The sequence below is a fragment of the Novosphingobium sp. 11B genome (assembly GCF_054589055.1).
Map to the genome: position 1 here is coordinate 1 of NZ_BAAILP010000156.1, position 57,671 is coordinate 57,671.

General features: G+C 65.7%; 47 protein-coding genes and 1 tRNA gene (1 of these 48 running past the window's edge). 21 read left to right on the top strand and 27 right to left on the bottom strand.

Features of this window, described 5'->3' with window-relative positions:
* Nucleotides 1-119: 119 nt before the first annotated feature.
* From ACYPYD_RS14325 to ACYPYD_RS14335, 3 genes are all read right to left on the bottom strand, one after another.
* Nucleotides 120-1,124 carry an acyl-CoA dehydrogenase family protein gene (locus ACYPYD_RS14325; RefSeq protein WP_459663785.1) on the bottom strand — a complete coding sequence of 335 codons (1,005 nt, stop codon included), beginning with the start codon at nucleotides 1,122-1,124 and terminating at the stop codon, nucleotides 120-122.
* Between the two features lies 1 nt (nucleotide 1,125).
* The gene (locus ACYPYD_RS14330; protein ID WP_459663786.1) at nucleotides 1,126-2,307 is read right to left on the bottom strand and encodes an acyl-CoA dehydrogenase family protein; all 1,182 of its coding nucleotides are present in this window, start codon (nucleotides 2,305-2,307) and stop codon (nucleotides 1,126-1,128) included.
* A gap of 70 nt (nucleotides 2,308-2,377) precedes the next feature.
* Nucleotides 2,378-2,692 (bottom strand): Rieske (2Fe-2S) protein, encoded by a 315-nt coding sequence (locus tag ACYPYD_RS14335; protein ID WP_459663787.1) that lies wholly within the window; start codon nucleotides 2,690-2,692, stop codon nucleotides 2,378-2,380.
* Nucleotides 2,693-2,855: 163 nt separating this feature from the next.
* Between ACYPYD_RS14335 and ACYPYD_RS14340 the strand changes: the two genes are divergently transcribed.
* Both ACYPYD_RS14340 and ACYPYD_RS14345 read left to right on the top strand, forming a co-directional pair.
* Nucleotides 2,856-4,001 carry an acyl-CoA dehydrogenase family protein gene (locus tag ACYPYD_RS14340; protein ID WP_459663789.1) on the top strand — a complete coding sequence of 382 codons (1,146 nt, stop codon included), beginning with the start codon at nucleotides 2,856-2,858 and terminating at the stop codon, nucleotides 3,999-4,001.
* Nucleotides 4,001-4,918 carry an acyl-CoA dehydrogenase family protein gene (locus ACYPYD_RS14345; protein ID WP_459663791.1) on the top strand — a complete coding sequence of 306 codons (918 nt, stop codon included), beginning with the start codon at nucleotides 4,001-4,003 and terminating at the stop codon, nucleotides 4,916-4,918. The genes ACYPYD_RS14340 and ACYPYD_RS14345 overlap by 1 nt, the downstream gene beginning before the upstream one ends.
* A gap of 135 nt (nucleotides 4,919-5,053) precedes the next feature.
* Here the strand turns inward: ACYPYD_RS14345 and ACYPYD_RS14350 are convergent, their stop codons facing one another.
* A complete protein-coding gene (locus ACYPYD_RS14350; RefSeq protein WP_459663793.1) occupies nucleotides 5,054-6,142 on the bottom strand; it encodes a helix-turn-helix transcriptional regulator in 1,089 nt (362 codons plus the stop codon).
* A gap of 105 nt (nucleotides 6,143-6,247) precedes the next feature.
* Here ACYPYD_RS14350 and cysD point away from each other — a divergent pair, with 105 nt between their 5' ends.
* The 10 genes from cysD to ACYPYD_RS14400 all read left to right on the top strand — a co-directional run bounded on the left by cysD (nucleotide 6,248) and on the right by ACYPYD_RS14400 (nucleotide 17,307).
* Nucleotides 6,248-7,150, top strand: coding sequence for a sulfate adenylyltransferase subunit CysD (gene cysD / locus ACYPYD_RS14355; protein ID WP_285018571.1), 903 nt, complete (start codon nucleotides 6,248-6,250; stop codon nucleotides 7,148-7,150).
* Nucleotides 7,150-9,072, top strand: coding sequence for a sulfate adenylyltransferase subunit CysN (cysN, locus tag ACYPYD_RS14360; RefSeq protein ID WP_459663795.1), 1,923 nt, complete (start codon nucleotides 7,150-7,152; stop codon nucleotides 9,070-9,072). Before cysD ends, cysN begins: the two co-directional genes overlap by 1 nt.
* Nucleotides 9,072-9,809, top strand: a complete 738-nt coding sequence (locus tag ACYPYD_RS14365) for a 3'(2'),5'-bisphosphate nucleotidase CysQ (protein ID WP_008830319.1) — start codon at nucleotides 9,072-9,074, stop codon at nucleotides 9,807-9,809. The genes cysN and ACYPYD_RS14365 overlap by 1 nt, the downstream gene beginning before the upstream one ends.
* A 305-nt stretch (nucleotides 9,810-10,114) precedes the next feature.
* A complete protein-coding gene (locus ACYPYD_RS14370; protein ID WP_036524500.1) occupies nucleotides 10,115-10,795 on the top strand; it encodes a TetR/AcrR family transcriptional regulator in 681 nt (226 codons plus the stop codon).
* Between the two features lie 287 nt (nucleotides 10,796-11,082).
* Nucleotides 11,083-12,066 (top strand): acrylyl-CoA reductase (NADPH), encoded by a 984-nt coding sequence (acuI, locus tag ACYPYD_RS14375; RefSeq protein ID WP_459663797.1) that lies wholly within the window; start codon nucleotides 11,083-11,085, stop codon nucleotides 12,064-12,066.
* A 24-nt stretch (nucleotides 12,067-12,090) separates the two neighbouring features.
* Nucleotides 12,091-13,794 carry a class I adenylate-forming enzyme family protein gene (locus ACYPYD_RS14380; protein WP_459663799.1) on the top strand — a complete coding sequence of 568 codons (1,704 nt, stop codon included), beginning with the start codon at nucleotides 12,091-12,093 and terminating at the stop codon, nucleotides 13,792-13,794.
* Nucleotides 13,795-13,797: 3 nt separating this feature from the next.
* Entirely contained in the window at nucleotides 13,798-14,217 is a 420-nt protein-coding gene (locus ACYPYD_RS14385) for a nuclear transport factor 2 family protein (RefSeq protein WP_459663801.1), read from the top strand.
* Nucleotides 14,218-14,329: 112 nt separating this feature from the next.
* Nucleotides 14,330-15,067: an SDR family oxidoreductase gene (locus ACYPYD_RS14390; RefSeq protein ID WP_008833372.1), complete on the top strand. Its 738-nt coding sequence runs from the start codon at nucleotides 14,330-14,332 to the stop codon at nucleotides 15,065-15,067.
* 32 nt (nucleotides 15,068-15,099) lie between these two features.
* A complete protein-coding gene (locus ACYPYD_RS14395; protein WP_459663804.1) occupies nucleotides 15,100-16,581 on the top strand; it encodes an aldehyde dehydrogenase family protein in 1,482 nt (493 codons plus the stop codon).
* A gap of 6 nt (nucleotides 16,582-16,587) precedes the next feature.
* Nucleotides 16,588-17,307 carry a TetR/AcrR family transcriptional regulator gene (locus ACYPYD_RS14400; protein ID WP_008833370.1) on the top strand — a complete coding sequence of 240 codons (720 nt, stop codon included), beginning with the start codon at nucleotides 16,588-16,590 and terminating at the stop codon, nucleotides 17,305-17,307.
* 31 nt (nucleotides 17,308-17,338) lie between these two features.
* On the opposite strand, the gene ACYPYD_RS14405 is transcribed toward ACYPYD_RS14400, so the two are convergent.
* Nucleotides 17,339-18,160 carry an enoyl-CoA hydratase/isomerase family protein gene (locus ACYPYD_RS14405; RefSeq protein WP_459663806.1) on the bottom strand — a complete coding sequence of 274 codons (822 nt, stop codon included), beginning with the start codon at nucleotides 18,158-18,160 and terminating at the stop codon, nucleotides 17,339-17,341.
* 10 nt (nucleotides 18,161-18,170) lie between these two features.
* Nucleotides 18,171-20,357 (bottom strand): acyl-CoA dehydrogenase, encoded by a 2,187-nt coding sequence (locus tag ACYPYD_RS14410; protein ID WP_459663808.1) that lies wholly within the window; start codon nucleotides 20,355-20,357, stop codon nucleotides 18,171-18,173.
* A gap of 329 nt (nucleotides 20,358-20,686) precedes the next feature.
* Here ACYPYD_RS14410 and ACYPYD_RS14415 point away from each other — a divergent pair, with 329 nt between their 5' ends.
* Nucleotides 20,687-22,027 carry an amidohydrolase family protein gene (locus ACYPYD_RS14415; protein ID WP_459663810.1) on the top strand — a complete coding sequence of 447 codons (1,341 nt, stop codon included), beginning with the start codon at nucleotides 20,687-20,689 and terminating at the stop codon, nucleotides 22,025-22,027.
* A 179-nt stretch (nucleotides 22,028-22,206) separates the two neighbouring features.
* Here the strand turns inward: ACYPYD_RS14415 and ACYPYD_RS14420 are convergent, their stop codons facing one another.
* A complete protein-coding gene (locus ACYPYD_RS14420) occupies nucleotides 22,207-23,019 on the bottom strand; it encodes a helix-turn-helix domain-containing protein (protein ID WP_008833366.1) in 813 nt (270 codons plus the stop codon).
* Nucleotides 23,020-23,303: 284 nt separating this feature from the next.
* Between ACYPYD_RS14420 and ACYPYD_RS14425 the strand changes: the two genes are divergently transcribed.
* A complete protein-coding gene (locus ACYPYD_RS14425; protein ID WP_459663812.1) occupies nucleotides 23,304-24,299 on the top strand; it encodes an enoyl-CoA hydratase/isomerase family protein in 996 nt (331 codons plus the stop codon).
* Here the strand turns inward: ACYPYD_RS14425 and ACYPYD_RS14430 are convergent.
* The 5 genes from ACYPYD_RS14430 to ACYPYD_RS14450 all read right to left on the bottom strand — a co-directional run bounded on the left by ACYPYD_RS14430 (nucleotide 24,234) and on the right by ACYPYD_RS14450 (nucleotide 30,027).
* Nucleotides 24,234-25,661 (bottom strand): amidohydrolase family protein, encoded by a 1,428-nt coding sequence (locus ACYPYD_RS14430; protein ID WP_459663814.1) that lies wholly within the window; start codon nucleotides 25,659-25,661, stop codon nucleotides 24,234-24,236. The two genes, ACYPYD_RS14425 and ACYPYD_RS14430, sit on opposite strands and share 66 nt — an antisense overlap.
* Nucleotides 25,655-26,854, bottom strand: coding sequence for a CoA transferase (locus tag ACYPYD_RS14435; protein ID WP_459663816.1), 1,200 nt, complete (start codon nucleotides 26,852-26,854; stop codon nucleotides 25,655-25,657). Before ACYPYD_RS14435 ends, ACYPYD_RS14430 begins: the two co-directional genes overlap by 7 nt.
* Nucleotides 26,844-28,343, bottom strand: a complete 1,500-nt coding sequence (locus ACYPYD_RS14440) for a class I adenylate-forming enzyme family protein (protein WP_036524525.1) — start codon at nucleotides 28,341-28,343, stop codon at nucleotides 26,844-26,846. Before ACYPYD_RS14440 ends, ACYPYD_RS14435 begins: the two co-directional genes overlap by 11 nt.
* Before the next feature lie 24 nt (nucleotides 28,344-28,367).
* Entirely contained in the window at nucleotides 28,368-28,658 is a 291-nt protein-coding gene (locus ACYPYD_RS14445) for a hypothetical protein (RefSeq protein ID WP_459663818.1), read from the bottom strand.
* 139 nt (nucleotides 28,659-28,797) lie between these two features.
* Nucleotides 28,798-30,027 (bottom strand): CaiB/BaiF CoA transferase family protein, encoded by a 1,230-nt coding sequence (locus tag ACYPYD_RS14450; RefSeq protein ID WP_459663821.1) that lies wholly within the window; start codon nucleotides 30,025-30,027, stop codon nucleotides 28,798-28,800.
* 323 nt (nucleotides 30,028-30,350) lie between these two features.
* On the opposite strand from ACYPYD_RS14450, the gene ACYPYD_RS14455 reads away from it, so the two are divergent.
* Nucleotides 30,351-30,662 (top strand): hypothetical protein, encoded by a 312-nt coding sequence (locus tag ACYPYD_RS14455; protein WP_008833359.1) that lies wholly within the window; start codon nucleotides 30,351-30,353, stop codon nucleotides 30,660-30,662.
* Nucleotides 30,663-30,866: 204 nt separating this feature from the next.
* On the opposite strand, the gene ACYPYD_RS14460 is transcribed toward ACYPYD_RS14455, so the two are convergent.
* On the bottom strand, nucleotides 30,867-31,427 hold the full coding sequence (locus ACYPYD_RS14460; RefSeq protein WP_459663824.1) for a MarR family winged helix-turn-helix transcriptional regulator: 561 nt from the start codon (nucleotides 31,425-31,427) through the stop codon (nucleotides 30,867-30,869).
* On the bottom strand, nucleotides 31,379-32,632 hold the full coding sequence (locus ACYPYD_RS14465) for an acetyl-CoA C-acetyltransferase (protein WP_036524530.1): 1,254 nt from the start codon (nucleotides 32,630-32,632) through the stop codon (nucleotides 31,379-31,381). Before ACYPYD_RS14465 ends, ACYPYD_RS14460 begins: the two co-directional genes overlap by 49 nt.
* A gap of 239 nt (nucleotides 32,633-32,871) precedes the next feature.
* Here ACYPYD_RS14465 and ACYPYD_RS14470 point away from each other — a divergent pair, with 239 nt between their 5' ends.
* The 3 genes from ACYPYD_RS14470 (at nucleotide 32,872) to ACYPYD_RS14480 (ending at nucleotide 37,999) form a co-directional block, all read left to right on the top strand.
* Nucleotides 32,872-34,539 carry an MFS transporter gene (locus ACYPYD_RS14470; RefSeq protein WP_036524533.1) on the top strand — a complete coding sequence of 556 codons (1,668 nt, stop codon included), beginning with the start codon at nucleotides 32,872-32,874 and terminating at the stop codon, nucleotides 34,537-34,539.
* 107 nt (nucleotides 34,540-34,646) lie between these two features.
* Entirely contained in the window at nucleotides 34,647-36,860 is a 2,214-nt protein-coding gene (locus ACYPYD_RS14475; protein WP_459663826.1) for a TonB-dependent receptor, read from the top strand.
* A gap of 92 nt (nucleotides 36,861-36,952) precedes the next feature.
* The gene (locus ACYPYD_RS14480) at nucleotides 36,953-37,999 is read left to right on the top strand and encodes an NAD(P)H-dependent amine dehydrogenase family protein (protein ID WP_008833354.1); all 1,047 of its coding nucleotides are present in this window, start codon (nucleotides 36,953-36,955) and stop codon (nucleotides 37,997-37,999) included.
* Here the strand turns inward: ACYPYD_RS14480 and ACYPYD_RS14485 are convergent.
* From ACYPYD_RS14485 to infA, 8 genes are all read right to left on the bottom strand, one after another.
* Entirely contained in the window at nucleotides 37,990-39,402 is a 1,413-nt protein-coding gene (locus tag ACYPYD_RS14485) for an efflux transporter outer membrane subunit (protein ID WP_069707735.1), read from the bottom strand. The two genes, ACYPYD_RS14480 and ACYPYD_RS14485, sit on opposite strands and share 10 nt — an antisense overlap.
* Nucleotides 39,399-42,605: an efflux RND transporter permease subunit gene (locus tag ACYPYD_RS14490; protein ID WP_036524541.1), complete on the bottom strand. Its 3,207-nt coding sequence runs from the start codon at nucleotides 42,603-42,605 to the stop codon at nucleotides 39,399-39,401. Before ACYPYD_RS14490 ends, ACYPYD_RS14485 begins: the two co-directional genes overlap by 4 nt.
* Before the next feature lie 6 nt (nucleotides 42,606-42,611).
* The gene (locus ACYPYD_RS14495; RefSeq protein WP_036524543.1) at nucleotides 42,612-43,847 is read right to left on the bottom strand and encodes an efflux RND transporter periplasmic adaptor subunit; all 1,236 of its coding nucleotides are present in this window, start codon (nucleotides 43,845-43,847) and stop codon (nucleotides 42,612-42,614) included.
* 191 nt (nucleotides 43,848-44,038) lie between these two features.
* Nucleotides 44,039-44,114: transfer RNA gene (locus tag ACYPYD_RS14500), tRNA-Phe, on the bottom strand.
* Between the two features lie 100 nt (nucleotides 44,115-44,214).
* Nucleotides 44,215-44,406, bottom strand: coding sequence for a DNA gyrase inhibitor YacG (locus tag ACYPYD_RS14505; protein WP_008832185.1), 192 nt, complete (start codon nucleotides 44,404-44,406; stop codon nucleotides 44,215-44,217).
* A complete protein-coding gene (locus ACYPYD_RS14510) occupies nucleotides 44,403-45,377 on the bottom strand; it encodes a ribonuclease (protein ID WP_459663828.1) in 975 nt (324 codons plus the stop codon). The genes ACYPYD_RS14505 and ACYPYD_RS14510 overlap by 4 nt, the downstream gene beginning before the upstream one ends.
* A complete protein-coding gene (locus ACYPYD_RS14515; protein WP_036524918.1) occupies nucleotides 45,370-45,957 on the bottom strand; it encodes a Maf family protein in 588 nt (195 codons plus the stop codon). Before ACYPYD_RS14515 ends, ACYPYD_RS14510 begins: the two co-directional genes overlap by 8 nt.
* Before the next feature lie 16 nt (nucleotides 45,958-45,973).
* Entirely contained in the window at nucleotides 45,974-46,225 is a 252-nt protein-coding gene (gene infA / locus ACYPYD_RS14520; RefSeq protein WP_008832182.1) for a translation initiation factor IF-1, read from the bottom strand.
* A gap of 314 nt (nucleotides 46,226-46,539) precedes the next feature.
* Between infA and ACYPYD_RS14525 the strand changes: the two genes are divergently transcribed.
* From ACYPYD_RS14525 to ACYPYD_RS14535, 3 genes are all read left to right on the top strand, one after another.
* Nucleotides 46,540-49,659: a TonB-dependent receptor gene (locus tag ACYPYD_RS14525; protein ID WP_459663830.1), complete on the top strand. Its 3,120-nt coding sequence runs from the start codon at nucleotides 46,540-46,542 to the stop codon at nucleotides 49,657-49,659.
* Nucleotides 49,660-49,722: 63 nt separating this feature from the next.
* On the top strand, nucleotides 49,723-51,678 hold the full coding sequence (gene uvrC / locus ACYPYD_RS14530) for an excinuclease ABC subunit UvrC (RefSeq protein WP_459663832.1): 1,956 nt from the start codon (nucleotides 49,723-49,725) through the stop codon (nucleotides 51,676-51,678).
* A 92-nt stretch (nucleotides 51,679-51,770) separates the two neighbouring features.
* Nucleotides 51,771-52,385 carry a hypothetical protein gene (locus ACYPYD_RS14535; protein ID WP_459663834.1) on the top strand — a complete coding sequence of 205 codons (615 nt, stop codon included), beginning with the start codon at nucleotides 51,771-51,773 and terminating at the stop codon, nucleotides 52,383-52,385.
* 7 nt (nucleotides 52,386-52,392) lie between these two features.
* Here ACYPYD_RS14535 and ACYPYD_RS14540 read toward each other — a convergent pair whose 3' ends face one another.
* The 5 genes from ACYPYD_RS14540 to thiL form a co-directional block, all read right to left on the bottom strand.
* A complete protein-coding gene (locus tag ACYPYD_RS14540) occupies nucleotides 52,393-52,614 on the bottom strand; it encodes a DUF2061 domain-containing protein (protein WP_459663837.1) in 222 nt (73 codons plus the stop codon).
* Between the two features lie 96 nt (nucleotides 52,615-52,710).
* On the bottom strand, nucleotides 52,711-53,571 hold the full coding sequence (locus tag ACYPYD_RS14545) for a transcriptional regulator (protein ID WP_459663839.1): 861 nt from the start codon (nucleotides 53,569-53,571) through the stop codon (nucleotides 52,711-52,713).
* Nucleotides 53,568-54,740, bottom strand: a complete 1,173-nt coding sequence (locus tag ACYPYD_RS14550; RefSeq protein WP_459663841.1) for a GNAT family N-acetyltransferase — start codon at nucleotides 54,738-54,740, stop codon at nucleotides 53,568-53,570. Before ACYPYD_RS14550 ends, ACYPYD_RS14545 begins: the two co-directional genes overlap by 4 nt.
* A gap of 118 nt (nucleotides 54,741-54,858) precedes the next feature.
* Nucleotides 54,859-56,952 (bottom strand): sodium-translocating pyrophosphatase, encoded by a 2,094-nt coding sequence (locus ACYPYD_RS14555; protein WP_008829496.1) that lies wholly within the window; start codon nucleotides 56,950-56,952, stop codon nucleotides 54,859-54,861.
* A 149-nt stretch (nucleotides 56,953-57,101) separates the two neighbouring features.
* Nucleotides 57,102-57,671, bottom strand: partial view of a thiamine-phosphate kinase gene (thiL, locus tag ACYPYD_RS14560; protein ID WP_459663844.1) — the 3' portion only. It continues 390 nt past the right edge of the window; the window shows 570 of its 960 coding nt (coding positions 391-960); its start codon lies beyond the right edge, outside the window — the gene reads right to left on this strand; the stop codon is at nucleotides 57,102-57,104.

Consider the following 57,671-nt stretch of genomic DNA (forward strand, 5'->3'; position numbering starts at 1 on the left):
GGACCGCTGCCCCTGAACAGCCTACCCGTCGCTTAGACACCTTGTCGCATGAACTGCGCCTAAAGACAGCCACCGGTCCCGGATCAAGTCCGGGACGACGAATTGCTCCGGCCGATCTGTCAGCCCAGCGCCTTTCGCCCCGTCCGCTCGTTCCACAGGTCTGGCGATCCGCAAAGCTGCAGGTTCAGCATCGCGCGTTTCATGAAGCGGTGGATCGGGTGTTCCTCGGTCAGGCCGATGCCGCCGTGAAGCTGGATCGCCTCTTCGGTGACGAATGCGAAGGCCTCGGCCGCGAGCGTCTTCGCCGCGCCGCACTGGACGAGGGTTGCAGCATCGTCGCGCACCCGGTTCCACAGGAGCGCCTCGGCCACGGCAATGCGCGCCTTCATATCGGCGGCGCGGTGCTTGAGAGCCTGGAACATGGCGATGGGCCGGTCGAACTGGCGGCGCATCTTCATGTATTCGATGGTGAGTTCCAATGCGGCATTCGCGGCACCGAGGCAGTCGGCGGCGACGGCAAGGTGCGCTTCGGGCGCCAGCGCGTCGTGCAGCGCTGCAGCGCCGTCCGCATCGGTGAGCATGAGTGCCGGATCGGGCGCGTATCCATCAAGAACGATGTCGAACAGGAGCCGGCTGGGGTCCCAGATCGCGCGCTCCACGATAGAAACACCCGGCGCATCGGTCGGCACGAGGGCATAGCCGCCGGGCAGCTTCGCAACGACCGCCACCGCCATGTCCGCATCGAACACACCGCCGACTACGCCCGAAAGCGTGCCGTTCGATGCCGCCTCCAGCTTCGCGGGGAGCAGGTGCAGGGGGGCGTATTCGCCCCCCGCCAGCCGTTCCAGCCACTCGAACCGCGCCGCAATCTCGCTCGCCAGCACGGCCTGCAGGCCCAGTTGCGCCGGGATCAGCGGCGTCGTCGCCAGCACGCGGCCCATCTCGAAATGGATCGCGGCGGAAGCCTCTCGATCAAGGCCGAGGCCGCCGTCTTCCTCGGGCAGGCGCACCATCAGCCAGCCCATCTCTGCCACCAGCCGCCAGCTTTCGTCGCGGCCGGGGGAGAGTGCATCGGCAGGAAACGCCTTCTGCGCGGCGTCGGTCAGTTCGTTCAGTTCGATCATGTCAGGCCACCCAGGCTTTCGGCTCGCGCGGCATGTCGAGCATGCGCTCGGCGATGATATTACGCTGCACTTCCTCGCTGCCCCCGGCGATGGTCCAGGCGTAGGAGTTCATGAAGTCCGCCATCCAGTTGCCGGTATTGAGGTCGCCGAAGGTGATCGGCGCTACGTATTGCTCCGCGATGCCGCCGAGGCGCAGGCCCAGCTTCGCATAGGCCCTGAGCGCGCGGCTGTAGCTGTTCTTGATGATGGAGGCGTCGCCAATGCGCTCGATGCCCTTGATCCGGTTGTTCAGGAACTGGTCGGCAACGGCGCACACGGCATCCACTTGCGTCACCAGTTCGCCGAAATCCCGCAGCACTCCGCGATCGTCCTCGTGTCCGTGCTCGCGGATCAGCGAGGCAACGCGTGCAAGGGCACCGCGCATGCGGTAGGACAGCTCCATCAGCGTCAGCCCGCGCTCGGAAGCGAGCGTCGCCTGCGCCACGGCCCAGCCCTTGCCCTCATCGCCGACGCGCTCGGAGACGGGGATTTCCACATTGTCGAGGAAGATCTCGGCGAATTCCTCGTCGCCCTGGATCTGGTGGATCGGGCGGACAGAGACGCCGGGTGCCTTCATGTCCATCAGCAGGTACGTGATGCCCGCCTGCTTGGGGCCGTCCGAGGAGGTGCGCACCAGCAGCAGGCACTTGTCTGCGAACTGCGCCATCGTCGACCAGACCTTCTGGCCGTTGACGACGTAGACGTCGCCCTTGCGCTCCGCCCTGGTCTTAATGGCGGCGAGGTCTGATCCGGCGCCGGGTTCGGAGAAGCCCTGACACCATGTCTCGCCCTCGAGGATGCGCGGGAGGCAGCGGTCCTGCTGCTCCCGGGTCGCACATTCGTGCAACGTTGCGAAGGCATGGTACGTCGAGACGAAGGAGAGCAGCAGGCGCGGACAGTCTGCCTTCGCCAGTTCCTCGTAGATCACTTTCTGCTCGGCCAGGCTGCGGCCGCCGCCGGGGAACGTGGCAGGCCAGTGCGGGATGGCGTAGCCTGCCGAAACCAGCCGCGTAAACCAGTCGCGCTGGGTGCGGACGAAGTCGTCCTGCGTGCGGCTCGCGTCGCGCCAGCTGGTCGGCGCCTCGGCGGCTAGGAAGGCGCGCACTTCGCGGCGCAGCGCTTCGAGATCGGGCGTATCGGTCATGGACACCGTCCAAGCACGGGGCAAGGCGGCGCGTCCATAAGGGGCGGTACGCGCGGGCGATATCGGGAGGTTAGACCGCCACCTCGATCATGTCGCCCTCGATCCGCACCTCATAGGTGTCGATCGGCATCGAGGCGGGCGGGTTGATCGGCTTGCCGGTCTCGAGATCGAAGCGCGCGCCGTGAACCGGGCAGGAAATCCACCCCGCGCGCACGCGGCCGCATTCCAGCGTTTCGTAGGCGTGGCTGCACAAGTTGCGCACGGCGTAGACCCGATCCCGCGCGCCGACCAGGATCACGCTGATCCCGTTCAACTCGACCACTTTCTTGCCGCCCTGCGGAACTTCATCGAGTTTCGCCACCGCGACGAATGCCTTCTCGCTCACCCGTTTCCTTTCTTATCTCTTCGCTGCGTCCTTGCGGTACTCCGCAGGTGATTTCCAGCACAAGTGGTCGATGCGCAATCGCGCCAGCGATTCCGACGCCCCGGCGGTTGTGGGGCGAGGCTGCCTGTGCCTAACGAAAGGCTGAGAGGAGGGCGCCGCCCCGATGCAATTCGAATGGACCGCCGGGCAGGACGCCTTCCGGCACAAGATCCGCGACTTCCTGCACGCCAACCTGCCTGCGGACTGGGAGAAATTCTCGGAACACGGCCCTGCGTCCCCGGCGCTGACCGCGTTCGCGCGCGACTTCTGCGTCAAGCTGGCGGAAGCGGGCATCCTCTTCCCGCACTGGCCGGTCGAGATGGGCGGCGAGGGCCTCGGCCCGTGGGAACAGCAGATCCTGTCCGAAGAGATGTGGATCGCCGGCGAGCCGCGCGGCGGCCAGTACATGAACGTCAACTGGATCGGCCCGACGCTGGAGAAGTACGGCACGCCCGAGCAGAAGGCGCGCTACCTTGAGCCAATCACGCGCGGGGAATCGTTGTGGTGCCAGGGTTTTTCGGAACCTGACGCCGGGTCGGACCTCGCCTCGCTGCGGACTAGAGCCACGCTGAGCGATGGCAACTACGTCATCAACGGGCAGAAGATCTGGACCAGCTATGCGGGGCTTGCCGACACCTGTTTCCTGCTGACGCGCACCAGCGACGACCGCAAGAAGGGCATCACCATCATCCTCGTGCCGATGGACACGCCCGGCATCACCGTGCGCCAGATCCCCTCGCTGATCGGCGAGGGCGACATCCACGAGGTCTTCTTCGACGACGTCACCGTGCCCGAAACCGCCCGCTTCGGCGAGGAAGGGCAGGCATGGGAGATCGTCGCCTATTCGCTGCGCAACGAGCGGCTCGGCATCCCGCGCTTCACGCTGGCGCGCGCCGCGCTCGACCGGGCGGTGGCGATGCTCAAGGAGCAGGGGCGCTTTGCGCGCGAACATGCGCGGATCGAGGCGGCGCGTTGTGCCGCGCTGTGCGAGGCGGCGGGCACGGCGAACTACGCCGTCGTCCAGAAGCGCGTCGATGGCCTCGCCATCGGTGCGGAGTCCAGTTCCGCCCGCTACGCCACCGTCATGGCCGAGCGCGCGGTGTGCGAATTCGTCGTCGAGTTCCTGCCCGAAGCGCTCGCGGGGGCCTCGCCCTACCTCAAGATGCACCACCAGCGCGGGATCGTCGCGGGCGTCGCGGCGGGGTCGGCGGAAATCCAGCTCAACATCATCGCCAGCGACGTGCTGGAACTGCCCCGGGAGCCGCGCTGATGCACTTGTCCCTCAACGAGGACCAGCGGCAGGTCCTAGACTTCATCGACAGCCTCGCGCGGCCTTACGCGGGCGTCCCGCTGCACGATGCCGGCCTCACGCTCGAAAGCGCGGAACTTGACGCGGCGCTGGTCGAGAACGGGTTTCTCGACGTGCTGATGGTCGAGGAACTCGGTCCGGTCACCGCCGCGCTGGTGGTGGAGAAGCTGGCGCGGCTGCCCTTTGCACTAGAGGCGGCGGCCTCGTCCTTCGTGCGCCCGCTGATCGATCCGGACCTGCCGCGTCCGCTGTGTCTGGTCGAGGAGGGGCGCACGGATGGTCCGGTTCGCTTCCTGCGGCCGAGGGCGAGCGTCGTGATCGTTGGGCCTTCGGGCGTGCGCAGTTTTACGGCGGACGAGAGCGTGATCGCGGCGGCGCAGGAGGATGCGCTCTATGCCTACCCCGTGGCGTTCCTGACCAGCTTTCCGGATGCGATGGCCGCGCATGAGGTTGATCCCGCCGAAGTGCTGCGGTCGTGGCGCGTGGGAATCGCGGCCGAAGCCGCGGGCCTGCTGGGCGCGGCGCTGGCGTCTACGGTGACTTACGTGTCAGAGCGCAAGCAGTTCGGCCGTCCGCTGGCCACCTTCCAGGGCATGCGGCATCGTCTGGCCGAGGATCAGGTCATGACCAACTCGGTCTACTGGCTCGCCCTGCGTGCGGCCGGGACCGGCGATCCCGGCGACGCCGCGCTGGCCCTGCTGCATGCGCAGGAGGCGGCGAAGCGGGTGTGCTACGACTACCACCAGTTCCTTGGCGGCATGGGCATGACGCTGGAACATCCGCTGCACTTGTGGACCTATCGCCTCAAGCTGCTGACCGCCGAACTGGGCGGGCGCGGCGAGCAGGGGCTGGCGGCGGCGGAGGCGCTTTGGGGGTGAGGCATGAACGCCCACCCCGCCGCGACTAGGCGATAAATCGCCAAGTCTCGCTCCCCCCCGCTTGCGGGAGGGGCGTCTCCGGCTAGATTCCCCCTCCCGCTTGCGGGAGGGGCTGGGGGTGGGCTCTTCCGCACTTCACCCCATCACCGCCACGCTGTCGCTGACCAGCCGCACCAGTTCCGCTTGCCCGCGCACGCCCAGCTTGGCGTAGAGGCGCTTGGAATAATTGCGCGCCGTTTCCAGCGTCAGGCCCATGTTTTCGGCCGCCTCGGCGATAGATTGCCCCTCGTTCAGCGCGATCGCCAGCTGCGCCTCGCGCGGGGGCAGGTCGAACAGGCGGGTGAGGCGCTCCACGCTCGCCGGCGTTCTTGCATTGGGCAGGCGGCACAGCGCCAGCATCGAGGGGCGCGGCATGTCGCTGGTGGCCGTCAGCAGCGCTTCCAGCCGAGGGTCCTCATGCAGCATCACCGCACGCGGCGGGGGCGGCGTCGACGAGGCGAACAGCACGGCTGCCCAGCCCAGTTCACGCTCCGCATGGACGCCGAGATCGCGCAGGCGCTCCCCCACGCGCGGCGTGTAGCCGAGATTCCCGCGCATCCATGCATCGAGGCGCGGGTCTATGGCCAATAGCCGCGCCTCCCGGTCGAACACCATCCACGCCGTGGCGCTGCGCGCCATGCCCTGCGCACTGACGCTGGCGCGGATGCGGTGGTGCTCCAGCGCGACATAGCTGCGCAGCGCCGCCTCCACGTAAGGCGCGAGCGAGGAGAGCAGGGCGCTGTCCGCCGCCTCGCAAGGTTTAGCGCGGGCGAGGATAAGCCATGCATCGGTCTCCGCGACACGCGGCAGGCGCACCACCCGCTCGTCGGCGATGCCGAGGCGCGCCATCTTGGCCAGGCGGTCGGCCCGGAAGACGGGATCGTGGTCCACGAACTCGCCGACGCTGTAGACGCGGCCCGGGCGCAGTTGGTCGTAGTGCAGGCGCTCCAGCGCATGCATCTCGAACGGATCGAGTTCGCGCGCCTCGCTGCGCAAGTCGCGTCCGGCGTGGAAGTCGGTGATCTGGGCATGCGGGCCGTCGCCCTGCTTCATCACGATGCTGACGTACTCGGCATCGCTCCGGCGACGCAGGCGCTCGAGAAACTCGGCAAACTGCGCCTTGTCGCCAATCCCCGCTATCAGCGGCAGCAGCAAATCTGTCTCATCGTTGGATGTCAGAGCCATATCTCCCTCCCATATGGGAGGTTCTGCGATTTGTCATCCTTGCAAAGAGCGATTCGAGCCCAACAAGAGGGCGACCCTGCGAAGGCCAAAGGACCAGAGATCCTGATGAAGACCCTGACGCACCTCGACAGACTCGAGGCCGAAGCCATCCATATCATCCGCGAAGTCGTCGCCGAGGCCGAGAAGCCGGTGATGCTCTATTCCGTGGGCAAGGACAGCGCGGTGATGCTGCACCTTGCGCGCAAGGCGTTCTATCCCTCGCCGCCGCCGTTCCCGCTGCTCCATGTCGACACCACGTGGAAATTCAAGGCGATGTACGAGCTGCGCGACAAGATGGCGCGTGACAGCGGTATGGAGCTGCTGGTCTACCAGAACCCGGAAGCGGCCGAGAAGGGCATCAATCCGTTCGACCACGGCGCGCTCCACACCGACATGTGGAAGACCGAAGGTCTGAAGCAGGCGCTCGACAAGTACGGCTTCGACGCGGCTTTCGGCGGCGCCCGCCGCGACGAGGAGAAGAGCCGCGCCAAGGAGCGCATCTTCTCGTTCCGCACCTCTTCGCACGGCTGGGATCCGAAGAACCAGCGCCCCGAACTGTGGAACCTCTACAATGCCCGCAAGGCGCGCGGGGAATCGATCCGCGTGTTCCCGATCTCCAACTGGACCGAGCTGGATATCTGGCAGTACATCCACCTCAACGACATCCCCATCGTCCCGCTCTATTTCGCGGACAAGCGCCCCACCGTGGAGCGCGACGGCATGCTGCTGATGGTCGATGACGAACGCTTCCCGCTCAAGGACGGCGAAGTGCCGGTAGAGCGCTCGATCCGCTTCCGCACGCTGGGCTGCTACCCGCTGACGGGTGCAGTGGAGAGCGAGGCGAAGACGCTGCCCGAGGTGATCCAGGAAACCCTCCTCACGACCACCAGCGAGCGACAGGGCCGCGCCATCGACAAGGACGCCGGCGGCGCCGGCATGGAAGTGAAGAAGCAGCAGGGGTACTTCTGATGGCCGATATCGACACCAAGGAAGCGGTCTACGTCACCGACAAGCTCATCGCCGAGGACATCGACGCCTACCTCGTCCAGCACGAGCACAAGACGATGCTGCGCTTCATCACCTGCGGCAGCGTCGACGACGGCAAGTCCACCCTGATCGGGCGCCTGCTCTACGATTCGAAGATGATCTTCGAGGACCAGCTCGACGCGCTCACCGCCGACTCCAAGAAGGTCGGCACGCAGGGGCAGGAGATCGACTTCGCGCTCCTCGTCGACGGCCTCGCCGCCGAGCGCGAGCAGGGCATCACCATCGACGTGGCCTACCGCTTCTTCAACACCGAGAAGCGTAAGTTCATCGTCGCCGACTGCCCCGGCCACGAACAGTACACCCGCAACATGGTGACGGGCGCCTCGACCGCCGACCTCGCGGTGATCCTGATCGATGCGCGCAAGGGCGTGCTGGTGCAGACGCGCCGCCATTCGTACTTGTGCCACCTGATCGGCATCAAGAACATTGTGCTGGCGGTGAACAAGATGGACCTCGTCGACTACGACCAGGCCGTGTTCGACGGCATCGTCAAGGACTACGCCGAGTTCGCCAGGTCGATCGGGATCGACAGCTTCACCGCGATGCCGATCTCCGGCTTCAAGGGCGACAACATCACCACGCCTTCGGCCAATACGCCCTGGTACAAGGGGCCGACGCTGGTGGAGCACCTCGAAACCGTCGAGGTTCTCTCCTCGGTCGATGCCGACAAGCCGTTCCGCCTGCCGGTGCAGTGGGTGAACCGTCCCAACCTCGACTTCCGCGGCTTCTCGGGCCTCATCGCCACCGGCAGCGTCAAGCCGGGCGACAAGATCCGCGTACTGCCCTCGGGCAAGACCAGCGCGATCACCCGCGTCGTTACCTATGACGGCGATCTCGACGAAGCCGTTGCCGGCCAGTCGGTTACGGTGTGTTTCGAAGATGAAATCGACTGCTCGCGCGGCTCGGTCATCTCGGTCGCCGACAATCCGGCGCAGACCGCCGACCAGTTCGAATCGACGATCGTGTGGCTGGCCGACGAGGCGCTGATCCCTGGCCGCGCCTATTGGCTCAAGCTGGGCACGCAGCAGGTCTCCGCGACCGTGGCCGAGCCCAAGTACACGGTCAACGTCAACACCATGGAGCACATGGCGGCCAAGACGCTGGACCTCAACGCCATCGGCGTGGCGGAACTGACCACCGACAAGCAGGTCGTCTTCGAGCCTTATGCCGAGAACCGCACGCTCGGCGGCTTCATTCTGATCGACAAGATGACCAACGCCACCGTCGCGGCGGGCATGCTCAACTTCTCGCTACGCCGTTCGCAGAACGTCCACTGGCAGGCCGTCGACATCGACCGCAAGCAGCATGCGGGGCTCAAGAACCAGAAGCCCGCCGTGCTGTGGTTCACCGGTCTTTCGGGTTCGGGCAAGTCCACGATCGCCAACATGGTCGAGAAGAAGCTGCACCGGATGAACCGGCACACCTTCCTGCTCGACGGGGACAACGTGCGCCACGGTCTGAACAAGGATCTGGGCTTCACCGAGGCCGACCGCATCGAGAACATCCGCCGCGTGGGCGAAGTCTCGAAGCTGATGACCGACGCAGGGCTGATCGTCATCACCGCGTTCATCTCGCCGTTCCAGGCGGACCGCGAGATGGTGCGCGCGATGCTGCCCGAGGGTGAATTCATCGAGGTGTTCATCGACACCCCGCTGAAGGTTGCCGAGGCGCGCGACGTCAAGGGCCTCTACAAGAAGGCGCGTTCCGGTGAGCTGAAGAACTTCACCGGCATCGACAGTCCCTACGAAGCGCCGCGCAATCCCGAGGTGCGGATCGACACGACGGTCATCTCGCCCGAGGAAGCGGCCGAACTCATCGTCAACACCCTGCTGGGAGACGCCTGATGTCCTATACCGACGGCGATCTCGCGGCGAAGCTGGCGGACGAAGCGGGCAAGATCCTCCTCAGCGTGCGTGGCTCCGGCCTGTTCGGCGGGAAAGCACTGGGCAAGGCGGGCGACCAGACCGCCAACCAGTTCCTCTGCCACGCCCTGCGTGAGCAGCGTCCCGAGGACGGCCTGCTCTCCGAGGAGGAGAAGGACAACGCCGAGCGCCTGGCCATGAGCCGCGTATGGATCGTGGACCCCGTGGACGGCACCCGCGAATACGGCGAGGAGCGCGCCGACTGGGCGGTCCATGTCGGCCTTGCGGTGGACGGCGTGCCGGTGCTGGGCGCAGTGGCGCTGCCGGGCGCCGACCTCGTGCTGCGTTCGGACCAGCCGGGCGAGGTTCCGCCCGCGCCGGAAAAGCTGCGCATGGTCGTGAGCCGCACCCGGCCCGCGAAAGAGGCCACCAGCGTGGCGGAGACGATCGGTGCCGAACTCGTGCCGATGGGCTCGGCCGGGGCCAAGGCCATGGCGATCCTGCTCGGGCAGGCGGATATCTACCTGCACTCGGGCGGGCAGTACGAGTGGGACAGTTGCGCGCCGGCCGCCGTGGCGCTCGGCTGGGGGCTGCATGTCTCGCGGATCGACGGTTCGCCTTTGGTCTACAACCGCGAGGACGTCTACATGCCCGACCTGCTGATCTGCCGGAAGGAGCACGCGGACATGGTGCTGCGCGAGGTCGCGGCGTTGGTTTGAGCGCGGCCCCTTCATTCGCCCATTGCGTCGTCATCCCAGCGAAAGCTGGGACCGTTGTGGCCATCATGCAAGCCTGCGTGAGGCCGCAGCGTCATTCGCCGAAGCCTCGGCGCAAGCTCTCGTCAGGCCGCCAGCGGTCCCAGCCTTCGCTGGGATGACGGGGCGGTCTGACGCAAGAACTGCATTCGCGGCACAACGCCCCCACGGCATTTTGCTATCGATTGTGTATCACATCTCAGTCAACATTGCTGTTCAGTGACGCCCCCGCTATAGCCGCCCCCTTTTACGGGTAATCGGGGGCAGACATGGAAGCGAGGACCAGGCGCAGGGTCAGGGACCCGATTGCGACGCGCGAGACGATCCTCGAGGCGGCCAGCAACCTACTGGCAAAGGACGGGCTTGAGGGGGTCAGCCTCTCAGCCGTGGCGCATCTGGCGGCCGTCAACCGGGGCACCGCCTACCAGCATTTCGAAACGCGCGAGAAGCTGATCGAGGCGACGATCCAGTGGGTCTCGGACAAGCTGTTCCGCGCCGTGTTCGGCGATCCGGAGACGATCGGCGACCGCCGCGTCGAGGAAGTCGATACCGCCGCGCTCACCGACCGCCTGTGCGATTTCGCCATGGAGAACCCGGAAATCTGCCGCGTCTGGCTGCAGCAGGTGCTGGCCTCGCCCGACCCCAGCCAGGACCCGTTCTGGCGCGAATATGCGGGATCGCTCCAGCGCTTCGCCGATACCAAGCTGGCGATGCCCGGGATCGATGCCGAGGTGTTCTCGGTGATGAACCTTGCGGGCGTGTTCTTCTGGCCGATCTTCGCGCGCGCCCATGCCGCGAACGAGGAGGAGCGCAATGCGCTGACCAAGCGCTTCAGCCACGAGATATTGCGCCTCTCGATGTACGGCTCGATGAACGCCTCGCGCTTTCCCGAAGTGGCGGCGCGGCTAGCGGCGGAGGATGGGGCTGCGCAGTCTCGCGGTCGAGGTTAGCGCGAGGGGGCTTCGACAGGCCGTGCCTGACCCTTCGACGAGCTCAGGGTGAGCGGAGGTGGTGTAAACCTCCCAGCCCCCGTTTGAAGTAGTGTAAGCTTCCAACCCCGCTCAGGCTGAGCTCGTCGAAGCCCCCTCGGCGAGCCACTTCCATTTCGCCTCCGCGATGCCATGCATTTCGCCTCCGCGATGCCATGTCCCGCCGGCATTGACGCATGGGGTCCGAACCCGTCAGCACGGCAGGCGAGTTCGACCCCGTATCGGGCCGAAGAGGGAGTTCGCCAGAGATGTTTTCCGCCATCGTCATCGACAAGACCGAACAGGGCCAGACCGTCGGCCTCCAGCAGCTGGACGAAAGCGCGCTGCCCGAAGGCGACGTGACCATCGACGTCGCCTTCTCAACGCTCAACTTCAAGGACGGCCTCGCGATCACCGGCGCCTCGCCGGTCGTGCGCAAGTTCCCGATGGTGCCCGGCATCGACCTCGTCGGCACCGTGACCGAGAGCAGCCATGGCGACTGGAAAGCGGGCGACACCGTCGTGCTCAACGGCTGGGGCGTGGGCGAAGTCCACTGGGGCGGTCTCGCACAGAGGGCGCGGCTCAAGGGCGACTGGCTGGTGCCGCTGCCTTCGGCCTTCACCCCGGCACAGGCCATGGCGATCGGTACGGCGGGCTACACCGCTGCCCTGTGCGTCGATGCGCTCGTCGATTTCGGCGTAACCCCGGATCAGGGCGAGGTGCTCGTCACCGGCGCCACCGGCGGCGTCGGCTCGGTCGCCATCGCGATCCTCAAGAAGCTCGGTTATTCGGTCGCCGCGCTGACCGGCAAGCCGGGCGAGGCGGACTATCTCAAGGCGCTCGGCGCCGAAACCATCATCGACCGCGCCGAACTGGCCGAGAAGGGCAAGCCGCTGCAGAAAGAGCGCTGGGCGGGCGTCGTCGATACGGCGGGCAGTTTCACCCTTGCGAATGCTTGCGCGCAGACGAAGTACGGCGGCGCGGTGGCGGCCTGCGGTCTGGCACAGGGCGCGGACCTGCCCGCGACCGTGATGCCCTTCATCCTGCGCGGCGTGGCACTGCTCGGCATCGACAGCGTCATGGCGCCGAAGGCCAAGCGCCTTAAGGCATGGGACCGTCTGGCGAAGGATCTCGATCCCGCCTCGCTCGACACCATCGGCCAGACCATCGCCCTTGGTGATGCGGTGGAGGCCGCGAAGAAGTTCATGTCGGGCGAGGTCAAGGGCCGCTTCATCGTCGACGTGAACGCCTGACGTCAGCAGAGCGAAGAGGACGGCATGACGGCTTCGGTCAAGGTGGTGGACGGCCTTTCGGTCGTCCACGGCATTCCTCTCGGCGAGGAGCAGGGCATCGGCGCGCTGACGCTGGGCGGCTACGTGCGTGAGGTCACCGCGCGCTACGGCCCGCGCGAGGCTGCGGTGATCCACCTTGGCGGGGAGGTCGTGCGCTGGACCTACGACGATCTCTACGCCCGCTCGCTGGAAGTGGCGAAGTCGCTGCTGGCGCTCGGCACCGGCAAGGGCACGCGCGTGGGCGTGCTGATGACCAACCGCCCCGAATTCCTCGCCGCCGTGTTCGGTGCGGCGCTGGCCGGGTGCGTGGCGACGCCGATCAGCACGTTCTTCACGCCCTCCGAGCTGGAAGTGGTGCTAAAGGCCTCGGGCGTGTCGGTGCTGCTGCTCGAGCGCTCGGTGCTGAAGAAGGACTTCGCCGAAATGCTGGCCGGGCTGGAGCCAGAGGTCATGACCGCCAAGCCCGGCGCACTGGCCTCGCGCACGTTCCCGTTCCTGCGCTATGCGGCGATGGTCGACAGTGACGAGCCGCTGGGCATGATCGAGGGGCAGGGCGCCTTCCTCGCGCGCGGCCGCGATGTGGCCGAAGACCTCGTTCTCGCCGCCGCAGATGCGGTCTCGCCCGCCGATCCCGGCATCCTGCTGTTCTCCTCGGGCTCGACCGGCAAGGCCAAGGGCATCCTCAGCGCGCATCGCGGGGTGTGCCTGCAGCTCTGGCGCTGGCCGCAGTGGTACGCGATTTCCGATGATCTTCCCGCCCGCACGTGGTCGGCGAACGGCTTCTTCTGGTCGGGCAACTTCACGATGGCGCTGGGCGGTACGCTTTCGCGCGGAGGGACGCTGGTGCTGCAGCGCTGGTTCGATGCCGCCGAGGCGCTGGAGCTTATGGACGCCGAGCGCGCCAACATGGCGCTCGCCTGGCCGCATCAGTGGGCTCAGCTGGAGGCTGCACCGAATTACCTCGACGTCGATCTGGCCTCTCTTGTTTACGTCTGCAGGAACCAGCCGATCTCGCGCCAGCCCACGGTCAACAGCACATGGGTCGAGCCCGGGCAGGCTTACGGCAATACCGAGACGTTCACACTGATCTCGGTCTTCCGTTCAGGCACGCCCGAGGCGATCGCGGGCAAGTCCCACGGCATTCCGACGGCCGGTTCCACGATCAAGATCGTCGACCCGATGACTGGCGCTACGATGCCGCTGGGCGAGCGCGGGGAGATCGCGGTCAAGGGACCGACGCTGATGCTGGGCTACCTCGGCATCCCGCTCGATGAATCGCTCGACGGCGACGGTTTCCTGCGCACCGCCGATGGCGGCTACGTGGACGGCGAAGGCCGCCTGTTCTGGGAAGGCCGCCTCAACGACATCATCAAGACCGGCGGCGCCAATGTCTCGCCGCTCGAAATCGACGAGGTCATCCGCGCGCACCCCGAAGTCAAGGTCTCGCAGACGGTGGGCGTGCCTGATGAACTGCTCGGCGAACTCGTCGTCTCCTGCATCGTCCCGGTCGAGGGCACCAGCCCCAGCGCAGAGGCGATCCGCGACTTCGCCAAGGAAAAGCTGGCTAGCTACAAGCTGCCGCGCCGCATTCTCTTCGTGGCCGAGGGCGAACTTGAAACTACCGGCAGTGCCAAGATCAAGACCGCCGAGCTGCGCAAGCTGGCGGCGGAGCGGCTGGCAGAGGTCTGAGCGATGGCGGCTCTCGATTTTGCCGACTGGCTCGCCATCTGCAACCTCAAGGCGGCGTATTGCCGCATGCTCGACACCAAGGACTGGGAGGGCTGGAAGCAGCTTTTCACCGAGGATTGCGTGCTCGATACGCGGCCGAGCGGGGGCTCCCGGGAAGAGGGGCGCGAGCGTATCTGCACGATCGTCAGTACGGCGCTGGCGAACGCGAAGACCGCGCACCACGTCCACTCGCCCCAGATCGATATCGATGGCGACCGCGCCCAGGTGGTCTGGGCAATGCAGGATCGGGTCGTCAAGGATGACTTCGCGCTAACCGGCTACGGTCACTATCACGAGACCTGCGTGCGCACGGTCGAGGGCTGGAAGATCGCCGGGCAGGTGCTGACGCGCCTGATCCTCGAGGTCGAGAGTCCGGCGCCCTGAGGTCATCGCCGGGGCGCGTCGCGCGGCAATAGGCGGCGCTCACGTGACCCGCTATGGTGCCATTCGAAGCAGCCGACCCACATGCAGCGGGCGGCGAGGGAGCGGAGGAAGCGTGGGCAAGACCATCGTTATCACAGGTGCCGGATCGGGTCTCGGCAAGGCTCTGGCACGGCGTTTTGCAAGCGAGGGCGAAACGGTGATCCTGCTCGGGCGTACCTTGTCGAAGGTGCAGGCGCTGGCGGACGAGCTGGGTGCGCCCGCGCTCGCAGTGGCATGCGACGTGGCCGATGCCGGTTCGGTCCGCGCGGCTTTCGCGCAGATCGCCGAGGCCCATCCGAAGATCGACGTGCTGATCAACAATGCCGGTATCTACGAACCCTTCACCGTGGCGGAAGCCACGGACGAGCAGATCGACGGCATCCTGAATACCAACCTGAGGGGGCCGATCTATTGCTGCCGCGCGGCGATCCCGATGCTGGAAAGCGGCGGCCTCATCATCAACGTCGGCAGCGAGTCCGTAGCGGTGCCTTTCGTGATGCTCTCGCTCTACCAGTCGAGCAAGGCGGGGCTGGAGATGTTCACTACCGCTCTGGAGGCGGAACTGGAGGAGAGCGGCATCCGCGTGGCCCTGCTACGCGCCGGGCCGATGTACGATGAAGACAAGTCCTCTCCGAACTGGGACCGCGATGCGGCAATGCGCTTCCATATGGGCTGCGCGAAGAACGGGCTGGACCTGCGCGAGCGCCCGGTTTCGCACTCGGCCTCGCCGACCGGCATTTTCCGCGCGGTGATCGACCTGCCGGCGGACGTGCGCGTCAGCCACGTCTCGATCGGCGCGCGCAAGATCTGATCTCGAACACTCTTTTCGGCAAGGACAAGACAATGACCACTCTTCCCGACGCCCGGCTCTATATCGACGGCAAGTTGCGCGATGCCACTGGCGGCGCGACTTTCGACGTCATCAGCCCCTGGACCGGCGAGCCGGTCGGCAAGGCCGCCGACGCCACCGCCGCCGACGTGGACGAGGCGATCGCCGCCGCCCGTCGCGCCTTCGACGAGACCGACTGGGCCACGAACGTCGAAAAGCGCGTCGCCTTGGTCAAAAAGTACCGCGAACTGTTCGAGCGCGAACGCCCGCGACTGGCGCAGTTGGCGATTCACGAGGCGGGCGCTGCGCAGGGTGCGGTCGGCCGCGCTCACGTCGGGATGGCGATCGACGGCTGGGACGATTACATGGCCGTGTTCGACAAGCTCGAATGGGAGAAGGACTACGGCGAGAAGCAGGCCGCAGGCATCATTCACAAGCGCCTCGGCGTGCGCGAGGCAGTCGGTGTGGTCGGTGCGATCACGCCGTGGAACGTGCCGCTCTACGTCAATATCGGCAAGGTCGTCGCGGCGCTGCTGGCAGGCTGTACGGTAATTCTCAAGCCCGCGCCCGACACCCCGGGCATGGGCGCGATCTTCGGGGAACTGGCGGTCGAGGCAGGCTTTCCGGACGGCGTCATCAATGTCGTGTTCGGCGCCGACCCGGCGCTGGCCGGCGAGATGCTGGTCACCGACCCGCGCGTAGACCTGATCTCGTTCACGGGCTCCACCGGTGTCGGTAAGCGCATCATGGAGCAGGGAGCCGGAACGCTGAAGCGCGTGTTCCTCGAACTCGGTGGCAAGTCGGCCAAGATCGTGCTCGACGATGCGCCGAGCTTTGCGATGGACGTGGCGAGGACCATGCTGGTCTTCCACGCCGGGCAGGGCTGCGCGGTCCATTCAAGACTGCTGGTGCCCCGCAGCCGCTATGAGGAGGCCAAGGCCGTGCTGAAGGGGGCCTATGGCAACTTTGGCGACAACTGGGGCGATGTGGAGAATCCGGCGCACATCATGGGCCCGGTCGTCTCGAAGCGGCAGATGGAGCGGGTGAAGAGCTACATCGACCTCGGCCAGCAGGAAGGCGCGACGTTGCTCGCGGGCGGCAACATCCGCCCTGACAAGGGGGGCGGCTATTTCGTGGAGCCGACGTGCTTCGTGGACGTTACCAACGATATGCGCATCGCCCAGGAAGAGATATTCGGCCCCGTCCTAGTCGTCATTCCCTACGAGGATGACGAGGACGCCATCCGCATCGCCAACGAAAGCTCTTACGGACTTTCGGGCGGCGTATCGGGCAGCCACGACCGGGCGATCAATATCGCCCGCAAGGTCCGCACCGGCTCGATGAGCGTGAACAACGGCATGTGCATCGCCGGCGACATTCCCTTCGGCGGCTTCAAGGCCAGTGGCATGGGCCGCGAATGGGGCCTTGAAGGCATCGAGGAATTCACCGACGTCAAGATGCTTGCCTGGCCGGTCGGCCAGGTGGAAGCCGCCTGAGGCGCGATGCCGGGGGAGGAGGCTGAGACCGACTACTTCGCGGGCCTGCAGCCAACCCTGGCGGCTGCGGTGACCACGGCCTGCGCGGTGGTCAGTCACAATCTCAACGGGCAGCGCCTCGGCCGCAAGGGCAGGGTGACGCGTGAGCGCATCCTCGCCGCTGCGATCGAACTGATCGAGGACTCGGAGGAACCGGTGACGCTCGGCCGCGTGGCGCGGCACGCGTCACTGGGGATGACTTCGGTGTACAACTACTTCACCGACATGACCGGACTGCTGCTGGCGGTGCTCGCCCCGGTCATGGCGACGGCGGAGGACGATTACCTCTCGCTGGCGCGTGAGCCCTGGCCTGACGAGGAACTCTACGCTCGTTGCTACGGGTTCGTGCGGGCGTACCACGGATTCTGGGCGCGGCACTCGCGGTTGCTGCACTTGCGCAACGCGCTTGCGGACCAGCAGGACGCGCGCATGATGGCGCACCGCATCCGCTCAAGCCGCCCGATCATCGCGCTGCTAGTGAAGCAGATGGGCGATGAGCCGATCGGGCTTGGACCCCATACCTCGATGGCGACGATGGTGATGATCGGGATCGAGCGCTCGGTGACGCTGGTGACGGACAAGGAATTGCGCAAACTGGTCGGCATCGAGCCGGAACTGAGCGAAGATCGCTATCTGGTGCCCGGAGCAAGGCTGATGGAATTCGCGATCAGCGACGCGAGGCAGTAAATCCTCCCCTGTGGGGGGAGGAATTCGCGTCTCACTTCGCCTTGCCGCCTACGCCCTTCAGGTAGGCTTCCATGCCCTTGATGTAGTCCGGGTTCAGCATCAGGCCACTGTTGCCCATGCGCTCGACCTGCCGCGCGGAATCGCGGCCCAGTTCGGCGCAAAGCTCGATCGCCACCTTGGCTGCGCCCATCTGCTCGCTGTTCTGCTTCGCGAGGTGGCGGCAGAAGTCCATCACCTCGGCTTCGAACGTGTCATCCTCGTAGACCTGGTGGACCAAGCCCATGGTGAACGCCATGTCGGCGCTGGCGGGCTTGTTGGCCATGATGAGCCAACGGGCCCAGTGCGGTCCACAGATCCGCGTCAACCGCGAGACGCCGCCAGAGGCCGGCAGCACCCCGAACAACCCTTCCGGGAAGGCATAGGCCGCGCTTTTCGCCGCGAGGCGGAAGTCGCACGAAAGGCTCATCTCCAGTCCTCCGCCTACGCACATCGCGTGGTGCGCGGCGACGATGGGTTTCTCGACATGCTCAATCTCGTCCCAGAGCTGCTGCATGTTGTTGAGGTTGAGACGATGGTTTTCGCGGATCTTGCTGGCGGAATCGGCCGCGACATTCGCCTCGGAGACGATGTTGCGATTGCCGCCGCGAAGGTCCGCGCCCGAACTGAAGTAACGCCCGGCCGAGCGGATCAGCATGACCTTGAGGTCAGCCCGCTCTCGCAGCCGCAGCACGGCTTCGGTCAGGAGGTCCATCATCTCGCGGCTGATGGCGTTGAGCTTATCGGGCCGGTTGAGCGTGGCGACGAGAATGCCGTCCGTCTCCTCGGTCAGCAGGTGCGGGGCTTCTTCGGTCATTGTGGTCTCCTCATCCCCGGGTACGCGGCAGACCAAGCCCGCGTTCGGCGACCATGGAGCGATGCACTTCGCTGGAGCCGCCATAGATCGTCGAGCCCGCCGCATGGCGATAGCACTGGTTGAGCAGCGCGACTGCCCCCTCGCGTTTCGAGAGCGAGAGCGGCGCTGTCAGGTCCAGGAGGTCGCGGCTGTCGCTGAGGAACTTCTCGGAGGAGTACATCTTCGCCATCGGCCCGAAGGCGTGATTGGGCTTCTTTTCGATGCTGGACCACTGCGCGCGGTACGTGAGCATGTCCGAGACCCACAAGTGCGCGACGGCGCGCGCCAGACGGCACTGGGTGCGCACTTCGCCGTCGATGCCCAGTTCCCGCGTCACCTCCTCGGCGGCCTCGATCATCGCCTTCATGACCTTGGAGAAGCCGCCGCCGTGCTCCAGTTCCAGCGCGGCGCTCATCGTCCTGGTGCCGCCATTGATCTCGCCCAGGCGCCAGGAATCGGGGATCACCACGCCGTCGTAGAAGGTGATATTGGTACGCTCGTCCTGGAAGGTGTGGACGGCCTGCACGGTCACGCCCTCGGTCTTGAGGGGGACGATGAACATCGTCAGGCCCTTGTGCTTGGGGACGTCGGGGTTGGTGCGCGTGAGCATCAGGACGTAGCTCGAAAGGTTGGCGCCGCTGGTCCACATCTTGGTGCCGTCGATGCGCCACGAGCCGTCCTCGAGCTGCGTTGCCTTACACTGTGCGGCGAAGACGTCCGAGCCACACGAAGGCTCCGAATAGCCTAGCGAACACAGCACATCACCGCCGACGATCCGGGGCAGCACTTCGGCCTTGAGTTCGTCCGAGCCGTACTTGTCGATCATCATCGCCACCATGGCCGCGACATTGGCGCCTGGGGTGTTGTAGCCCTGCCGCTCCATTTCGCCCATCGCCGCGATGCGCGCATAAGGGGTGATGTTGCGACCGGACAGGTGCTCGGGGAGGCCGGGGAACAGCAGGCTGTGCTCGGCCAGCATCTTGTGGACTTCGGGGACGTAGCCTTCCCAGGAATAGTGGAACTTCGCCTTCTGTTCGGGCGTGACCTTGGTGGCGAACAGTTCGGCGATTTCCGCGCAGACCTGGCGGGCTTCGTCTCCGAGGTCGAAGTCGAGCGGCACTTCGCCCGAAGCGGGCAAGGCGACCGTCTCGCCTGCGTAGAGGCGGCGTCCGGCCTCTTCCAGAGCAAGCGCGGGGTCACCTGCGACCAGCGGCCATGCCTTGGCGCGCAGGTTGTAGAGATGGACGTCGTATTCGTTCGACAGCCCGTAGCCGCCGAAGGTGTGCAACCCCTGCGCAACGGACCGTGCTGCAGCATCGCAGGCGTACCAGTAGGCCAGCGAGATCGTCGCGGCGGCTTCGTCCGAATTGTCGTAGATGTCCCGGATCGCCTTCCAGGCAAGGAACTTGGCGCCATCGACATCGCACAGCAGGTCGGCGAGAGGGTGCGAGATGCCCTGGAATGTGCCGATCAGCTGGCCGAACGCCTTGCGCTCACCCGCGTAGGCAGCGGCCATCTGGAGTGCCTGCCGCCCGATGCCGGAAAGCGCGACCGCCATGTAGAGCTTCCACTCCTCCAGCGCTGCGGCGAACAGCGCCAGTGCATCTTCCCCGGAGCCGAGCACGATCGCTTCGCCCGCGGCAAGGTCCATCTGTGCAACGGGCGTAGTGGCGAGGTTGGGTTCGGTTTTGCCATCGACGCCGGTGACCAGCACCACATCCGACCCACGGCGCGCGATGATCGCCTTGGCCACCGATCCGCCCGCAATCCACTGCCTCGATTGCAGCGAAGTATCTTGCATGGCGATGGTCACCACGGCCTCACCGCTGATCGCGGCCTCGAGTAATTCGTCCTGTCCGCCGAGTTGGCCGAGCAGGCGCACCGCCACCAGCGCCTCGGCCAGCGGTCCGGAGACGAGCGTGCGCCCGGCCTCCTCCATCAGCAGCGCCGTGTCGAACAGGCCTAGATCCATGCCGCCCGCATCCTCGGGCACCCGCATCGCGAAGGCGCCGAGTTCGGCGAGGCCGCTCCACAGAGCGGCGTCGAAGCCGTCGGTCTCCTGGGCCTTACGGACGCGTGACGTGCTGGAATGCTCATCGAGAAAACGCGCGAAGGTATCGCGCATCATTTCCTGTTCGTCGGTGAGATCGAAGTTCATGGCAGGCTTTCCCGGAGCTTATCGTTTTGCTTCACCATCGTCCTGAACACAGGTTGGAAGGGTGTTCAATCCGGCCTCGGCGGCAATCGCAGGCACGATGGGGCGGGCGGTAAAGAGCGGGGTTCGACAAGCTAGGCCCGAGCCGATTGGAAGGGCGTATGCGTTGTTTCCGCTCAGGCTGAGCTTGACGAAGCCCCCGCGTGGGAGCGGCAATCGCACAAGCGATGGCTCTGGCGTGCATGTGGCTAGCGCGGCGCGAGCACGATAGTCTCACCGGCAAAAGACAAGCGGGAAGAAGCGCCGGCGCACGCACTCACGGGAGACGAGAGATGGAAATGAACGACATGGTCATCATCAGCGTCGATGACCACATCAGCGAACCGCCCGACATGTTCCAGAACCACTTGTCCGGCGATCTGCTCGAATCCGCGCCCAGGATGGTGAAGGACGAGAACGGCAAGGATGTATGGGTCTACCAGGGGCAGACTTTCGCCTCGGTCGCACTCAACGCCGTGGTCGGGCGGCCTTTCGAGGAATACGGCATGGAGCCGACCTCGCTCGACCAGTTACGCGACGGCGTCTACATGGTGGACGAGCGGGTGAAGGACATGGACGTCAACGGCGTTGCCGCCTCGCTCAACTTCGGATCGGTCTTCGACTTCGCAGGTGGCCGCCTGCACCGGGTGCCCGACCGCGACCTCGCGGTGAAGCATGTCAGCGCCTACAACGACTGGCACATCGATGAATGGTGCGGCGCGCATCCGGGGCGCTTCATCCCCTGTGCCATCCTGCCGACCTGGAACATGGACGCGACGATCGCCGAGCTGAAGCGAGTCAGCGCCAAGGGCTGCCACACCGTGTCGATCAGCGAGAACCCGACCTGCCAGGGCCTGCCGAGCATCCACAACGAGTACTGGAAGCCGTTCTACAAGGCTATCGCCGATCTCGACATGACGATCTGCATCCACATCGGCGGTGGCAATCCTGCGCCGCATGCGTCGATGGAGACTCCGATCGAGGCGTGGATCTCGACGATGCCGATGACGATCGCCTATGCTGCGTCGGACTGGCTGCAGCTTGAGGCGCTGCACGAGTACCCGGACCTGCGCATCGCGTTGTCGGAAGGCTCGATCGGCTGGGTGCCCTATTTCACCGAGCGGGCCGACTTCTCCAACTCGCGCCACAAGTACTGGACGCATTCGCGCTTCCAGGACCTGAAGCCGAGCGAGATGTTCAAGCGCCACTTCCTGAACTGCTTCATCGACGATGCGTTTGGATTGCAGAACATCGGCTTCATCGGCGAGGACAACATCGCCTATGAGTGCGACTATCCGCATTCCGACACGCTCTGGCCCGAAGTGCCGGAGCGCCTGTGGCCGACGATCAATCACCTGACCGACGCGCTGATCGACAAGATCACGCACGGCAACGCGATGCGCTGGTTCCGTTTCGATCCCTTCAAGCACCACGCCAAGGCCGATCTGACGGTCGGTGCGCTGCGGGCAAAAGCTGCAGCGGCAGGCGTGGACATCACTCCCAAGTCCTCGCTTGGCGAGCGGCCGCTGGAAGAAGGCGAAGTGCGTCCGGTCACCTCGGGCGACATCATGAAGATGTTCATGCGCCACGACGATGCCGACCGCCTCAACCGCATGGCCGGGCAGGAGGCCTGAGAAAAGGGAGGCGTCGTTTCGGACACGGCGCCTGACCCTTCGACAAGCTCAGGGTGAGCGGACTTGGTTTAATGCCCTTTGAATTCCGCCCAGGCTGAGCCTGTCGAAGCCTCATCGGCAAAAGAAAAGGCCCCGCGAGACGTGCTCGCAAGGCCTTTTCCCGTTGGGATATGTGAAAGTCAGGCGGCGTGCGAGAACTGCTCGACGCTGGCTTGTGCATGCTGCGCCGCCGGATCGGGCAGGCAGGCACGCATAGCGTCGCGCAGGCACTGAAAAAGCGCCTCGGGGTTCACCTTGTCATCCTTGCCGTAGACGATGCTGACGACCAGCGGATGGCCTTCCGGCTGACGCGGGACGAGGCCGCTCAGCGCATCGGCACCGGTGGCGAAACCGGCCGGGCCGAACAAGTGGCGCGGATCGCGGCAGGCGTCGATACGAGCCATCATTTCCGAGAATGCGAACTTTTCCTGTTCGACCGCCTCGGCGTTGAGACGGCGCACCATGCCTTCGCAGCGCTGGCGGGTGACGGTGGACAGCATCAGCCAGCCCGGTGCGTTGCGCGCCAGAGGCTCCTTTACGCCGCCGGCCAGTTCGCGGGTCGCGGCGGGGGCACGAGGGCCATGGCGCCAGTTCACGATCTGCGCGTCGAGGCCGACCATCGAATGCAGCGCCACCGAAAGGCCGGTCTGCGCGACAAGGCGGTCCATCAGGCGCACGATACGGCCGTCACGCACCAGTTCCGGCTGACCGGAAGTGCCGATCAGCGCCGCGCGAGGGGTAAGGCTGTAGGCGCGCGAGTAGGGGTCCTTGTGCAGCAGACCCAGCTCGACGAGGCTCGAAAGCAGCTCCGAGGTGCTCGACTGCGGCCGGTTGTACCGACGCACGATGTCCATGACGGTCGCTTCACGGTGCGCGTCGTCGAAGTACTCCAGTACCTCGATCACGCGACGTGCGATCTTTGCCTTGTTCGATGACGTTGCCTTGCCAGCCATGAGGTCTCTCTCCTTCCCTCTTGCGTGGTTGATGAACTCGATCGTTAGCGCCGAGTACTGCCTCAATCCCCGAGTCGTTTCCGAGATAACTGAGTCATTCTCGTTTTTTGCTGACTTTGGTTAGCATCAACAGAGGTGTTCATCAATAGAAGTTTTTGTATACGAATGTCGAACATGTGGCAGATGGCGCAATCCGTCGGTCGAGCCTGTTTCCGAACGCTGCGGGCTGCGAGATGATACAGGCCCGCGATCGGGAGGGATGGTCAATGCCGCCGGAGCGGTCCATGCCGGTACGAGAACACCGGGAATCACTCAGGGACCATATGAAAAGTGTCGGAATTGGCGACCTGACGGGTTCTAGGTCGAGGTTTGCCTCGAGCCGGCCGGATTGGGGCGGGCCGATTTCTTTCATCGATGGCGATAGCGCACCGAATAAGGCGGACGGACGAGATCCGCCGCCATGGCCGGTGGTGGGAATTGGGGCGCACCACGAGGGCGGTTCGGAAAAGTTGGATACTTTTGTCGAAGATGGTTTCGATCCTTTTCAAATCCGGAAAGCCGTAGAGGCTTGCCCGATCGCTGCGGCGACGCTTGTTCAACTGCTGCGGTTGCTGCCGTCGCTGGGTTTGAAGGATGGGCTCGTTGCCGAGTCGCTGGCTTATGCGGCGCTTCAGGGTAGCAACGAACATCGCACGTGGCTGGCCCGGCGCGCACCACCGGACGCAAAGCGCGGGCCAGGCGCCGTCCGTCTTGTGCGGGAAGGGGATACGGTGATCGCGACTCTCGATCGTGCCGGAGCGGGCAATGCGATCGATCGATCGATGCGCGATGCCCTGTCGGAAGCCTTTGCGCTGGTGAACCTCGATCCCACGATTACCTCGATCACGCTGCGCGGGGAGGGGCGCTGCTTCAGCGTCGGTGCGGACATCGGGGAGTTCGGGACGACGCTGGACCCGGCGACGGCACATGCGATCCGCCGCCGGACGCTGCCCGCCAATCAGGCGGTGCTGTGCGCCGACCGCTTCGTCGCCGAGATCGATGGCGCCTGCGTGGGGGCGGGACTCGAACTTGCCGCCTTCGCGGGGCGCGTCACGGCAACGCGCCGATCATGGTTTCAATTGCCGGAACTGGCGATGGGGATCATTCCGGGCGCGGGAGGCTGCGTCTCGCTGACCCGCCGGATCGGGCGCCATCGCACGGCGCTTCTGGTGCTGTCAGGCCGCCGCCTCAGCGCGAAGAAGGCGCTCGAATGGGGGCTTGTCGATGCGCTGGTGGATTAGTTTTCCGCCCGCGATCACGAGGCGTACGTCGTTCTTGTCGAAGCGGGCCCGAACTTCGGCCCAGGGGCGGTCGAGCAGGCAAAGGTCGGCCGTGGCACCGATCGCGATCCGGCGCTGGCGTGAAAAATCCGCCGGGTCCGCGAGATAGAGCGCCAGTGCGTCTTCGGGTGTGAGCGCTTCGTTCGGTCCGATGACCGCACCGCCGGGCGTGCGGCGGCTTATGGCGGCGGCAATGGATTTCCACGGATCCGCAGAGCCGTAAGGGGCATCGCTCCCGCCGGCGAGCGGCATGCCTGCCGCCTTCAGGCTGCGCAACCGGTAGAGATCGACGTGATGCCTGGGATCGACGTCGGCCAGATAGCGGTCGCCGCGCTCGGCAATGAAGTGGGGCTGGACGCACGCCGACAGGCGGAGGCCGTGCATGCGCGCCACCAGATCGGGAGAGGCGACGGAGACATGCTCGATCCGGTCGCCGGGCGCGCTCCCGTCGGCTTCGAGCAGGGCGAGCGTGAACACCAGTTCAACTTCGGTGACGCAGTGCACGGCCAGGGCACGGCCTTGTGCGCGCCCGGCCCGGATCAGGCTCAGTGCCGCATCGAAGTCGGGCAGGGCGTTTTCGTGGAGATGCAGCTTGAGCGGGCCAAGGGTGCAGTGCGGTGGAAATTTCTCGGACAGTGCCAGACTTCCGGCGAGCGTCGGTGCTTGGAGCAGTCGCGCCTCAGCGCGTTGCTGCGCGAAATTCTGCGCCACGACAGCGTCGTTGCGCGGCGACATGTCCGTCACGCCGGTGATGCCGAAGCGGGCAAGCTGGCTGCTGGTTTCCGCGAAATCGGGGAGCGTGCCGCCGAGCGTGCGGCTGAGCCACGCGTCTTCGTCGAACAGGCGCCCGGTGAAACGCCCGGCTTCGCGTTCAAGCCCCGGTGGCGGATCGGCAAGGGCAAGCAGTGCTTCCAGGGCGCGAGAATTGAGAAGCCACATTCGCCCGGTGCGATGCTGCATACGCACCGGGCGATCCGGAACCATGCGGTCCAGCATCGCGGCATCGGGCAAGGTGCCGCCAAGGATGCTTTCGTGGAAATCGACGGCGCGCAGCCATCCGGTGCCCGGTATCTCAAGGGCCTGCGCCAACTGAGCGGGGCTCAGAACGCTGGGCGGTCCACAGGACACCGAGGCTTGCTGCGCGGCGAGCGCGGCGAGGTGGATGTGATGATCGTGCAGTCCCGGAAGCAGCAATCCGCCGCGCGCATCGATGACCTGCTCTCGGGGGCGGGGGGACAGGTTTCCGATCGAGGCGATGCGTTGCCCTTCGATCCTGACGTCACCGTGGGACAGGCCCCAGATTTCTGCTTTGCGGATCAGCATGGCGCCAGCGCGCCGAGATAGCGCGCGGTATCGGCTCCGATCGGGCGCACGGCCGCCTTGAGGGGGCGTGTGCCCACGATCGGGAAAAGATGGCCGACAGCTTGTCCCCAACCGCGCAGTTCGGCGTCGATCATCGCGCGATTATGCGCGCGTTCCTCGGCGAGCGCCATCGCGCAGATGGCGCTCATCGACAGGCCGATGCGCTGCGCGACGCCGCTTTCATACGCGGCAAGCCCTTCGCGTGCGGCGACGATGCCGGTGAGCGGATCGGCCACGGCGTCCGCCACGTAGCCGATGCCGCCCCCCGCTTCGGCCATCGCGCGGGTGAGGCCGCCCGCGACGCCGCAGTCGTTGCCGATGCCGACCCAGTCGGCGGCCTCCCCGCTTGCTCCGTGCCCGGTGATCGACAGCCAGACCAGCCCCGGCGTTTGGCGGATCAGTGTCTCGGCGTCGATGCCGAGGTGGCGCAATGCGCGGGGCCGCGAGGATTCGATCACGATGTCCGCGCGCCGGATCAGCGCGACGAGCGCGGCCTTCTGTGCATCGTCGGCGAAATCGACAAGGATGCTCGCCTTGCCCTGGTTGATCCGGTCGAAGGTCGCCGGATCGTCGCGGCGGATCAGGTCGGGCCGGGTGAGGCTTTCGACTTTCACGACTTCCATGCCGGCCTGCCAGAACAGGTGGCCCGCCAGTGGCCCGGCCCATATCGCGGAAAGATCGACGACCAGCGCTTGGTGCAGGGCTGCCCTTTTCCGGTTTTCTCCGCGCAGCATTGCCTCGACGGCGGGAGAGGCGGGGACCTCGTCGATGCGAGCGACGGGTAGCCCCAGCGTGCGCCCGGTCTCGACGAGATCCCTGACGTCATGGCGCAGCACGGCTGCAGCAATCGCGTTCCAGTCGCGCGTGTCGATCGTGTCGTCACCGAAAAGCGCGGGCAGCAGTTCGCGGTCCACGTCGCGGATCAAAGTGAGCGCGAACCAGTTGCCGTCCCGCGTGGGCATCAGCCGACTGCCGCCGAGCCCGGCTGAGGTCGTGCCGCTGATCATATAGCCGCCACCGGCGGCGCGCTCTCCCATCAGGGTAGCGCCAGCGAGGCGCGGCAGGCCATGGGCTTCGGCCATCGCCTGCAACTGCCGGTCGGCCCACCGCGCCAGAGGGATCTCCGGGCCTTGCGTGATGTGCTCAGCCGGCAAGGACTTCCTTGACCTTGCGGCGAAGCAGCTTGCCCATTTCGTTGTACGGAAGCTCCGCGACGAAGGCGATCTTCTCCGGCACGCGCGAGGACCGCAGGCGCAAGCGGACAAGGTCCTTCAATTCGGTCTCCTCAGGGGCATCGAAACCATCGCGCGTGACGACGGCGACGCCGACCGCCTCGCCCCACTCGACCGAAGGGATCGCACAGGCGCAAGCGTCGGCGACGGCGGGATGAGTGAGCAGCACGTCCTCAATCTCGCCGGGCGACATGTTCTCACCCCCGCGCACGATCACGTCGTCGGCGCGGCCGGAGAGGAACAGGTAGCCGTCCTCGTCCATGTAGCCGGCGTCTCGGGTGGGGAACCAGCCTTGCGCGTCGAGCGCACTCTTTTCCTTGTACTCGCCGGAAACCTGCTCGCCGCGCACGTAGATTTCGCCGGGCTCACCCAGAGGCAGGACTTCACCGTTCTCACCGCGGATCTCGATTTCGACTGTCGGGATCGGCTTTCCGAGCGAGGTCAGGCGGGCGCGAACCTTCGGATCATCGGACGCCAGCGCCTCGCGATGGTCGTCGGGGCCGAGCAGGGCGACGGTGGAACTGGTTTCGGTAAGGCCGTAGGCATTTGTGAAGCCCGCCGCCGGGAAACGCTCAAGCGCCTTGTGTATGACCTCGAGCGGCATCTTGCCGCCGCCATAGGCGATGGCACGCAGCGATGCGGTTCGGGCAGCGGTGCCGCTCTCCATGGCATCGACGATGCGTGCCAGCATGGTCGGCACGACGAAGGCATTGGTGATCGCCTCCGCCTCGACGAGCGCCAGCCAGCCTTCGGGCGAGAAGGCGGGCAGCATGACGATCTTGCGCTGGGCATAGATCGAGGACAGCAGCGCCGAGATGCCCGCGATATGATAGGGCGGCACGACCACCAGCGCGGCATCGGCCTCGCCGGCACTGGCGAATTCGACCGTGCCCAGAATATAGCCGAGCAGGTTCGAGTGGCGCAGGATCGCCGCCTTGGGCGCGGCCGTGGTGCCGCTGGTGAAGAGCTGGATCGCGATGCCTTCACCGGGATCGTATTCGCGCGCGTCGTCCGCCGGGACCGTCTCCTGCGCCTTGAGGGTGAATTCTTCGCGCGAAAAGATCGTGTGGCCCTGTCCGTCTGCGATGCGCGTCACGCGCTCCTCGTCGCCGATGACGAGCGCGGGGGCGATGCGGCCCAGCAATGCGGCGAGGTCGGCGTCGGGAAGGCGATAGTTGAGCGGGCAGTACGGTACGCCGGCCAGCGCCGCACCGAACACTGCGATCACCGCCGCCTCGCTGCTCTCGTCGAGGAGGGCGACATATTCCGCGCCGCTGTCCTGGATGATCGAGAAGGCGCCGCGTGCTGCGGCGAGAAGGTCGCCGTAAGTCCAGCGCTTGCCATCGCAGACGAGGCCGACGCGGTCGGGCGCGGCCTCGGCCGCCATTTCGAGAAGGAGGGCAATGTTCATGGGCGCGTGCCAGCTATCTTAGTGTCAGTCCGAGGCGGGAAGCGGCTTGGCGTCCTTGACGACGAGCGCCTGCCCATCGACAGAGAGCGAGCCCTTGCCGGGCTTCACGCAAAGCAGTTCGTAGTCGCCGTCGGTATCGACGTAGCGCTTGCCCATCAGCGTACCGGCCGAGAAGTCGGCGGCGAGGGGGGCGGCATCGGCAGGCTTGGCCTCGCCCATCGATGCACCGCCGCATTCGATCTGCCCGTCGGCGGCGCGGATCACCATCACCTCCGTATCGCAGGCGGCGCTCTTCAGGCGGGTTCCAGGCTTCATTTCGGCTTCCTTGTCCTCGTGTGTGCGTCTTGTCTCGACGGGCGCTTGGTGCGCCGGCGGCACGGTTTCATCTTACGCCCTCGTCCGTGCAGCGTTCAAGGCGCCGCAAGGTCGAGTGCCTGTGCAGGTCGAAAAGCGTTCAGGCGATCGCGCCCTTGGCCTTCCACTCCTCGATCTTGTCCCACTCGACGCCCATTTCCATGAGCACGATCTCGGTGTGCTCGGAGGCTTGCGGCGACCGGGTGGTCTCCACGGCCTCACCGTTCCACTGGACCGGGCCGCGCACGAGCTTGAGCGGGGCGCCGCCGTCGGCGCCCTCAACCTCGACGATCATGTCGTTGGCAAGTGCTTGCTCGTCGGTCAGCAACTCGTGGAAGCTCTGGATCGGCGCCCACTGACCGGAGAAGGTCTTGAGGTGCTGGCGCCAGTATTCGAAGGGTTGGGAAGCGAAGGCTTTCATCAGGATGTCGCTGGCCGCCCCGGCATTCTCGAAAAGCGCGCGCGGTTCAGAGAAGCGGGGGTCATCGGCGGCTTCCGGTACGCCGAGATGCTCGAACATGCTGCGGATGTGACCGGTCGGCGAGATCGTGCAGAGGTTGATCGTGCCGTTATCGCTGGTCTGATAGTTGCCCATGAACGGATTGCGCGCCGCGCCGCCCGAGCCCGGCATCGGATTGCGCGTGAGTACGCCGGTCTCCGCGACTTGCGCGATCACCGCGCCCGACGCCCAGGCGGCGGCGCTCAGTAGCGAAACGTCGAGTTCGACGGCCTCGCCGGTCTTCTCGCGGTGGAACAGCGCGGCGGAGATTCCGCCCGCGATGAACATGCCGCCGATGGAATCGCCAAAGGCCGGGATGCCCTGCGAGATCGGGCCGGGCAGTTCCTCCGGGGTCATCGAATAGGCTATGCCGCTGCGTGACCAGAAGCAGGTGCCGTCGAAACCGCCTACCTCGCGCTCAGGCCCCTTGTTACCCAGCGCCGAGCCGCGGGCGTAGATGATGTTCGGATTGACCGCGCGGATATGCTCGACATCGAACTTGTTCTTCTGGCGCACCTGCGGAAGGTAGTTGGTCAGGAACACGTCGCAATGCTTCGCCAGTTCGTAGAGCACTTCCTGACCCTCAGGCGTGGAGAGGTCGATGCCGACGCTGCGCTTGCCGCGATTGGGGTGCTCGAACAACGTATGGCGAAGCGGGTCGAGCGTGACGCCGCCCATGTTGAGGAAGCCGCGCTGGGTGTCGCCGCGCACGGGATGCTCGATCTTGATGACGTCGGCGCCCCAATCCGCGAGGACGCCGCCCGCTGCAGGCGTGAAGGTGAACTGTGCCACTTCGAGGACGCGCACGCCCTGCATGACCTTTGTAGACATCTGCTGCCAATCCCCGTGATCTTCTGTGCGGCGCCCGGTTTTCTGCCGTTTGCACTTGTCGGTCCGGTGTGCGCGCAAAGGCAGGAGGGATCAACCGGGTGGCCCATCGTGCGGACGATCATGCCTGCAGATGCCTGCTTTTCCATCGTTTCTCGACCTGTGGGAGGGCAATGCGCAGGCGAATGTCGCGGAGGCGATAATGTTGCCGAAAGCGCTCTGAAAGATGCAAATTTCGCAATTGACCGGGTGTTCAAAAAATACTAACCCAGCTTAGTAAGTGAATAAATCCGACCGTTCAGGTTCGCAGTTTTCGGAGAAACGCCATGAAGAAGTTCGCCACGCTCGTCGCTGTCGCCGCCATCGCTTCGGTCCCGGCCGTCGCTTTCGCCGAGACCACCCAGGTCCGTGAAGCCACCGAGGAAGCCGCTGCCGGTGCCGTATCGCTCAACGCCGGCAAGATGCTCTATGCCGCCGACGGCTACCGCATTGCACCCATCTATCGCGTCACTGCCGAGGGCAATCCGCAGGTCATCCTCAACGGTCGTCTCGTGACCGTTCCGGCCTCGAGCCTCAGCGACAACAGTGGCAAGGTCACGACTTCCATGTCGAAGAAGGAACTTGCTGCCGCGAAGTAAGTTTTCCCGATACTCTCAAGAAGAAGAGGGCGGCGCCTGGTGGCGTCGCCCTCTTTTTTGTGGCGTTGGAGGATAAGCCCACCTCGCTGCGGTTAAGTTCGCCTGCAGCTCACCAAGCCTCGCGGCCCTTCTGCATGCGGGAGGGCGAAACACGATGCTCTCTTCCCTACTGCTTGCAGGAGGGGCATGGGTGGGCAAAAGCGCTTATCCCCGGCTGACGTTATCGTAGATGCGCGTCATGAAATCGAGAAGGGTGTTCACCTCGTCCTCGGAAAAGCCGGCGAACATCTTGAGTTCGCTTTCGGTCGCGATGGCGCCCAGCTTGTCGAGGAGAGGCCGAGCCTGCTCGGTCAGGTAGACGGCGCGGGCTCGCCGATCGTCGCGGCGGTCGCGGCGCTCCAGCAAGCCCTCTGCACAGAGGCGGTCGATCAGGCGGCCGGCGGAAGCCTCCGACATTTCGAGATATTCCGCGACGGTCCGCTGCGTGGACCCTGGATAGCGCGCGACGATCGCGATCATCGCCCATTGCGAGCGGGTCACGTTGAGGGCGGCCACCTTGCGATCGAAATTATTGCGCTGCAGCCGCGCCACGATGGTCATGCGCAAGCCAACCTGCCGTGTCGGGGTCTCGTCGCGCATGTTGAACGGGTTGCTGATCGTTCCCACCGGTTTTTCGTCGGCTTCAGTCGCCACCAGATGCTCCTTGTGCTGCGCCGTCAGACGCGTTCGATGATCATGGCAGGGGCCATGCCGCCCGCCGCGCACATCGTGATAAGACCATAACGCCCGCCGGTGCGCTCGAGTTCATCGAGAGCGGTGCCGATCAGCATGGCGCCGGTGCCGCCGATCGGGTGGCCGAGCGCCATCGACCCGCCATTGGGATTGACCTTGGCGCGGTCGAGGTCAAGGTCGCGGATGAACTTCTCGACGACCACGGCGAAGGCCTCGTTCACTTCGAAGACGTCGATGTCCTCCACGCCGAGGCCCGCCTTGGCGAGTACCTTGCGTGCTGCGGGCACCGGGCCGTTGAGCATGAGGGTAGGACAGTCGCCCGTCTCGGCCATGGCGACTATGCGCGCGCGCGGCTTGAGCCCGTGCGCCTCGGCATAGTCCTTCGAGGCCAGCAGGATCGCCGAAGCGCCGTCGACGACGCCCGAGGAGATGCCGACGTGATGGATCGGCTTGATCTCAACGTCCGGGTAGACCTGGTTGATGAGTTCACCGTAAGTCTTGCCGCCGGAGGCCGAGGGCATGTTCAGGAACATCTCGAAGGCGGGCTTGAGCTGCGCAAGGCTTTCGGCGGTGGTTTCCGGGCGCGGATACTCCTCGTGGTCCAGGATGACGTTGCCCTCATCGTCCTTCACGACGATGGTGGACTTGTCGAAGCGACCCTCGGCGATGGCTACCGCGGCGCGGCGCTGGCTCTCCACGCCGAGCGCTTCGAGTTCCTGGCGGGAGATGCCTTCCATAGCGGCGATGGCGTCGGCGCAGACGCCCTGATTGGATTGCGGGTGCTTTGCCTGTAGGCGCGGATTGCCTGCACCCATGCCGGCGCTGCCGACGCCCGCCTCGCGCATCTTCGCGCCGTACATGCCGGCGTAGGAGAGCATGTCCATGCCGCCTGCGACCATGAGCTCCGCCATGCCCGACTTGATCATAGCGGCCGACAGGCTCGTGGCGGTGAGGCTCGATCCGCAGAAGCGGTTGAGGGTCACGCCGCCTGCCTTCACGTCGTAGCCTGCGTCGAGCGCCGCCATGCGTCCGATGTCGCCGGCCTGCAGCCCCATTGCCGCCGAGACGCCCCAGATCACGTCGTCGACGTCGGCGGTGTCGAGATCATTGCGGTCCTTCAGCGCAGCGAGAACCGTTGCCGAGAGATGTTCGGGATGCATCTGCGACAGCGCCCCCTTGCCCATCTTTCCGAGCCCGCGCGGGGTGCGCACGGCGTCGATGATGTAGGCCTCGGTCAAGACAGGTCTCCTCGTATTTCTTTCGCGCAGCAAAGCGCGGTTTCCTGCGTGATGCGGGCGCTTTGCGGCTTTGGCAATCTGGGGTGCGGGCGCTATCGCCGCGGCGATTGCTGACTATAGTTAGTATGTCGGAATCGTGTTCGCTTGCGTCAATGGATCGTCTTCGCGATGGGCAGGTTGACGCTTGCGCCGGTGCGTTCAAGATCGGCGCACAGATATAACGACAGGGGACAGCAGCGATGGCGACGGCGCAGGAAGAGGAGGCAGGCGGGGCCTTCGCACCGCTTCGCGAACGCACGTTCCGCAATATCTGGACGGCCAGTCTCTTCTCCAACTTCGGCCAGCTCTTCCTCGGCGTCGGTGCGCAATGGGAGATGACGCGGCTCAGCAATTCACCCAGCATGGTTGCGCTCGTGCAGACGGCGATGATGATCCCGCTGATGCTGGTGACCCTGCCCGCAGGCGCCATCGCCGACATGTTCGACCGTCGCCGGATTGCCATGACCGGCCTGACGTTCAGTGCGGTGAGTGCGGCAATCCTGGCGGCAGTGACGTTCCTTGGGCTGACGACGCCCTGGCTGCTACTGGCTTTCTGCGTACTGACCGGGGCAGGCGTGGCGCTGTTCTCGCCGTCGTGGCAGGCCTCCATCCCTGAGCAGGTCTCGCGCACGCATCTGCCTGCCGCGGTGGCGCTGGGAACGATCAGCTACAACGTCGCGCGCAGCTTCGGGCCTGCGTTGGGCGGAGTGATCGTGGTGCTTTACGGTGTGAAGGTCGTGTTCGGCATGACCTCGCTGCTCTACCTGCCGCTGCTCACGGCGTTCTTCTTCTGGCGACGCAGGCACGTGCCTTCCCGGTTGCCGCCGGAGCGGATCGACCGCGCGATCCTGACCGGTGCGCGCTACGCGCTGCATGCTCCGGCGGTGCGTACCGCGCTGCTGCGGGTGCTCGGCTTCGGGCTGTCGACGGCGACGGCCTCTGCGCTTGCGCCGCTGATTGCAAAGGATCTTCTCCAGGGCAATGCAGCGACTTTCGGCATCCTGCTTGGCGCACAAGGCGTCGGTGCAGTGGGGGGAGCGCTGTTCGTGAGCCAAATTCGGGCGATGGTCTCGACCGAGTGGGCGATAAGGCTGTTCGCGATCGCCAGCGGAGTTGCCCTCGTCGCGATAGGGTTCAGTCACTCGCTGGTGCTGACCTGCCTTGCCTTTCTCGTCGTCGGGGCGGGCAACATCCTTACCGTCGCCATGCTCAACGTGACGGTCCAGCTTTCCGCGCCGCGTTGGGTCACGGCGCGGGCACTTTCGCTGTTCTCCTCCGCGATCACGGCCGGGATCGGCATCGGCGCATGGGGCTGGGGAGTGGTCGCCGCCCGCCATGACGTCGCCTTCGCGCTGGTCGCATCGGGCCTCGCTGTTGCTGCCACGGCGCTGCTGGGCATGGTCCTTCCGATCCGCGAGGAGCCCGAGGCCGACATGGATTCGGTCGAGATCGGTCACGAACCTTCGGCCACTCTGCCGCTCACCCTGCGCTCCGGCCCGCTGGTCGTCGAGGTCGAGTACGACGTCGATCCCGAACTCGCCCGCGAATTCTACGAGGTCATGATGACCATGCAGAGGGTGCGCAAGCGCATCGGCGGCTTCGACTGGACCATCGCGCGCGACATCGAGAACCCGGCATTATGGACAGAGCGATACCACTGTCCGACCTGGGGCGACTACCTGCGCATGCGCGGGCGCTACACCCAGGCCGATTACGCTATTCAGGCCCAGGCAGACGGCTTCAACCGTAGTAACAATGGCCGCCGTGTGCGCCGCCGTCTCGAGCGCCCTTTCGGCTCCGTGCGGTGGAAGGCGGAGTCCTATGATCCACGCCAGGAAACGATCGGCTACATCACCCCGGGTACCTGAAGCCCCCCAAATCTGCCGCTGCGATATCTGGGCGAAGGTCCGGCCGATCACTGGAACACGTAACAGCCTCGTGTAGCCTCGCGTCAAAAGCAGATGGGAGGGATATCGTGAAGACAGCAGGGACTTTCGCGTCCATATTCGCATTAGCAGTGGTGGCGCCGGTTTCGGTGCACGCGCAGGAGGCACAGAATGCCGCCGCAGCGGACGAGGGCGTGATCATCGTCACCGCGCAGCGCCGTGCCGAAGCGCAAGTGGACGTGCCGATCTCGATCACCAACCTGTCTAGCGATGCGCTCAAGACCGCCAGCGTGCAGCAACTGGCGGACATCGGCAAGGTTACCCCGGCGCTGCGCTTCGACTTCGCGGGCGGGTTCTTCCAGCCCACCATTCGCGGCATCGGCACGGCGGTGACGACTTCGGGCGGGGGCGGCAATGTCGGCATCTACATCGACGGGTTCTACTCGCCCAACCCGCTGGCGGCCGACTTCGATCTCATCAGCGTGAACTCGATCCAGGTGCTGAAAGGGCCGCAAGGCACGCTGTTCGGCCGCAACACCACCGGCGGCGCGATCCTCGTCACCACTCGCGAGCCGTCCACTTCGGGCAATGCTTTCGAAGGTCGCGTGACTTACGGCCGCTACAACGAGGCCAAGGCCGAAGCCTTCACCAACTACGTCATTTCCGACCGTGTGGCACTGAGCCTAGAGGGCCAGTATCGCCGCGGTAACGGTTGGCAGCGCGACATCTCCAATGATGATCGGCGCGTGGGCGACTACGAGAACTGGTCGTTCCGTCTCGGCCTCAAGGCGGAACTGACCGACACGGTGGACGTCCTGCTGCGCTACAAGCACGGCCAGGTGGACGATCCCTCGACCATGCTGGCGTCCAGCCTCGACACCTCAGATTTCGGGCTCGGTGCGCCGTTCGGTGGAGTGCCGGGGACTTACACCACGGCGAAGAACCGCATCGCCAGCGGTTCGGTGCCGGAAGTCTTCCGCTCTAATACCGACGTAGTGCAAGGCACGATCCGCGCCGATCTCGGCTTCGCGGACCTGACCTCCTACAGTCAGTACCGCAGCGAAAACTCGTTCATGTCGCAGGACCTCGACTATTCCGGATTGGACCTGTTCCAGCTTGGTCTGCCCAACCTCAACGAGACCTGGAGCCAGGAACTGCTGCTCACCTCCAAGGCGGGGCCAAAGCTGCAGTGGACGGCGGGTTTGTTCTACTTCCAGAACACCGACACCTATATCACCTACATCAACAACGGCGGAAACGCGCCTGACCAGCGTATCCGGCTCGGCGGATCGAGCACCACGGTCAGGAGCTACGCCGCGTTCCTCGACGCCACTTACGAGATCACGCCGCAGCTTTTCCTGACCGCGGGCGCGCGCTATTCGATCGATAAGATCGTCGATGCCTACTGGAACCAGCAGTTCCTGCTGACCGAGATGCCGGTGCCGAACATCTCGAACAACAAGCTGACCCCGCGCGTGGTGCTGCGCTACAAGCCGACCGACAGGACGAGTATCTACGCCTCGTTCACGAAGGGCTACAAGGCGGCGATCTCGGACGTCGGCGGCTCGTGCCAGATCCCCGACACGAACTACACCTGCAACCGCGTGCAGCCAGAGGACATCAACGCCTACGAAGTGGGCTTCAAGTACGAGGACCGCGGCCTCTCGTTCGAGGCGGCGGGGTTCTACTACGATTACAAGAACCTGCAGGTGTCGATCTACCGCACCGGCACGGCGGAGATCATCAACGCCGCGACCTCGGAAATCTACGGGTTGGAGGGTGCGCTGCACTACCAGGTCACGCCCGCTTTCCAGATCAACGCTGGCGCGTCCTACGTCCATGCGCGCTACAAGCGGTTCAACAACGCGCCGGTCTACGTGCGCTGTTCTGAACTGGGCGAGGAAACCGCTGCGACTTGCGCCGCCAACGGGATCACCTTCGTCGTCGTTCCCACTACGCTGGAAGACGTGACGATGCAGCGCACGCCCGAATTCACCGGCTTCGTCGGCGCGCGCTACGAGACGGACCTGGCCGGCGGGGAACTCGCGTTGTCGGGCAACCTGTTCTACTCGTCGAGCTTCTTCTTCGGTCCCTCGGGCGTGCAGTTCAAGCAAGGGGGCTATGAGACCCTGGCCCTGCGCGCGCAGTGGAATGCGCCGGACGACAAGTTCCACGTCGCGGTCTTCGGGGACAACGTCACCAACAGCCGCTACCTCACGCAGGCGCAGTATTCGAGCTTCGGCATCGGCGCGAACTGGAGCAAGCCGGTGACTTACGGCGTGGAATTCGGAGTGAAGTTCTGACTTCGAGCCGTCCCCGCATGGGGATTGTCCCCGGCACGCGCGCTTGCTGACGTGCGGGAACAAGGCTGAACGCAGCGAAAAGGGAGAGAGCGATGTCGCAAGACGCAAACAGGACTTGGCGTGTCGTCCAGTGGGCAACCGGGAACGTCGGCAGCCGCGCCTTGCGCATGGTCATCGAGCATCCCCGAATGGAGCTGGTCGGCCTGTGGGTCAACTCGGCGGAAAAGGTCGGCAAGGACGCGGGCGAACTCTGCGGCCTTGCCGAAACCGGCATCAAGGCGACCAACTCTCTGGACGAGATCGTCGCTCTCGATGCCGACTGCGTGCTGTTTATGCCGCAGGGGACCGATTGGGACGCCCTGTGTGCATTGCTCGCGTCAGGCAAGAATGTGGTGACGACGCGCTGCGACTTCCATTACCCGCCGCTGATTGATCCCGGGAACCGTGCCCGGATCGAGGAGGCCTGTGCCGCAGGTGGAACCTCGATCCATTCCACCGGTTCGAGCCCCGGTTTCGTCACCGAGGCGCTGGCGATCCCGCTGCTGTCGCTTCAGCGCGGGCATGGGCTGCTGACGATCGACGAATATGGCGACGTATCAAGCCGTAATTCGCCCGACATGCTGTTCAACATCATGGGCTTCGCAGCGCCCATGGCGCCTTTCGACCAGCACCGGGCCGAGCATCTCAAGGGCGACTTCGGCAGTTCGCTTTCACAGATCGCCGAGGCCATAGGATTGCCCTGCGACGAAATCGAGGCAGTCGGCGAACTGTCGGCGGCGAGGCACGACGTGGAGATCGCGGCAGGCAGGATACCTGCCGGTACGGTGGGCGCAATGCGTACCACGATCACCTGCATGCATAAAGGGCGCCCAATCCTGCGCTTCCGTGCCAACTGGTACGCCACCACCGACATCGAACACGACTGGAACTTGCGCGAGTCCGGCTGGCGGGTCACCACCGAAGGGGACACGCCGGTCAAGGTGGACATCACCTTCCCGGTCGCGGAGGAGGACTACGCAGCCTACACCCCCGGACTGACCGCGCATCGGCCTATCAACGCCATCCCGGCGGTCTGCGCTGCCGCTCCCGGCATCCGCACGACCGTCGAACTGCCGCAGATCGTCCCGCTTTACGGCTGAGCAGGCGCCGTTGCCTGATCCCCGCCGAGCACCCGATAAAGCGCGATCCGGTTTCCCGCCTGCGTGAGGCGAACTGCGATCTCCGCCTGCCGCGCGGAATAGAGGCTGCGCTGCGCCACGAGGTTGTCTAGCGAGCCGACGATGCCCCGGCGATAGCTTGCCTCGGTGAGAGTGGCGGCATCCTGCGCGGCGCTGGTGAAGGCGGTCGCGGCGCGCAGGCGTTCGGTGAGCGTCCCCTGGTCGGCGAGGGCGTCGGCGGTTTCCCGGAAGGCGGTCTGGATTGCCTTTTCGTAAGTCGCCAGGGCCGCGTCGCGCTGGGCTTTGGTCACCTCGACATTGGCCTTGCGGCCGCCCGCGTTGAATACCGACCAACTCCCGTCCGCACCCAGCGTCGTCGTACGCGAGGCCGTGTCGAACAGGCTCGACAGCGACTGGCTGGCGAAGCCGATCAGGGCGCTCAGCGAGATCGTGGGGAAAAGCTGAGCCCTTGCCACGCCGATGTCGGCATTGGCGGCGCGCAGTTGGTATTCGGCCTGAACCACGTCGGGGCGGCGGAGCAATACTTGCGTCGAGAGCCCGGCAGGCACTTCGCCGAGGCTGGAGTTGACCTCGTCGATCCCGGTCGGGAGCAGCGCGCGATCGAATTCCGCACCTACGAGAAGGCGGATCGCGTTGATGTCCTGCGCCAGCGCGGCGGTCTGCGTGGCGAGGTCGCCATTGGCGGTTTCCAGAACCTGCTCGGCCTGCCGCAGTTCCGTGCGCGCGGCGACGCCGCCCTTGAGGCGGGCGGACGACAGCCGCACGCTATCCTTGGCGTTGGCCGCAGTAGCCTGCGCCAGCTTGAGCAGGTCGGTGTCGGCGGCATACGTCGCCCAAGCCTGCGCAAGATCGGCGACGAGGCCAAGGCGAACCGTCCGCGCTGCCGATTCCGTCGCCAGTGCTGTATCGCGGTCGGACCGGGTGGCGTTGGCGAGCTTGCCGAACAGGTCCAGCTCGAAGCTGGAGATACCGCCCTGCACCGAATAGCTCATGCCGTTGAGGCCGAAGCCGCCGCCGGTCTCGGTGTCGGTGGCGGAGCCGCTGATGCCGACAGCCGGGAACTGGTTCGCCCGAGTTACGCGCACTTGTGCCCGCGCCGCCGCGACGTTCGCCGCCGCCACGCGCAAGTCGCGGTTGTTGGCCAGTGCCTCCTCGACGAGCGACTGCAGGCGTGGATCGCGGAAGATGTCTTTGTAGGAAACGACCGGCAGCGAAGCCTCGCTTTGCTGCAGGTAGGCGTCGCCAACCGGCCAGGAGGCCGGGACCGGCAGGTCGGGCTGGACGTACTTGGGGGCCAGCGAACAGGCGCCAAGGGCCAGGGCAGGCAGGACGCCCGCCATCAGGCGGATGCTCATGCGCTTCATGCTGCGTCTCCCGAGCGCCCGCGGCGCTGCTGCAGTTTCTCGTGTGCCGCGGCTAGGCCGTCACGTACGCTGCGGCGCACGAGCACGAAGAACAGCGGGATATAGAAGATCGCGAGGATCGTCGCGGTGAGCATGCCGCCGACCACCGCCGTGCCGATCGCGACGCGGCTGTTGGCGCCCGCGCCGGTGGCAATGGCAAGCGGCAGCACGCCGAAGATGAACGCGAAGCTGGTCATCAAGATCGGACGCAGGCGGATCTTGGCGGCCTCCAGCGCGGCGTCGATGACGCGCTTGCCCTGGCGCTCGGCTTGCTCCGCGAATTCGATCATGAGGATCGCGTTCTTCGCGGCGAGGCCCATCGTCGTGAGCAGGCCGATCTGCAGGTACACGTCGTTCTCCAACCCGCGCAGCGTGACGAAGGCGATCGCGCCCAGCAGGCCGAGCGGGATGACGAGGATCACTGCTACCGGGATCGACCAGCTTTCATACAGCGCGGCAAGGCACAGGAACACCACAAGCAGCGACAGGGCGTAGAGGATCGGACCTTGCCCGGAGGACAACCGCTCCTGATACGAGGCCCCGGCCCATGCGACGCTCACGCCCGGGATATCCGAGACAAGCTGCTCCATCACGTTCATCGCGGTGCCCGAGCTGACGCCCGTGCCCGCGTTGCCCGAGAATTCGTATGCGGGCAGGCCGTTGAAGCGCGAGGTCGAACTCGGCGCAGTCGACCATCCGACGGTGGAGAAGGCGGAGAAGGGCGCCATCTGCCCGCCCGAGCCGCGAACGAACCACTGGGCCAGGTCTTCCGGGCGCGAGCGGAACTGCGCGTCGCCCTGAACGTAGACGCGCTTGACGCGGCCCTTGTCGATGAAGTCGTTGACATACGTACCGCCCCATGCCGTCGAGAGCGTGGAATTGACGTTGCCGGGGGTCAGCCCGAACGCGGTTAGGGCACGAATATCGGTGTTGATCTTCAGGGTCGATACGTCTGGAAGGTTGCTCAGGCGCACACCGGACAGCTGGTCGTTCGCGCTTGCTGCGGCGAGCAGCTTCTCGCGCGCAGCCATGAACTTGTCGTCGGACAGGCCGCTGGCGTTTTGCAATTCCATCGTGAAGCCCGCCGAATCGCCGAGGCCGCGAACGGAGCCCGGCACCAGCACGAAGACCTGCGCGTCACGAAGGCTGCGGAAGGCGGCGCTGGCGCGCTGGACGATGGCGTCGGCGCTGTCCTTGGGGTCGGTACGCTGCGACCAGTCGGTCAGATTGATGAAGCCCTGACCGCTGTTCTGGCCGGATGCACCGCGCCCGCCGCCCGCGACGGAGAACATGCCCGCGACGTTGTGCTTCTCGTAAGTCGTGAAGTATTTCTCGATCTCGCGCTGCACTTGCTCGGTGCGCGAGCGCGGGGTGCCGGCGGGCAGGCGCCATTGCACGCTGATGTTGCCCTGGTCCTCGTTCGGCAGGAAGCCGGTGGGCAGGCGCTGGAACAGCAGGAACGTGCCGACGCAAGTAACCGCGAACAGCGCGAGCCAGCGCCACTTGTGCGCGACGACGACGTCCACCTTGCGCACGTAGGCATCGGTGACGCGCTCGAAGCTGCGGTTGAACCAGGTATGGAACTTCTCCCAGCCACGCGCGAGCCAGGGCAGGTGTCGTTCGATCCAGTTCGGCTCGTGATCTTCCTCACCGTGAGGCTTCTTGGCCTTGAGCAGCGTCGCCGTCAGCGCCGGGCTGAGGATCAGCGCCACCAGCACCGAAAGCACCATCGCGGTTACGATGGTCAGCGAGAACTGGCGGTAGATCACGCCCGTCGAGCCGCCGAAGAAGGCCATCGGCAGGAACACCGCCGAAAGCACCAGCGCGATGGCCACCAGCGCGACCTGAATTTCCTCCATCGACTTGATGGTGGCGTCGCGCGGAGACATGCCGGGGTTCTCTTCCAGCAGGCGCTCGACGTTCTCGACTACGACGATGGCGTCATCGACCAGCAGGCCGATCGCCAGCACCAGCCCGAACAGCGTCATCGTGTTGATGGAGAAGCCCATCACGTAGAACACCGCGAAGGTGCCCAGCAGCACCACCGGCACCGCGATCGCCGGGATCAGCGTGGCGCGCCAGCTTTGCAGGAACACGAACATCACGATGACGACGAGGATGATCGCCTCGAACAGTGCCTTCTCGACCTCCTCGACCGAGAGCTTGATGAAGGTCGTGGAGTCGCTGCCGTAGATGTATGTCAAACCGTCCGGCATTTCGGCGGAGAGGTCCTGCATCTTCGCCTTGACCGCCTCTGCCGTACGCAAGGCGTCGGCGCCGGGCGCCAGCGAGATGGAGATACCTGCGCCCGGATGGCCGTTGACCCGGCTGACTGCGGTATAGTTGTCCGCGCCGATCTCCACCCGTGCGACATCGCCGACGGTGACGACCGAGCCGTCCGGGTTGGTCTTGAGCACGATGGCGCGGAACTGGTCGGCGGTCTGCAGGCGCGAGCCGGCGGTGACGACGGCGTTGATCGCCTGATCGTCGACCGCCGGCGTGCCGCCGATTTCGCCCGCCGCGACTTCGGTGTTCTGGGCGGTGATCGCGGACGTCACGTCGCTGGGCATGAGCGCCACAGCGGCGAGCTTGCGCGGGTCCAGCCAGATACGCATGGCGTGCGGCGCGCCGAACACGTTGACGTCGCCCACGCCCTGGACGCGCGAGAGCGGGTCCTGGATGTTCGAGGCGAGATAGTCCGACACGTCCTGGTTGGAGCGCTGGTCGGTCTCGTCGTAGACCGCCACCAGCAGCAACTGGTCGGCGTTCGACTTGGTCACGGTGACGCCGCGCGCCTGCACGGTCTGCGGCAGGCGCGGGATCGCGGACTGGACCTTGTTCTGGACCTGGACCTGCGCGATGTCGGGGTCGGTGCCCTTGGCGAAAGTGGCGCTGATGGTCGCCTGGCCGCGGTTGCTCGACTCGGAGCTGAAGTAGAGCAGCCCGTCGATGCCGGTCAGCTGCTGCTCGATGATCTGCGTCACCGAGTTCTCGATCGTCTGCGCCGACGCGCCCTGATAAGTGGCGCGGATGTTCACCTGCGTAGGCGCGATGTCGGGGTATTGCTCGTTCGGCAGGAAGTTCAGCGCACCGAGACCGGTGAGCATCACGATGATCGCCAGAACCCAGGCGAAGATCGGGCGATCGATGAATATGCGGGACATGGACCGTTAGCCGCGCTTGTGGCCGGATTGCGCTGTCTCTGCGCCTTGACCTTCCTTGCGCGGCTCCACCTTCTGGGGTGCCGTGCTGACAACCGGCTTGATCGGAGCGCCCTGACGCAGGCCGTTGAGGCCCTGGATGATGACCTTGTCGCCCTTCTTGAGACCGCCGGTGACGACTGCGAACTCGTTGTAGGTGCGGTCGGCGGTGACCTTGCGGCGCGTAGCCTTATTGTCGGCGCCGACCAGCATGACGTAGGCACTGCCGTCGAAGTCGCGCTGGACCGCGTTCTGCGGGATCAGGAACGCATTGGGGTCCGATGCCTGATCGAACATAGCCGTCACGAACATGCCGGGCAGCAGCAGGCCGTCCGGGTTCGGAAAGCGGGCGCGCAGGGTGACGGTGCCGGTGGTCTGATCGACCGTGACTTCCGAGAACTGCACCGTTCCCGCCTGCGGATAGCGCGCGCCGCCGTCCAGCATGAGGTGGACCTCGGTGCTACCGGGGGTGACGCCCCCGGCCGCGAGACGCTGGCGCAGACTCGTCAATTCTGCGGCGGACTGCTGCATGTCGACGTAGATCGGATCCATGCGCTGGATCACCGCGAGCGGATCGGCCTGCGTGGCACTGACGAGGGCGCCGACGGTGAACAACTGACGTCCGATCTTCCCGCTGATCGGTGCGGGGACGGTGGTGAAACGCAGGTTGATCTTGGCCGTATCAAGCGTGGCGGCGTTCTGCGCAATGGCAGCCTTCGCCGTGCGAGATGCCGCCAGGGCGTCGGTATAGTCCTGCTTGGCGACTGCTTCCATATCGGCGAGCGGGCGATAGCGCTCCGCTTTGACCGATGCGGCATCCGCCGTGGCGCGGGCGCTGGCGAGGTTGGCCTGCGCCTGGTTGACTGCCGCACGGTAGAGGCTGGGGTCGATCTCGAACAGGGGTTGGCCTGCCTTGACCGTGCTGCCCTCGGTAAAGAAGCGGCGCTTGATGACGCCGGTTACCTGCGGGCGCACCTCGGACGTCTCGAAGGCGACCGTACGGCCGCTGAGCGTTGCCGAGAGGGGGACGCTGCTGGTCTGCGCGACGATGTAGCCGACTTCGGCAGTGCGCTGCTGCTGGCCCTTTGACGACTCACCGGAGCATGCCGCTAGCGACACTCCGGCAAGCGCGAGGGCGGCAACAGGCAGGAGCGGCCAGCGCCAACCGGAGGGCCGGCGAAGGGCATAAGGGGGGAAGCTGTTCAAGTCGCGCGCCTTGTTGGATGTTGCCCTGTCCTATTCAGCAAAACGGTGCGCGAGCAAGCGCCCATTTCGCAGATGCGACAATTTGCGACTAAAGATCAAAGCCGCATTACAATCCGGCAGGACATGCTGAAATCCATCACGGATGTCCGCAATGACGTTAGATTTCGGGTGCGACACCAAAGGAAAGGAAATGGTGCCCGAGGGCGGATTCGAACCACCGACACTGCGATTTTCAGTCGCATGCTCTACCAACTGAGCTACTCGGGCACTCGTTCGGCGGCGGCCTCTGGAAGAGACCGGCGAGCGGTGTGGGCGGGCCTATGAAGAAGGTGGCCGACCTTGGCAAGCCCTAAATGACGAAGAAATTTCAATCGTCCTGTGGATTGTTTTTTTCCTGCCCGACGAAGTCCTCGGGATCGTGGGGCTGCCCGGGCAGGGCGTAGCCGTCGTCCAACCACTTCAGCAGGTCACGGTCGCGGCACTGCTTGGAGCAGAACGGCGTGAACTCGGCGGCGCGGGGTTTGCGGCAGATTGGGCATTTGCGTTCGGAGAGGGTCATAGCGGCACCGCCTGCGCGAATCCGGCGGCCAGCGCAAGCGCGCGCTCCTCCTGCCAGCGGATCGTGCGCCCGGTGCGCCGCGCGAGGTCGGCGAGCCATTCCTCGCTCGTCGCGGCGCGCACGGCCGGGTGCGCGGTGAGTAGCAGCGCGCCCGGTTCGGCGACATGCTCGGCGCTGCGCATAAGAAGGCGCGCGGCGGCGGCGACGGGGGCGGCACGCACCCGCTGCGGGATGGAGGGGCGTTCCAGCCGCGCGACGAGTTGCACGAAGCCGAAGCCGTTCATCGCCGTGCGCTGGTGCGGCCAGTGGTCGAGCGCTTCGGCCAGAGCCTCGTCCACCGCGCGGCGGTCGTCCTTGCGCTCCAGCGAGGGGAAGTCGATGCCTATGGAGCCGGCAAGGTCGAGCCGCCCGACCGCGTCGGCGATCGCGGGCACGGCGGCCAATGCCAGCGCGGCGAGCGGCAGGATGCCGTCGATATCGATCAGCGTCATCGCCGGGGTCGGCGTCACCACCAGCGATCCGCCCTCGAAGGCGATCACGCCGTCAAGCGCTTCGGCCACGATCTCGGGCCAGGGATCTTCGGGAAAGCGGCGGACCTTCCTGACCGGCAGTCCGCCGCCACGCAGCGATTCGGCAAGGGTGGGAGCAGGGCGAGGGGCAAGATCGCTGGCTCGGGTCTGGGCCAGTTTGTAGCGGCCGGTCTCGGCCATCGCTGCGCGGGTGACGATCACCCGCTGGCGCGCGCCTTCGCTGGCGGATTTGGGCAAACCGTCGACGAACGCATCCTCGCCCGAATCGAAGCGAACCGTTCCGCGTGAGGCTCCGGCGCGGCGCGATACCAGCACTGCGTCAGCGACTTCATCGGCGGTCAGCCGGCCCGGCCATTCCAGCCTTGCGGCAAGGACATGGCCGTTATCGACGAGAATCGCGCGGGCTTCGCCGATCCCCTCTTCGACCAGCCATTCAGCCAATGGGGAAGCCTGCGCCCTTCAGCAGGGCGCGCGTCTCGAACAGGGGGAGGCCGACGACGCCCGAGTGGCTGCCGGAAATCCACGCGATGAGGCCTTCGGCGCTGCCCTGGATGGCATAGCCACCGGCCTTGCCCTCCCACTCGCCGCCGGCGATGTAGGCTTCGACCTCGTCTTTGGACAATTGCTTGAAGCGCACGATCGTCTCGTTCAGCCGCTCGTGCAGGGTGCCGCCGGGCGCGCGCAGGGCGATGGCGGAGAGGACGCGGTGCCGTCTGCCCGAAAGCAGCGCGAGACATTCGCGCGCGGTCTTCTCATCTTCGGCCTTGGGCAGCACGCGGCGGCCGCAGGCGACTACGGTATCGCCAGCCAGCACGAAAGCATCTCCGGGAGGCAGCGCAAGCGCCTTTTCCCGCGCCATGCGCCGGGCGTAATCGCGCGGCACCTCGCGGGGATGCGCAGTCTCGTCGATGTCTGCAGCTTCCACCGTGAAGTCGCTCATCCCGATGCGGGAGAGCAGTTCGCGGCGTCGCGGGCTGGCGGAAGCGAGAACGAGTCGGGGGGCGCCATGCCCCGCCGACAAATCTGCCGCAGTCAGGTCAGGACCCGAACTGGCCAGGGCCGCCACGGCCCGGCATGAATCGGTAGGTGATGCGACCCTTGGTGAGATCGTAGGGGGTCAGCTCGCAGAGCACTTCGTCGCCGACCAGCACGCGAATGCGGTTCTTGCGCATCTTGCCTGCGGTGTGGCCGAGGATTTCGTGGCCGTTCTCCAGCTCGACGCGGAACATCGCGTTGGGGAGAAGTTCGACCACGCGGCCGCGCATTTCGAGGAGTTCTTCTTTCGCCATTGGCGATCAGTTTCCATTGTTCTGGTGTGTCATCGGCGCGCGACATAGCCACGACTCCGCGAAAATGGAAGCCTTGGCGGCATTTTTGCCGTTCGTGTGACTGCTTTGTCGCCATTTGCGCATCGCGCCATGGCCCGCAACGACTTCGCGACGATGCGTACAGTAGCAAGGGCCGCCGGTTCATGTTCGCGCAAGACGATTGCGACAAAATGATACCGCGCCCCAGCTTGTGGTCCGCAAGAGGCCAAGGCAATAGCGCGGGAGGGGAAGGAACACATCACTATTTCACAGATGCACCTTGGCGGAGACTGCACTTGCGTTCCTTACCTCTGATCAGCCTCGTGGCGAGCCTCGCCATGCCGATGCCTGCGTTCGCGGCGGAAGCGGCGGCTGACGCACCTAGCGTGCCGGTCATCAAGGATGACGACACCGATCCCGACAACCCGCTGGAAGTCCACGGCAACGAGATTCTCGTCACCGCGCCGCGCGTGATCGGCTCGATCGACGTGCCCCAGCAGCCCATTGCGGTCTTCGACGAGAACGACATCGCGTCCTATGGCGTCGCCTCGATCGAGGAACTGCTGGATGCGATCAGCCCGCAGACCGGCAGCGGCCGTGGGCGCGGCGGCTCGCCTGTCATGCTGCTCAACGGCCAGCGCATCTCCAGCTTCCGCGAGATGCGCGGCATCCCGCCCGAGGCGATCCGCCGGGTCGAGGTGCTGCCCGAGGAAGTGGCGCTGCGCTTCGGCTATTCGGCCAACCAGCGCGTCGTCAACATCATCCTCAAGGACCAGTTCTCTGCGGTGACGACTTCGGGCGAATACAATCGCCCGACGCGCGGCGGCTACGACAACTACGAACTGGAAGGCGGCCTGTTCAAGATCGCCGGGCCGCGCCGCTTCAACGTCAACGGCAAGCTCGACAACACCAGCATGCTGACCGAGGCCGAGCGCGGCATCGTCCAGGACGAATCGCGTGTTTCGCAAGTCGCGGGCGATCCCGATCCGGCGCGCTATCGCAGCCTCGCCGCGCAGGACCACGAACTGACGCTGGAAGGCACGATGACGCAGGGGCTGGGCGAGAAGGGCCTGGCCGGGGCGATCACCGCGACCGGCGGGTATACCCGCTCAAACACGCTCTCGCTGTCGGGGCTCGACACGGTTCCGCTGACGTATGACGGCCAGACGCTGCGCCGCACGCTGGCCGATCCGCTGCGAAACCGCTCGATCACCGATACGTTCGAGGGCGGGCTCGGCTACAGCACGATGCTCGGCGAATGGCAGGTCAGCGCCACCGCCAATGCGACGTATACCGACACGAATACCCGCGTCGATCGCCGTCGCACCGAGGCGCAGTACGGCGACCTTCAGGCCGAAGTCGCATCCGGCGCGCTTTCCATCACCGGGGCGCTGCCCAATGTGCCGGGCGCAGGCGTGGACGTCGCGACCACGCGCCAACTGACGCTGTCCAACCTCGTCACCCTGTCGGGCAAGCCGTTCCGGATGCCGGCGGGCGAGGCGAACCTGACGGTCAAGGGCGGGTACGACTTCGACCGCTCCATGAGCGAGGACACGCGCAACACGGTGGGCAACGTGACGCTCCGGCGCGGCGATCTGCTGGGCGGCGTCAATCTGGCGCTGCCGCTGACCAGCAAGGGAGAGGATTTCCTTGGCGCGGTGGGCGACATCACGCTGAATTTCAGCGGCGGACTGGACCACCTGTCGGACTTCGGAACGCTGACGGACTGGAGCGCGGGCGTTACATGGTCGCCGACCGAAACGCTGATGCTGCAGGCGAGCTATATCGTCGATCAGGCCGCGCCCAAGCTGACCCAGCTGGCCGCGCCGATGGTCGAGACATACAACGTCGCGGTCTACGATTTCACCAATTCGCGCACCGCGCTCGTCACCACGGTGACCGGCGGCAATCCGGACCTGAAGAAGGAAACCCAGCGCGACTGGAAAATCTCGGCACAGTGGAAGCTGCCGTTCCTGCAGCGCTCAAACCTGATCGTCGAATACTTCCGCAACCGGTCGAGCAACGTGACGCAGGCGTTCCCCCTGCTGACTTCGGCGATCGAGGACGCCTTCCCTGACCGCGTGACGCGCGACGCGGACGGCAACCTCACCCGGATCGATCGGCGCGCGGTGACTTTCGACGAAGTGAAGACTTCCTCCATGCGCTGGGGCTTTAACATTTCGGGTAGCCTCGGCGGTTCGTCATCGACTGGCGGTTCGTCCGGAGGCTCGTCCGCGCGGATGAGCGCTGCGCCGGTGCAATCGGTCACCGGCCCGAACGGGCCGATGGCGGGCGGTCAGGTATTGAATGGGGGGCAGACGTCCAACGAAGCCGCACGCCCCAACTTCGATCCCTCGCGCTTCGCCGCGATCCGCGAAAAGCTCTGCGCGCCCGGCGCAGGCGATCCCGATCCGGCGAGCCTGCCCGAAGGATTGCGCAATCGTCTCTCCGGTGCGGACGGCAAGATCGACCCGGCCAAGCTGGCCGAGTTCAAGCAGCGTGCCTGTTCGGCCGAAGGGCAGGGTGCCACTCCCGGCGAAGGCGGCGGCCGAGGTCCGATGGACCCCGAGCGTTTCGAACGCATCCGTACCGCGCTTTGCGCAGGCGGCAGCGGCCCGCCGGACGTGGCGAGCCTGCCCGACCGCATGCGGGAGCGCATCATGGGCGCCGACGGCAAGGTCGATCCGGCCAAGCTCGCCGAACTGCGTGAGCGTTTCTGTAATGCGCCGACGCCGGCCCCTGGCACGACCCGCGCGCAGGGCGAGCAGCCGGGCTTCCCGCCGCCCGGGGCTTTTGGCGGTCAGCCGCCGATGGCATCGAATGCGGGCGAGCGCGGCGCCGGTGGCACTCGCGCCGAATCGGGCGGACGGGGTCCCGGCGGTGGACCGGGTGGTCCTCCGGGGGGCGGCTTTGGCCCTCCCGGCGGTCGCAATGGCAGTCGCTGGAACCTCTCGATCTATCACACCTGGCGCTTCACCGACACGATCCTCATCGCGCCGGGTGTGCCTGTGCTCGACCAGCTGAACGGCAATTCGACCTCGGCAGGCGGCACTCCGCGCCACACCATCGAGGCCGAGGGCGGCCTGTTCAAGAACGGCTATGGCCTGCGCCTGAAGGGTGAATGGAACGCGCCTGCCCGCGTCGATGGCTCGGGTGCGCCCGGCAGCCAGGACCTGCGGTTCGGCAGTACCTTCGACGTATCGCTGCGTATCTTCGCCGATCTCGGCCGCAACGAGGACCTTGTTTCCAAGATGCCGTTCTTCAAGGGATCGCGGCTGTCGCTCAAGGCCAACAACCTGCTCGATTCGCGGCAGAAGGTGACCGATCAGAACGGGCTCACCCCGATCGCCTATCAGCCCGCCTATCGCGAACCGCAGGGCCGCGTGCTGGGGATCGACTTCCGCAAGATGTTCTGATCCTGAGGATAGGCCGGGTCGGGGGACTACCGATCCGGCCCTTCCTGTCCTATCTGCACGAACATGGCCCGAACATCTGGCAGCACACCAGCCGGCACTCCTGAGCAGCCCAACCATCTCGAACGCTTCAACGAGGAGCGGGCGACCTACACCGTGCGCGGCTCCGACCAGCCCGACCTGCAGGCCGGCGTCGAGGTGATCCGCGACACCGTCCGCACGCTACCCGCCAAGCCCGGCGTCTACCGGATGCAGGACGCGCGCGGCGATGTGCTCTATGTCGGCAAGGCGCGGGTGCTGAGGAACCGCGTCGCCAACTATACCCAGTGGGAGCGTCTGCCCGGCCGCCTGCAGCGCATGGTCAGCCAGACCCGCTCGATGACGATCGTGACGACCAATTCGGAAGCCGAGGCGCTGCTGCTCGAAGCGCAGCTCATCAAGCGGTTCCGGCCCGCGTACAACGTGCTGCTGCGCGACGACAAGTCGTTCCCCTTCATCCTGCTGCGCACCGACCACGAGTTCCCGCGCATCATGAAGCATCGCGGTGCGCGGCGGATGAAGGGCAATTACTACGGTCCCTTCGCCAGCGCCGGTTCGGTCAACACCACGATCAACGCGCTGCAGAAGCTGTTCCTGCTGCGCAGCTGCACCGACAGCTTCTTCGCCCGGCGCGACCGGCCTTGCCTGCTCTATCAGATCAAGCGCTGCTCGGCCCCTTGCGTCGATCGCATCGACGAGGCGGGCTACAAGGAACTGGTGCAGGAGGCGAAGGACTTCCTCGGTGGCAAGTCCAACGCGGTCCAGCGCAAGATCGAGGCGCAGATGGCCGAGGCCGCTGCCGACCTCGACTTCGAGCGCGCGGCGATGCTGCGCGACCGCCTGCGCGCGGCGACCTTCATCCAGGGCAGCCAGGCGATAAATGCCGAGGGTCTCGACAATGCCGACATCTTCGCGATGGCCAGCAAGAGCGGGCAGGTGGGTGTGCAGGCCTTCTTCATCCGCGGCGGCCAGAACTGGGGCCACCGCGCCTTCTTCCCCACCCATACCGAAGGGCTGAGCGAGGAAGAGGTGATGCAGGCGTTCCTCGCGCAGTTCTACGAGGAAGTGCCGCCCGCGCGCTGCATCCTCGTCGACCGCGAACTTCCCGAGGCCGACCTCATCGCCGAAGCCCTGCGCGAGAGTGCGGGCGGCAAGGTGGAGATCTCCGTCCCCCAGCGCGGCAACCGCCGCAACCTGATGATGCAGGCCACGCGCAACGCGGTGGAAGCGCTCGACCGCCGCCAGGCCGAGCGCGGCACGCAGGCGAAAGTCTGGCGCGAGATGGCCGACTTCCTCGAACTGCCGGACCTGCCGCAGCGGGTGGAAGTCTACGACAACAGCCATATCTCGGGCACCAAGGCGCTCGGCGCGATGGTGGTGGCGGGGCCGGAGGGCTTCCAGACCAGCCAGTACCGCAAGTTCAACATCAAGTCCGCGCAGACCGACGACGACTACGCGATGATGCGCGAGGTCATGACCCGCCGCTTCGGCCGCGTGCAGGAGGAAGACCCCGAGCGCACCGGCGGCACCTGGCCCGATCTCGTTCTGATCGACGGCGGCAAGGGCCAGATGAACGCGGTGAAGGACGCGCTGGAGGAACTCGGCATCGAGGACGTCAACCTCATCGCCATCGCCAAGGGGCCGCATCACGGGCGCGAGGGGCGCGAGGTGTTCCACTTCCCCGACGGGCGCGAGAAGATGCTGCCGGTGAACTCGCCGGTGCTGTTCCACCTCCAGCGCCTGCGCGACGAGGTCCACCGCTTCGTCATCGGCGCGCACCGGGCGAAGCGCAGCCGGGCGATCACCGCCAGCCCGCTCGACGAGATTCCCGGCATCGGCCCGGCCCGCAAGCGCGCGCTGCTGCTGCACTTCGGCACGGCGGGCAAAGTGCGCGCGGCGAGCCTCGAAGATTTGCGCCGCGCGCCGGGTGTCAGCGTGGCGGTGGCGCAGACGATCTACGATTTCTACCACCCGAACGGCTGAGCGGCGCGACACCTGCGGCGGGCCGCGCAACTGACGATCATCTCCCCGGTTGAAGTTTCCGTAGGACGGAGGCGGGAAACGGGAGATTCAACGTGGTTACACTTAGTCCGCTCGCCATAGCCGTCGGCGTGATCGCGCTGGCCGTTCTGGTCGGCGTTGTCGTGACAGTCATGCGCAGTCGCCATACAGCGCGGTTGCGTGATCGGTTTGGCGACGAATACGATCGCACCGTCGATCAGTCCGGCAGCACGTATAAGGCCGAGACTGTGCTCCATGAGCGCGAGCAGCGCGTTGCCGCCTTCGACATCCGCCCGCTACAGCCCGCTCGGCGCGAGGCATTCGTTCGGACGTGGCTGGAAGTGCAGGCCCAGTTCGTCGATGATCCTGCGGGGGCGGTTCAGCGCGCTGACGTGCTGCTGGCCGACGTCATGACCGCACGCGGCTATCCCGTGGCGGACTTCGACCAGCGCTACGAGGATCTTTCGGTCGATCACGGCGAGGTCGTCGCACATTACCGCACCGGCCATCACATCGCTGCCAGCCATGCGCGCGGCGAGGCGGGCACTGAGGAATTGCGCAGGGCGATGATCCATTACCGTGCGCTGTTCGACGATCTCGTCAATGAGCCCGAGGACTTCAGCCCGTTGATCGAGCATCACGGCGGCCGCGTCCACGACTTGCGCAAGGAAACGACCCGGCGTTCCTGAACTGGTGTCAGACTGCGGCGTGGCGATGCCTCAGCAACGCGGTGAACGACGTGTCTCCGCTCCGCCAGGCACGCTCGTGAAAGAAGAAAACCACTGCGTTCACCATCGGCTCGATCAGAGCAATCCCGCCCGCCATCGTGACCGATCCGGTGACGAGATAGGCGACGGTGAAACCGACCATAAGATGGAGCGCAAGGAAACTGAGGGTCTTGGCGAAATCGTGGGTCATCGGGCGGTCCTTTCGACCACTCTTCTAATGCGACTAATTTGCAGCAACAAAACGATCCTTGTCGCCACGGTTATCGACGGGAGCGATGAGCCAGTCCTACAGGCCCAGCTTGCGTGCGATACGCCAGCCTGTCGCCTTGGTGCGATTGCGATCCGGCCAGCGCCCCGGGGCCGTCGGTTTAAGCCCGCAACGTCGTAGAAGTCCGTTGAAGGCCCGCGCATCCGCTTCCGCAAAACTCCACTCCGAGCGCCAGGTGATCGAGAGCGAAACGGACGACTCCGGCCCGTTGCGCACGAAATGCGGCGCCATAACCGGTACGTAAAGCGCTTCGCCCGGCGCGAGTGGGAATTCGCGGCCGCCGGCGAGCAGTTCGTCACGCCACTTCAGTTCTCGGCCGCCGCCGGTGTGGTAGGTTTCGTGAATCTCGTCCGGCGCAAAGGTCGGATCGCCCGCCGGGAACTGCGTCATCACCTTGGAGCCGCGCACCTGCATCAGGATGTTGTGTTCGGGGTCGAAGTGATAGGGCGTGACGCCCCCGGCGCTGGTCACGAATACGAAGGCCTGCGTCTTGAGCATGCGCCCGGTGCGCGCTTCGATGGCTGGACGGATTTCGGCCAATAGCGCTTCAAGCAGTGCAGCGTAGGCCGGGTCCTGCTCGACGTTCTTGAGCACCGCCCAGGAGCGGGTCGTCTCGATATGGCGGATCGTTTCGCCGATGGGGATGCCGGTCGGCCCGGGCTTTCCTTCGATGCCGATGGGCTGGTCGCTGGCATTGTATTCCACCGAGGCGGGGGGAAGCACCTCCGCCAGCCGGGCCAGTGCCTCCAGTTCCATCAGTGGATGTGCGCCAAGGGCGTGAGTCAGCTTATGCGGCACCTCGGGATAGTGCGATGCGAAGTCATGGCGCGCGGTGTCCGCGAAAACCGGACTTGTCTGGAGTAGAGTCGGGACGTTCATGGTCGGTGTCCGGCGGGATGGCGCGCGGTTTCGGCGCGCACGAACTGGCGGAATGCGGCGCGGCGCAGCCTGCCGCCGATGGCGATGGAGAGCCGCCCGATGTCCCGGCGCTCGCGCCAGAGGTGGTCGATCATCGGATGGTCTGCGCTGGCGCAACTGTCGGTCCAGGCGATGTCTGCGCGGTCCAGCATGACGAGGTTCTCGCGCTGGAGCAGCACGCCGGGTGAAAAGCGCGCATATGTCTCGTCGAAGGCGGTCTTGTAGGAATAGGCGCCCGGTGCGGTCAGGAACGTCGCCAGCATCGCGACGGGGCGACCGTCGAGCGTCAGCGACAGTCTCTCCAGCCTGCCGCGCAGAGCTGCTCCTTCGAGGCTTTCGCGGAACATCCGCTCGGTCCGCTCGGAGCTTGCCAGCGCGGAGCCGGCTTTACCCTTCCAGCCCGCAGCCTCCAGCGCGAGGAAATCGGTGCACCACCGGGCGACGTCGCGGGCATCGGTGCTGTGCTCGAAGGCGATGGCACCTTCCTCGGCGAGGCGATTGGCCTGGCGGCGCAGTTCCTTGCGCTTCTTACTCGACAGCGCGGCTTCCAGATAAGTTTCGGGCGAAAGGTCGGAGGCGAGCATGGCGCGGGCCTCGCGGTGTACGATCTCGATCTGCCGCGCGTCCTGTGCCGCTACGGCGTCCAGTGCGGCGTGCAGCGGGCCGCCCAGCATCATGCCGCGCAAGTGCATGAACAGCGCCGCGTCAGGCCGGGTGTCGGCCCAGCTCAGAACGGCCTGCCAGAAAGGCACTTCTGCGCCCCGGGCGACCAGCGGCACGCCGCAGAAGCAGTTGGCGTGAAGCCAGCTGGACAAATGCGGCATCGGCCAGCGGTAGTAGCGGCGGGATGGAGCGACGGGCAGCAGGCCCACCAGTTGCCCGTCCTGCTCGAAGCGCAGGATCGTCACGCCGTCCGTGTCAGGCAGGTGGCGTAGCGAGGGGAGCAGATACCAGCTCTCGAAGAACGGGTTTGGCTCGCTGGCGTTGCCGGTTAGGCGGTCCCAGGCATCGACCTCGCTTTCCAGCGCGCGCCAGGGCACGGCGCAGAGGCTGCCCGAAAGCAGGCGAACGGGCGCGATCTCGGCGTCCAGCGCCGATGGGGCCTCTTTGCGATGTGCCTCGCCAGCCACTTGCAGACCGAATCCTGTTGCCGGAACGTTGCGTGTTCGTGGCCTGAATTAATGGCGAGAAATCAAGGAAACGCTAACGGCACCGCGCCGGAAAGGCCCCGACGCGGTGCCGCTGCGTTCAACCGGCCGCCATTGCGGCAAGCAGCAGCAGCGCGACGATATTGGTTATCTTGATCATCGGGTTCACCGCCGGGCCTGCGGTATCCTTGTAGGGATCGCCCACGGTATCGCCGGTGACGGCAGCCTTGTGCGCCTCCGAACCCTTGCCGCCGTAATTGCCGTCCTCGATGAACTTCTTGGCGTTGTCCCATGCGCCGCCACCCGAAGTCATCGACAGGGCCACGAATAGCCCGCTGACGATCACGCCAAGCAGCAGTGCTCCGAGCGCCGCGAAGCCGTTTTCACGACCGGCGACGGCGGTGATCACGAAGTAGACCACGATCGGCGCCAGCACCGGCAGTAGCGAGGGCACGATCATCTCCTTGATCGCTGCCTTCGTGACAAGATCGACCGTGCGTGCGTAGTCGGGCTTTTCCGCATAAGTCATGATGCCCGGCTTCTCGCGGAACTGCTCGCGCACGTCGACGACCACGTCGCCCGCGGCCCGGCCCACCGCCGTCATGCCCATCGCGCCGAACAGGTACGGCAGTAGCGCGCCGAGCAGGAGGCCGACGATGACGTAAGGATTCTCCAGACTGAAATCGACGTTCAGCGCTGGGAAGAACTCCTTGAGATCGGTTGTGTAGGCGGCAAAGAGGACCAGCGCGGCAAGCCCCGCCGAACCGATCGCATAACCTTTGGTCACGGCCTTGGTGGTGTTGCCCACGGCATCGAGCGCGTCGGTCTTCTCGCGCACGGCGTCGTCCAGACCGGCCATCTCGGCGATGCCGCCCGCGTTGTCGGTGACCGGACCGTAAGCATCCAGCGCCACCACCATGCCCGCCAGCGCCAGCATCGCGGTCGCCGCATAGGCAATGCCCAGCAGCCCGGCGAGCTGGTAGGCGATGATGATCCCGGCGACGATCACGATCGTCGGCAGCGCCGTCGCTTCCAGGCTGATGGCAAGGCCCTGGATCACATTTGTGCCGTGACCGGTGACCGAAGCCTTGGCGATCGACCGGACCGGGCGATAATCGGTCCCGGTATAATACTCGGTGATCCAGATGATCAGGCCGGTGATCGCCAGGCCGACCAGAGCGCAATAGAACAACGTGCGGCCGTTGAGGTCGCCATTGCCGATGACGGCCTCCATATCCCCCAGCGCATGGCTTATCGCCCACCAGATCGCCGGGATCGAGAGCACCGCAGTCACAAGGAAGCCCTTGTACATGGCGCCCATGATGTTCTGCGAGCTGCCCAGCCGCACGAAGTAGGTGCCGATGATGGAGGTGACGATGCAGACGCCGCCGATCAGCAGCGGCAGCGCCATCATCGCGCTCAGGTTGCCCGCGCCCTTGAGCAACAGCGCGGTCAGCACCATCGTCGCGCCAACGGTGACGACGTAGGTTTCGAACAGGTCGGCCGCCATGCCGGCGCAGTCGCCGACGTTGTCGCCCACGTTGTCGGCGATGACGGCGGGGTTGCGGGGATCGTCCTCGGGAATGCCGGCCTCGACCTTGCCGACGAGGTCGGCGCCGACGTCGGCGGCCTTGGTGAAGATGCCTCCACCCAGACGCGCAAAGATCGAAATGAGCGAGGCTCCGAAGGCGAGGGCGGTCAGTGCTTCGACCACGGTACGGTCATCGCCGCCAACCGTATGCCCGGCCGGTCCGGTGAGATACCAGTAGAACACCGCGATTGCGAGCAGAGCGAGGCCCGCCACCAGCATGCCGGTGATTGCGCCCGCCCGGAACGCCAGCGTCAGCCCTTCCTGCAGGCCCTTCTGTGCCGCAGCGGCGGTGCGTACGTTCGCCCGGACCGAGATGTTCATCCCGATGAACCCGGCGAAACCCGACAGGATCGCGCCGATGACGAACCCGGTGGCCGATATGGCTCCGAGTGTGAACGCCAGGATGATCGCGACGATCACGCCGACAACGGCAATGGTGGAATACTGCCTCTTCAGGTAGGCTTGCGCGCCTTCCTGAATAGCGGCGGCGATCTCCTGCATCTTTTCGGAGCCTGCGGGAGCACTGAGCACCTGACGACTTGTGACGAAGCCATAGACGATGGCCAGAAGTCCCAGGACTATTGCGATCGTGATGAGATTCACGAAGACGTCCCCTTCCCATTATGTTGTAGCGACGGGTTTTCCCGCTCGCGGCGACTAGGGCTATAGGGAAGGTGGGGGAGTGGCAAGCAGGGATATGCGCCGGAACGGTGCCGTCATCGGCGGCATGGCGACCGGGCCACGCACCGACGTCAGTGCTGGTAACCCAGGCGTTCGGGCAAGGGCAGTGCAGCGCCTTCGTGATGCAGCGACAGCCCCGCTCCTGCTTCGATGGTGCCGATTGCCGTAACCTGCCGGTTCAGGGTGCTCGCGGCTTCAAGAATGCGCGCTGTATTTTCGAGCGGCGCGGTGAACAGCAGTTCGTAGTCGTCCCCGGCGGCCATCGCTACCAGCCGGACCTCCAGAACTTCGCCTGCGACGGTGCGGAGGGCCGCGGAAAGCGGCACTGCGCCGACGTCCAGCGTCACGCCTACCGCGCTGGCCTCGGCCATGCGCGAGGCATCGACCATGAGTCCGTCGGAAACATCCATCATAGCGTGGACCAGCGGCGCCAGTGCGACGCCCAAGCGAGGCTCGGGCGCAGGGCGGCGGTAACAGGCGAGCAGCGCGGTGAGGGCGGTTGCGTCTCCATCGAGGTCGCCCAGCGCGGCTTTCAGCCCCAGCCCCGCATCGCCGATGGTCCCGCTGACCCAGACCCGGTCACCCGGCCGCGCCGCCGTGCGCGAAGGCACCGGGCAACCCTTGGCCCCGGTGCCGAGAGC

Bases quoted from the DNA above. Each gene is read 5' to 3' on its own strand.
- ACYPYD_RS14340 (WP_459663789.1), top strand. From the start codon at position 2,856: ATGCAATTCGAATGGACCGCCGGGCAGGACGCCTTCCGGCACAAGATC.
- ACYPYD_RS14445 (WP_459663818.1), bottom strand. From the start codon at position 28,658: ATGAAGCCTGGAACCCGCCTGAAGAGCGCCGCCTGCGATACGGAGGTG.
- infA (WP_008832182.1), bottom strand. From the start codon at position 46,225: ATGGCGAAAGAAGAACTCCTCGAAATGCGCGGCCGCGTGGTCGAACTT.
- ACYPYD_RS14385 (WP_459663801.1), top strand. From the start codon at position 13,798: ATGGCGGCTCTCGATTTTGCCGACTGGCTCGCCATCTGCAACCTCAAG.
- ACYPYD_RS14450 (WP_459663821.1), bottom strand. From the start codon at position 30,027: ATGTCTACAAAGGTCATGCAGGGCGTGCGCGTCCTCGAAGTGGCACAG.
- uvrC (WP_459663832.1), top strand. From the start codon at position 49,723: ATGGCCCGAACATCTGGCAGCACACCAGCCGGCACTCCTGAGCAGCCC.
- acuI (WP_459663797.1), top strand. From the start codon at position 11,083: ATGTTTTCCGCCATCGTCATCGACAAGACCGAACAGGGCCAGACCGTC.
- ACYPYD_RS14485 (WP_069707735.1), bottom strand. From the start codon at position 39,402: ATGAAGCGCATGAGCATCCGCCTGATGGCGGGCGTCCTGCCTGCCCTG.
- ACYPYD_RS14480 (WP_008833354.1), top strand. From the start codon at position 36,953: ATGTCGCAAGACGCAAACAGGACTTGGCGTGTCGTCCAGTGGGCAACC.
- ACYPYD_RS14400 (WP_008833370.1), top strand. From the start codon at position 16,588: ATGCCGGGGGAGGAGGCTGAGACCGACTACTTCGCGGGCCTGCAGCCA.
- ACYPYD_RS14455 (WP_008833359.1), top strand. From the start codon at position 30,351: ATGAAGAAGTTCGCCACGCTCGTCGCTGTCGCCGCCATCGCTTCGGTC.
- ACYPYD_RS14350 (WP_459663793.1), bottom strand. From the start codon at position 6,142: ATGGCTCTGACATCCAACGATGAGACAGATTTGCTGCTGCCGCTGATA.
- ACYPYD_RS14470 (WP_036524533.1), top strand. From the start codon at position 32,872: ATGGCGACGGCGCAGGAAGAGGAGGCAGGCGGGGCCTTCGCACCGCTT.
- ACYPYD_RS14545 (WP_459663839.1), bottom strand. From the start codon at position 53,571: ATGAACGTCCCGACTCTACTCCAGACAAGTCCGGTTTTCGCGGACACC.
- ACYPYD_RS14490 (WP_036524541.1), bottom strand. From the start codon at position 42,605: ATGTCCCGCATATTCATCGATCGCCCGATCTTCGCCTGGGTTCTGGCG.
- ACYPYD_RS14380 (WP_459663799.1), top strand. From the start codon at position 12,091: ATGACGGCTTCGGTCAAGGTGGTGGACGGCCTTTCGGTCGTCCACGGC.
- ACYPYD_RS14405 (WP_459663806.1), bottom strand. From the start codon at position 18,160: ATGACCGAAGAAGCCCCGCACCTGCTGACCGAGGAGACGGACGGCATT.
- ACYPYD_RS14415 (WP_459663810.1), top strand. From the start codon at position 20,687: ATGGAAATGAACGACATGGTCATCATCAGCGTCGATGACCACATCAGC.
- ACYPYD_RS14540 (WP_459663837.1), bottom strand. From the start codon at position 52,614: ATGACCCACGATTTCGCCAAGACCCTCAGTTTCCTTGCGCTCCATCTT.
- cysD (WP_285018571.1), top strand. From the start codon at position 6,248: ATGAAGACCCTGACGCACCTCGACAGACTCGAGGCCGAAGCCATCCAT.
- ACYPYD_RS14365 (WP_008830319.1), top strand. From the start codon at position 9,072: ATGTCCTATACCGACGGCGATCTCGCGGCGAAGCTGGCGGACGAAGCG.
- ACYPYD_RS14410 (WP_459663808.1), bottom strand. From the start codon at position 20,357: ATGAACTTCGATCTCACCGACGAACAGGAAATGATGCGCGATACCTTC.
- ACYPYD_RS14345 (WP_459663791.1), top strand. From the start codon at position 4,001: ATGCACTTGTCCCTCAACGAGGACCAGCGGCAGGTCCTAGACTTCATC.
- cysN (WP_459663795.1), top strand. From the start codon at position 7,150: ATGGCCGATATCGACACCAAGGAAGCGGTCTACGTCACCGACAAGCTC.
- ACYPYD_RS14325 (WP_459663785.1), bottom strand. From the start codon at position 1,124: ATGATCGAACTGAACGAACTGACCGACGCCGCGCAGAAGGCGTTTCCT.
- ACYPYD_RS14420 (WP_008833366.1), bottom strand. From the start codon at position 23,019: ATGGCTGGCAAGGCAACGTCATCGAACAAGGCAAAGATCGCACGTCGC.
- ACYPYD_RS14425 (WP_459663812.1), top strand. From the start codon at position 23,304: ATGCCGGTACGAGAACACCGGGAATCACTCAGGGACCATATGAAAAGT.
- ACYPYD_RS14505 (WP_008832185.1), bottom strand. From the start codon at position 44,406: ATGACCCTCTCCGAACGCAAATGCCCAATCTGCCGCAAACCCCGCGCC.
- ACYPYD_RS14330 (WP_459663786.1), bottom strand. From the start codon at position 2,307: ATGACCGATACGCCCGATCTCGAAGCGCTGCGCCGCGAAGTGCGCGCC.
- ACYPYD_RS14440 (WP_036524525.1), bottom strand. From the start codon at position 28,343: ATGAACATTGCCCTCCTTCTCGAAATGGCGGCCGAGGCCGCGCCCGAC.
- ACYPYD_RS14430 (WP_459663814.1), bottom strand. From the start codon at position 25,661: ATGCTGATCCGCAAAGCAGAAATCTGGGGCCTGTCCCACGGTGACGTC.
- ACYPYD_RS14370 (WP_036524500.1), top strand. From the start codon at position 10,115: ATGGAAGCGAGGACCAGGCGCAGGGTCAGGGACCCGATTGCGACGCGC.
- ACYPYD_RS14395 (WP_459663804.1), top strand. From the start codon at position 15,100: ATGACCACTCTTCCCGACGCCCGGCTCTATATCGACGGCAAGTTGCGC.